The organism is Flavobacterium sp. (assembly GCF_044341185.1).
Taxonomy (GTDB): Bacteria; Bacteroidota; Bacteroidia; order Flavobacteriales; family Flavobacteriaceae; genus Flavobacterium.
The window spans coordinates 1-44,265 of record NZ_JBIISE010000017.1; the positions used below are offsets into that span (position 1 = coordinate 1).

Annotated in this window: 57 protein-coding genes; 3 read left to right on the top strand and 54 right to left on the bottom strand. The window is 31.8% G+C overall.

Annotation, left to right across the window (positions count from 1 at the left end; translation table 11 throughout):
• Nucleotides 1-242 precede the first annotated feature (242 nt).
• The 39 genes from ACIQZ1_RS05080 to rpsL all read right to left on the bottom strand — a co-directional run bounded on the left by ACIQZ1_RS05080 (nt 243) and on the right by rpsL (nt 26,926).
• Nucleotides 243-1,592: an FAD-dependent oxidoreductase gene (locus ACIQZ1_RS05080; protein ID WP_396159664.1), complete on the bottom strand. Its 1,350-nt coding sequence runs from the start codon at nt 1,590-1,592 to the stop codon at nt 243-245.
• Nucleotides 1,593-1,638: 46 nt separating this feature from the next.
• The gene (locus ACIQZ1_RS05085; protein ID WP_396159665.1) at nt 1,639-2,718 is read right to left on the bottom strand and encodes an agmatinase family protein; all 1,080 of its coding nucleotides are present in this window, start codon (nt 2,716-2,718) and stop codon (nt 1,639-1,641) included.
• Nucleotides 2,719-2,728: 10 nt separating this feature from the next.
• Nucleotides 2,729-4,006, bottom strand: a complete 1,278-nt coding sequence (gene kynU, locus ACIQZ1_RS05090) for a kynureninase (RefSeq protein ID WP_396159667.1) — start codon at nt 4,004-4,006, stop codon at nt 2,729-2,731.
• 119 nt (nt 4,007-4,125) lie between these two features.
• A complete protein-coding gene (gene queA, locus ACIQZ1_RS05095; protein WP_396159670.1) occupies nt 4,126-5,175 on the bottom strand; it encodes a tRNA preQ1(34) S-adenosylmethionine ribosyltransferase-isomerase QueA in 1,050 nt (349 codons plus the stop codon).
• 257 nt (nt 5,176-5,432) lie between these two features.
• Complete coding sequence (locus ACIQZ1_RS05100; RefSeq protein ID WP_396159672.1) at nt 5,433-6,719, bottom strand: citrate synthase; 1,287 nt, start codon at nt 6,717-6,719, stop codon at nt 5,433-5,435.
• A 298-nt stretch (nt 6,720-7,017) separates the two neighbouring features.
• On the bottom strand, nt 7,018-8,310 hold the full coding sequence (gene eno, locus ACIQZ1_RS05105) for a phosphopyruvate hydratase (RefSeq protein ID WP_396159674.1): 1,293 nt from the start codon (nt 8,308-8,310) through the stop codon (nt 7,018-7,020).
• 100 nt (nt 8,311-8,410) lie between these two features.
• Nucleotides 8,411-9,520, bottom strand: a complete 1,110-nt coding sequence (carA, locus tag ACIQZ1_RS05110; RefSeq protein WP_396159676.1) for a glutamine-hydrolyzing carbamoyl-phosphate synthase small subunit — start codon at nt 9,518-9,520, stop codon at nt 8,411-8,413.
• A 151-nt stretch (nt 9,521-9,671) separates the two neighbouring features.
• Nucleotides 9,672-10,160, bottom strand: coding sequence for a 50S ribosomal protein L17 (gene rplQ / locus ACIQZ1_RS05115; protein ID WP_396159678.1), 489 nt, complete (start codon nt 10,158-10,160; stop codon nt 9,672-9,674).
• Nucleotides 10,161-10,221: 61 nt separating this feature from the next.
• Nucleotides 10,222-11,214, bottom strand: coding sequence for a DNA-directed RNA polymerase subunit alpha (locus ACIQZ1_RS05120; RefSeq protein WP_291241516.1), 993 nt, complete (start codon nt 11,212-11,214; stop codon nt 10,222-10,224).
• Nucleotides 11,215-11,235: 21 nt separating this feature from the next.
• Nucleotides 11,236-11,841 (bottom strand): 30S ribosomal protein S4, encoded by a 606-nt coding sequence (rpsD, locus tag ACIQZ1_RS05125; protein ID WP_353079293.1) that lies wholly within the window; start codon nt 11,839-11,841, stop codon nt 11,236-11,238.
• Nucleotides 11,842-11,928: 87 nt separating this feature from the next.
• Complete coding sequence (gene rpsK, locus ACIQZ1_RS05130) at nt 11,929-12,312, bottom strand: 30S ribosomal protein S11 (RefSeq protein WP_091314282.1); 384 nt, start codon at nt 12,310-12,312, stop codon at nt 11,929-11,931.
• 8 nt (nt 12,313-12,320) lie between these two features.
• Nucleotides 12,321-12,695, bottom strand: coding sequence for a 30S ribosomal protein S13 (rpsM, locus tag ACIQZ1_RS05135; RefSeq protein ID WP_291241481.1), 375 nt, complete (start codon nt 12,693-12,695; stop codon nt 12,321-12,323).
• Nucleotides 12,696-12,697: 2 nt separating this feature from the next.
• Complete coding sequence (gene ykgO / locus ACIQZ1_RS05140) at nt 12,698-12,814, bottom strand: type B 50S ribosomal protein L36 (protein WP_002987490.1); 117 nt, start codon at nt 12,812-12,814, stop codon at nt 12,698-12,700.
• Between the two features lie 70 nt (nt 12,815-12,884).
• Complete coding sequence (gene infA / locus ACIQZ1_RS05145; RefSeq protein ID WP_091314296.1) at nt 12,885-13,100, bottom strand: translation initiation factor IF-1; 216 nt, start codon at nt 13,098-13,100, stop codon at nt 12,885-12,887.
• A 6-nt stretch (nt 13,101-13,106) separates the two neighbouring features.
• Complete coding sequence (gene secY / locus ACIQZ1_RS05150) at nt 13,107-14,450, bottom strand: preprotein translocase subunit SecY (RefSeq protein WP_396159681.1); 1,344 nt, start codon at nt 14,448-14,450, stop codon at nt 13,107-13,109.
• Between the two features lie 11 nt (nt 14,451-14,461).
• Nucleotides 14,462-14,914: a 50S ribosomal protein L15 gene (gene rplO / locus ACIQZ1_RS05155; protein WP_353170473.1), complete on the bottom strand. Its 453-nt coding sequence runs from the start codon at nt 14,912-14,914 to the stop codon at nt 14,462-14,464.
• Between the two features lie 11 nt (nt 14,915-14,925).
• Nucleotides 14,926-15,105 carry a 50S ribosomal protein L30 gene (gene rpmD, locus ACIQZ1_RS05160; RefSeq protein WP_353146821.1) on the bottom strand — a complete coding sequence of 60 codons (180 nt, stop codon included), beginning with the start codon at nt 15,103-15,105 and terminating at the stop codon, nt 14,926-14,928.
• Nucleotides 15,106-15,116: 11 nt separating this feature from the next.
• Nucleotides 15,117-15,641 (bottom strand): 30S ribosomal protein S5, encoded by a 525-nt coding sequence (gene rpsE / locus ACIQZ1_RS05165; RefSeq protein ID WP_396159684.1) that lies wholly within the window; start codon nt 15,639-15,641, stop codon nt 15,117-15,119.
• Nucleotides 15,642-15,647: 6 nt separating this feature from the next.
• The gene (rplR, locus tag ACIQZ1_RS05170; RefSeq protein ID WP_396159686.1) at nt 15,648-15,998 is read right to left on the bottom strand and encodes a 50S ribosomal protein L18; all 351 of its coding nucleotides are present in this window, start codon (nt 15,996-15,998) and stop codon (nt 15,648-15,650) included.
• A gap of 11 nt (nt 15,999-16,009) precedes the next feature.
• Complete coding sequence (rplF, locus tag ACIQZ1_RS05175; RefSeq protein WP_396159689.1) at nt 16,010-16,552, bottom strand: 50S ribosomal protein L6; 543 nt, start codon at nt 16,550-16,552, stop codon at nt 16,010-16,012.
• Nucleotides 16,553-16,570: 18 nt separating this feature from the next.
• On the bottom strand, nt 16,571-16,969 hold the full coding sequence (gene rpsH, locus ACIQZ1_RS05180) for a 30S ribosomal protein S8 (protein WP_166125942.1): 399 nt from the start codon (nt 16,967-16,969) through the stop codon (nt 16,571-16,573).
• 104 nt (nt 16,970-17,073) lie between these two features.
• Complete coding sequence (gene rpsN, locus ACIQZ1_RS05185; protein ID WP_396159691.1) at nt 17,074-17,343, bottom strand: 30S ribosomal protein S14; 270 nt, start codon at nt 17,341-17,343, stop codon at nt 17,074-17,076.
• Between the two features lie 3 nt (nt 17,344-17,346).
• Nucleotides 17,347-17,898: a 50S ribosomal protein L5 gene (rplE, locus tag ACIQZ1_RS05190; RefSeq protein WP_396159692.1), complete on the bottom strand. Its 552-nt coding sequence runs from the start codon at nt 17,896-17,898 to the stop codon at nt 17,347-17,349.
• Between the two features lie 2 nt (nt 17,899-17,900).
• A complete protein-coding gene (gene rplX, locus ACIQZ1_RS05195) occupies nt 17,901-18,215 on the bottom strand; it encodes a 50S ribosomal protein L24 (RefSeq protein ID WP_091314328.1) in 315 nt (104 codons plus the stop codon).
• Between the two features lie 11 nt (nt 18,216-18,226).
• On the bottom strand, nt 18,227-18,595 hold the full coding sequence (rplN, locus tag ACIQZ1_RS05200; protein WP_091314332.1) for a 50S ribosomal protein L14: 369 nt from the start codon (nt 18,593-18,595) through the stop codon (nt 18,227-18,229).
• A gap of 2 nt (nt 18,596-18,597) precedes the next feature.
• A complete protein-coding gene (gene rpsQ / locus ACIQZ1_RS05205; protein WP_291241488.1) occupies nt 18,598-18,855 on the bottom strand; it encodes a 30S ribosomal protein S17 in 258 nt (85 codons plus the stop codon).
• Between the two features lie 17 nt (nt 18,856-18,872).
• Nucleotides 18,873-19,064 (bottom strand): 50S ribosomal protein L29, encoded by a 192-nt coding sequence (rpmC, locus tag ACIQZ1_RS05210; protein ID WP_291241489.1) that lies wholly within the window; start codon nt 19,062-19,064, stop codon nt 18,873-18,875.
• 12 nt (nt 19,065-19,076) lie between these two features.
• Nucleotides 19,077-19,496 carry a 50S ribosomal protein L16 gene (rplP, locus tag ACIQZ1_RS05215; RefSeq protein ID WP_291241490.1) on the bottom strand — a complete coding sequence of 140 codons (420 nt, stop codon included), beginning with the start codon at nt 19,494-19,496 and terminating at the stop codon, nt 19,077-19,079.
• A 20-nt stretch (nt 19,497-19,516) separates the two neighbouring features.
• Entirely contained in the window at nt 19,517-20,257 is a 741-nt protein-coding gene (gene rpsC, locus ACIQZ1_RS05220) for a 30S ribosomal protein S3 (RefSeq protein ID WP_396159695.1), read from the bottom strand.
• Between the two features lie 8 nt (nt 20,258-20,265).
• Nucleotides 20,266-20,676 carry a 50S ribosomal protein L22 gene (gene rplV / locus ACIQZ1_RS05225; RefSeq protein WP_091314353.1) on the bottom strand — a complete coding sequence of 137 codons (411 nt, stop codon included), beginning with the start codon at nt 20,674-20,676 and terminating at the stop codon, nt 20,266-20,268.
• 6 nt (nt 20,677-20,682) lie between these two features.
• Nucleotides 20,683-20,961 (bottom strand): 30S ribosomal protein S19, encoded by a 279-nt coding sequence (gene rpsS / locus ACIQZ1_RS05230; RefSeq protein WP_091314356.1) that lies wholly within the window; start codon nt 20,959-20,961, stop codon nt 20,683-20,685.
• 6 nt (nt 20,962-20,967) lie between these two features.
• Nucleotides 20,968-21,792 (bottom strand): 50S ribosomal protein L2, encoded by an 825-nt coding sequence (gene rplB / locus ACIQZ1_RS05235; protein ID WP_396159697.1) that lies wholly within the window; start codon nt 21,790-21,792, stop codon nt 20,968-20,970.
• Nucleotides 21,793-21,801: 9 nt separating this feature from the next.
• Nucleotides 21,802-22,092 carry a 50S ribosomal protein L23 gene (rplW, locus tag ACIQZ1_RS05240; RefSeq protein WP_353146852.1) on the bottom strand — a complete coding sequence of 97 codons (291 nt, stop codon included), beginning with the start codon at nt 22,090-22,092 and terminating at the stop codon, nt 21,802-21,804.
• A gap of 8 nt (nt 22,093-22,100) precedes the next feature.
• Complete coding sequence (gene rplD, locus ACIQZ1_RS05245) at nt 22,101-22,730, bottom strand: 50S ribosomal protein L4 (protein ID WP_396159699.1); 630 nt, start codon at nt 22,728-22,730, stop codon at nt 22,101-22,103.
• Nucleotides 22,730-23,347: a 50S ribosomal protein L3 gene (rplC, locus tag ACIQZ1_RS05250; protein ID WP_396159701.1), complete on the bottom strand. Its 618-nt coding sequence runs from the start codon at nt 23,345-23,347 to the stop codon at nt 22,730-22,732. The genes rplD and rplC overlap by 1 nt, the downstream gene beginning before the upstream one ends.
• A gap of 204 nt (nt 23,348-23,551) precedes the next feature.
• Complete coding sequence (rpsJ, locus tag ACIQZ1_RS05255) at nt 23,552-23,857, bottom strand: 30S ribosomal protein S10 (RefSeq protein ID WP_091314374.1); 306 nt, start codon at nt 23,855-23,857, stop codon at nt 23,552-23,554.
• An 11-nt stretch (nt 23,858-23,868) separates the two neighbouring features.
• Entirely contained in the window at nt 23,869-26,025 is a 2,157-nt protein-coding gene (gene fusA, locus ACIQZ1_RS05260; RefSeq protein ID WP_396148656.1) for an elongation factor G, read from the bottom strand.
• A gap of 11 nt (nt 26,026-26,036) precedes the next feature.
• A complete protein-coding gene (gene rpsG / locus ACIQZ1_RS05265; RefSeq protein ID WP_091314380.1) occupies nt 26,037-26,513 on the bottom strand; it encodes a 30S ribosomal protein S7 in 477 nt (158 codons plus the stop codon).
• A 26-nt stretch (nt 26,514-26,539) separates the two neighbouring features.
• A complete protein-coding gene (rpsL, locus tag ACIQZ1_RS05270) occupies nt 26,540-26,926 on the bottom strand; it encodes a 30S ribosomal protein S12 (RefSeq protein ID WP_091314384.1) in 387 nt (128 codons plus the stop codon).
• A 232-nt stretch (nt 26,927-27,158) separates the two neighbouring features.
• Between rpsL and ACIQZ1_RS05275 the strand changes: the two genes are divergently transcribed.
• Nucleotides 27,159-28,814: a hypothetical protein gene (locus ACIQZ1_RS05275; protein WP_396159704.1), complete on the top strand. Its 1,656-nt coding sequence runs from the start codon at nt 27,159-27,161 to the stop codon at nt 28,812-28,814.
• A 35-nt stretch (nt 28,815-28,849) separates the two neighbouring features.
• Nucleotides 28,850-29,587, top strand: a complete 738-nt coding sequence (gene rlmB / locus ACIQZ1_RS05280) for a 23S rRNA (guanosine(2251)-2'-O)-methyltransferase RlmB (RefSeq protein WP_396159706.1) — start codon at nt 28,850-28,852, stop codon at nt 29,585-29,587.
• 16 nt (nt 29,588-29,603) lie between these two features.
• Here the strand turns inward: rlmB and ACIQZ1_RS05285 are convergent, their stop codons facing one another.
• Nucleotides 29,604-30,380: a rhomboid family intramembrane serine protease gene (locus tag ACIQZ1_RS05285; RefSeq protein ID WP_396159708.1), complete on the bottom strand. Its 777-nt coding sequence runs from the start codon at nt 30,378-30,380 to the stop codon at nt 29,604-29,606.
• A gap of 110 nt (nt 30,381-30,490) precedes the next feature.
• Here ACIQZ1_RS05285 and ACIQZ1_RS05290 point away from each other — a divergent pair, with 110 nt between their 5' ends.
• On the top strand, nt 30,491-31,780 hold the full coding sequence (locus tag ACIQZ1_RS05290) for a replication-associated recombination protein A (RefSeq protein WP_396159710.1): 1,290 nt from the start codon (nt 30,491-30,493) through the stop codon (nt 31,778-31,780).
• A gap of 47 nt (nt 31,781-31,827) precedes the next feature.
• Here ACIQZ1_RS05290 and ACIQZ1_RS05295 read toward each other — a convergent pair whose 3' ends face one another.
• The 14 genes from ACIQZ1_RS05295 to ACIQZ1_RS05360 form a co-directional block, all read right to left on the bottom strand.
• Nucleotides 31,828-32,556: a hypothetical protein gene (locus ACIQZ1_RS05295; protein ID WP_396159712.1), complete on the bottom strand. Its 729-nt coding sequence runs from the start codon at nt 32,554-32,556 to the stop codon at nt 31,828-31,830.
• Nucleotides 32,553-33,239, bottom strand: coding sequence for a YjjG family noncanonical pyrimidine nucleotidase (locus ACIQZ1_RS05300; RefSeq protein ID WP_396159714.1), 687 nt, complete (start codon nt 33,237-33,239; stop codon nt 32,553-32,555). The genes ACIQZ1_RS05295 and ACIQZ1_RS05300 overlap by 4 nt, the downstream gene beginning before the upstream one ends.
• A 2-nt stretch (nt 33,240-33,241) precedes the next feature.
• The gene (locus tag ACIQZ1_RS05305) at nt 33,242-33,730 is read right to left on the bottom strand and encodes a hypothetical protein (protein ID WP_396159716.1); all 489 of its coding nucleotides are present in this window, start codon (nt 33,728-33,730) and stop codon (nt 33,242-33,244) included.
• A complete protein-coding gene (locus ACIQZ1_RS05310; protein WP_396159718.1) occupies nt 33,723-35,015 on the bottom strand; it encodes an ABC transporter permease in 1,293 nt (430 codons plus the stop codon). Before ACIQZ1_RS05310 ends, ACIQZ1_RS05305 begins: the two co-directional genes overlap by 8 nt.
• A complete protein-coding gene (locus ACIQZ1_RS05315) occupies nt 35,012-35,641 on the bottom strand; it encodes an ABC transporter ATP-binding protein (RefSeq protein ID WP_396159719.1) in 630 nt (209 codons plus the stop codon). The genes ACIQZ1_RS05310 and ACIQZ1_RS05315 overlap by 4 nt, the downstream gene beginning before the upstream one ends.
• A gap of 88 nt (nt 35,642-35,729) precedes the next feature.
• Complete coding sequence (locus ACIQZ1_RS05320; RefSeq protein ID WP_396159722.1) at nt 35,730-36,200, bottom strand: hypothetical protein; 471 nt, start codon at nt 36,198-36,200, stop codon at nt 35,730-35,732.
• Nucleotides 36,201-36,302: 102 nt separating this feature from the next.
• Entirely contained in the window at nt 36,303-36,986 is a 684-nt protein-coding gene (radC, locus tag ACIQZ1_RS05325; protein WP_396159724.1) for a DNA repair protein RadC, read from the bottom strand.
• A 135-nt stretch (nt 36,987-37,121) separates the two neighbouring features.
• Nucleotides 37,122-38,477: a UDP-N-acetylmuramate--L-alanine ligase gene (murC, locus tag ACIQZ1_RS05330; RefSeq protein WP_396159726.1), complete on the bottom strand. Its 1,356-nt coding sequence runs from the start codon at nt 38,475-38,477 to the stop codon at nt 37,122-37,124.
• A gap of 72 nt (nt 38,478-38,549) precedes the next feature.
• On the bottom strand, nt 38,550-39,224 hold the full coding sequence (locus ACIQZ1_RS05335) for a tetratricopeptide repeat protein (protein WP_396159727.1): 675 nt from the start codon (nt 39,222-39,224) through the stop codon (nt 38,550-38,552).
• Between the two features lie 76 nt (nt 39,225-39,300).
• Entirely contained in the window at nt 39,301-40,446 is a 1,146-nt protein-coding gene (locus ACIQZ1_RS05340) for an 8-amino-7-oxononanoate synthase (protein ID WP_396159729.1), read from the bottom strand.
• Between the two features lie 53 nt (nt 40,447-40,499).
• Nucleotides 40,500-40,988, bottom strand: a complete 489-nt coding sequence (locus tag ACIQZ1_RS05345; RefSeq protein WP_396159731.1) for a DUF1761 domain-containing protein — start codon at nt 40,986-40,988, stop codon at nt 40,500-40,502.
• 55 nt (nt 40,989-41,043) lie between these two features.
• Nucleotides 41,044-41,394: a heavy-metal-associated domain-containing protein gene (locus ACIQZ1_RS05350; protein WP_396159733.1), complete on the bottom strand. Its 351-nt coding sequence runs from the start codon at nt 41,392-41,394 to the stop codon at nt 41,044-41,046.
• Nucleotides 41,395-41,398: 4 nt separating this feature from the next.
• Nucleotides 41,399-43,642, bottom strand: coding sequence for a TonB-dependent receptor domain-containing protein (locus tag ACIQZ1_RS05355; protein ID WP_396159735.1), 2,244 nt, complete (start codon nt 43,640-43,642; stop codon nt 41,399-41,401).
• Between the two features lie 73 nt (nt 43,643-43,715).
• Nucleotides 43,716-44,135, bottom strand: coding sequence for an HYC_CC_PP family protein (locus tag ACIQZ1_RS05360; RefSeq protein ID WP_396159737.1), 420 nt, complete (start codon nt 44,133-44,135; stop codon nt 43,716-43,718).
• Nucleotides 44,136-44,265: the final 130 nt, after the last annotated feature.

Below are 44,265 nucleotides of genomic sequence, written 5' to 3' on the forward strand. Positions count from 1 at the left end.
TTTACATTAACTTTTTGAAAATATGCAACAATCATACCAAAAAAGAGATTTAGTAAAATTATTTTCAATGTTTTTTGAGATTATTTAACAATTATTCAATAAAAATTAAATAATTAAAACACTTCTTATGTTAAGAGATTGTAAAGTTTTTCTGTTTTGGTTTTGTTTTAATAAAATCAGAACAATATTATGTTTCAAAAAAACTATCTGAAGCTAAATTTATTCATTTCACTATAAAAAAATTACTTTTTTAGAAGTTCAATAATTTTATTTTCAACAACTTGACTGTTCCAAATTTGGTCAATGTTTTCCATTTTCAATACTTCTTGCATGATTTCGTTTTGTCTATCTCCAATTGCTAACGCTTCTGAGTAGGGCTGGTGACTAAACGTAACACGAGAATATAACGGAACCCACAACTGAGGGTGTTTGTCTGAAAACCATTTTTCTATTTTCTTTTGTAATAAGAAATTGGCATCTGCTGTTTTTGAACTCATTTCCATAAAGTTTCTATATGAAAGTTCGGCAATTGCATCAGCATTTGGTTTTCGAGAATTTTCGTAATCGTTTAGTAAATTAGCCCAATCATCACCATATTTTTCAAACATTTCCTCTAAAACGGTAATATCTTCAAAGCCCGCATTCATACCATGCCCGTAAAAAGGAACAATCGCATGACAAGCATCACCAATGAGCGCCACTTTATCGCTAAATGTCCAAGGAAAACACTTCATGGTTACTAAATAACTTGTTGGATTTTTAAAGAAATCTTCTACTAAATTTGGAATAACTTCTTTTGTATCAGGAAAGTGATTCGCAAAGAAACCAACCAATTGTTCCTTGCTTTTAATGGATTCGAATGAATTTTCACCATCATGCGGCATAAAAAGTGTACAGGTAAAACTGCCATCTAAATTGGCTAATGCCATTAACATAAAATTCCCTCGAGGCCAAATATGCAATGATTTTTTATCTAATTTATGTGTGCCATCTGGGTTGGCAGGGATATTTAATTCTTTGTAGCCTATATTTAAAAATTCTTGCGAATAATTAAACATGCTTTGTCGTTGCATTTTATGTCTGATTCGAGAAAAAGCCCCATCGGCTCCAAAAGTAATATCATAATCATGTGTTGTCCACTCGCCTTTTTCAGAATCACCTATAGAAATCGTTGCAGTGGTCAAATCGACATCCCAAACTTTTTCTTCAAAGAAAAAAACGACTCCAGCTTTTTCAGCTAAATCGACCATTTTTTTATTCAGTAAACCTCTTGAAATCGAATAAATTACTTCGCCATCTTTTCCATAATATTGTTCATTAACAGTGTCTTTTTCTGTGTGAATGGCTCGTTTTTCAACAGGAATACCTATACTTAAAACTTCTTGATCCAAACCTACATCGCGTAACGCTTTCACACCTCTATTAGACAAAACAAGATTAATAGAACGCCCTGAAAAATTCATTTTTCGAATATCCGGACTTCTGTCGTAAATATGAACGGCATGACCTCGTTTTCTTAAATAAATTCCTAATAAAGTTCCCACTAATCCGGAACCTACTATTGCAATTTTTTTTGGTGTTTGATTTGACATATACATTGTACTACTTATGTAGTTAAAAATAAATATATTTTTATTATTAAAATTGAACTCGGTTACCGACGTTTAGTTTTTGTGATTTCGCAAGAATTCCACACATATGAAATAACATTCTTGCACCCACATTTCCATCCCAATCGTCATTTTCTCCAGGCGCTACTTCCACTAAGTCAAAACCAATTATTTCTTTATCTGACTGAGCTAATAAATTAAATAAATAAGTAGCTTGTTCAAATGAAAAACCTCCTGGAACAGGCGTTCCTGTATTTGGACAATACCATGAATACATTCCATCAATATCAAATGAAATAGTAACTTTTTGGGGTAACTGCGAAATGATTTCTTCACATTGTTGTTTCCAAGTTTGTCCTTCAAACGCTTTCGCTTTCATATCTGCATCTGTATGAACAATAACTCTACCTTTGGCTTCCCTTACTATATTTACTTCTTGGTCGCAAAAATCTCTAATTCCGACTTGTACAATTTTTGATACTTGAGGAATTTGTAAGGTATTATACATTATTGAAGCATGAGAATAGGTAAATCCTTCATAAGCTAAACGTAAATCCATATGAGCATCTAAATGCAGGATACCAAAACTGTCGTGTTTTGTAGCTAAAGCTTCATAATAACCAAGAGGCGTACTGTGATCTCCACCTAAAAGCGCTACTTTTTTTCCTTTATTTTGCCAAAATAATACTTTTTCTTTCACTTCAGAATGAAGCGTTCTACATGCTTTATTTATTTTATGTAAGTCTTCATGTAAAGCTGGAAACGTTTCTACATCTTCACCATTTTCGAGAGCTTCAATAATAGGTTGCGCTAAGTTTTTATATTTTTCAGAGTTTTTTGCCCAATCTTCAGGCGCATCGTCCATATAAATACCTAATTTCCATAATTCTGGAAAATCTTGATGCAATAAATCTACCTGAAAAGAAGCATCAAAAATAGCTGCAGGACCTTCAGAAGTACCCGCACCATAACTCACTGTAACTTCCCAAGGCACAGGAATAATAATAATTTCAGATTCTTGGGCTGTAAATGGTAATCCAAAAACGGTAGCATCTGCTAAACCAGGTTGAGACGGATCGAAATTTTCTATTTTTTGTTGTTTATTCATTTTGGATATTCTATTTTATTATTCCTTTTTTCAAAATTTGTCCAAAATTATAAATGTCTTCAAAAGATGTATAAAATGGAACAGGTGCTAAACGAATAACATTAGGCTCACGCCAATCTGTAATTACTCCATTTTGCATTAAATAAGTGAATAATTCTTTGCCTTGCCCGTGTAAATATACTGATAACTGACAACCCCTTTCGGATTGATTAGAAGGTGTTATAACTTCGAAATTTGCTTGTGGAATTTCCTTATCGATTTCATGCAGAATAAATTCTAAATAAGAAGTGATTTTATTTCTTTTCGCAATTAACTTTTCCATACCTACTTGGACAAACATTTCGACTGTTGCTAAATAGGGTGCTAAAGATAAAACAGGTAAATTACTAACTTGCCAGCCATTTGCACCTTCAACAGCATCAAAATTAGGTTCCATTAAAAATCGACGTGATTTATTATGCCCGTACCAACCTGCAAATCGATCTAAATCTTTGTTAGTATGATGTTTTTCGTGTACAAAATATCCAGAAGCATTTCCTGGTCCTGAATTCATATATTTATAACTACACCATGCGGCGAAATCTACATCCCAATCGTGTAAATTTAATTCAATATTTCCTGCAGCATGTGCTAAATCCCAACCTACAAGTGCTCCAGTTTTATGTCCAGCTGCTGTGATGGTTTTCATGTCGAAAACTTGACCTGTATAATAGTTAACTCCACCTATAAAAACAAGTGCTAACTCGTCTCCAAGTTCTTCAATTTTTGCTAAAATATCTTCAGGACGGGTTGTTAATTCACCTTCTCTTCTTTTGATTTCAACAATTGCATCCTCTGGATCAAAACCATGAAATTTCACTTGACTTTGCAACATATATTGATCGGAAGGAAATGCTTTTTCTTCGCATAAAATTTTAATTCTCTTGCCTTTTGGTTGATAAAAAGAAACAAAAAGCAAATGCAAATTCACAGTTAATGTATTCATTACACCAACTTCTGAAGGTTTAGCTCCAACAATTTTTGATAATGGTTCGCAAAATCTTTCATGATAATCCCACCATGGTTTTTCTGAATAAAAATGACCTTCTACAGCCATATTTGCCCAATCATCCATAATATCATCAACATATTTTTTGGTGATTTTTGGTTGTAAACCTAATGAGTTTCCTGTAAAATAAATTACATTTTTATTGTTATGTTGTGGAAAATAAAATTCGTTTTTATACGATTTTAATTCATCTTGAGCATCTAAGCTTATTGCGAATTCTTTAGTATTTTGAAAGTTCATTTTTAGTAGGTTTTAAAGCGTAAAAGTAACAAAAAAATAAGATATAAAAAACCCAACTAAATGTTGGGTTAATATTTTAAGAATCAAAATTGTTTCAGACAATCAATAATTTAATTTGATTATAAAATTAACATCGCATCACCATAAGAATAAAAATTATATTTTTCTTTTATGGCAATTTCGTATGCTTTTTTCATTAAATCATGTCCACAAAAGGCAGAAACCATCATTAATAAAGTTGATTTTGGTGTATGAAAATTGGAAACCATCGCATCAGCTAAACTAAAGTCATAGGGTGGATAAATAAATTTATTTGTCCATCCTGAATATGGATTTAACGTTCGCATTGAAGAAACTGTACTTTCCATAGCACGCATAGAAGTAGTTCCAATACAACAAACTTTATTTTTTTTTGCTCTTGCACCGTTGATAATATCACATGCTTCTTGTGTGACTACCATTTCTTCAGAATCCATTTTATGTTTAGATAAATCTTCTACTTCAACAGGATTAAAAGTACCTAAACCTACATGTAAAGTAACTTCAGCAAAATTAATTCCTTTGATTTCCAAACGTTTCATTAAATGTTTAGAAAAATGTAAACCGGCAGTTGGTGCTGCTACAGAACCTTCTTCTTTTGCATAAATAGTTTGGTAACGCTCCGCATCTTCTGGAGTAACTTCACGATTAATATATTTTGGAATTGGTGTTTCTCCTAATTCAATTAATTTTTCTCTAAACTCTTCATACGATCCATCGTATAAAAAACGTAATGTTCTTCCACGTGAAGTTGTATTATCAATAACTTCGGCAACTAACGAATCGTCATCACCAAAATATAATTTATTTCCAATTCTAATTTTACGAGCTGGATCTACTAATACATCCCATAAACGTTGTTCCGCATTTAATTCTCTTAATAAGAAAACTTCAATTCTTGCGCCTGTTTTTTCTTTGTTACCATACAAACGAGCTGGAAAAACCTTAGAATTATTTAACACCATTACATCACCGTCATCAAAATAGTCAATAATATCTTTAAACATCTTATGTTCAATTTCACCTGTTTTTCTGTGAATCACCATTAAACGAGATTCATCTCTGTTTTCTGAAGGAAATTCAGCTAATAATTCTTCTGGCAAATTAAACTGGAAGTGTGATAATTTCATATTTTGAGTTTAAAAGTTTAGGGTTTAAAAGTTAATGCATTTTAAACCGATTGCAAATATACGAATGTGAGATAGGCGATGTCAAGTAAAAACGTATATATTTTTGAATTCATCGCAAAGACGGCAATTCGCAATGTATTTTTAATGAATAAAGTAAGAGAAACTTTAAGAAACTCAAATTTTACTCGTAAACGACTTCTTAGAAATTATAAATAAGTTGAAAATAAAAAAGTCCCGAATAATCGGGACTTTTAATTTTATTTTCTGTCTTCAAACTTTACAAAGTCTCTCAAAGGATGACCTGTATATACTTGTCTTGGACGACCAATTGGTTCTTTATTAACACGCATTTCTTTCCATTGTGCAATCCATCCTGGTAAACGACCAATTGCGAATAAAACCGTAAACATATCTGTAGGAATTCCTAATGCACGGTAAATAATACCTGAATAGAAGTCAACATTTGGATATAATTTTCTTTCTACGAAATACGGATCTACTAAAGCAGATTCTTCTAATTTTTTAGCAATAGCTAATATTGGATCGTTTACTCCTAATTCTGCTAAGACTTCATCTGCCGCTTTTTTAATGATTTTTGCTCTCGGATCGAAATTTTTATATACTCTATGTCCAAATCCCATTAAACGGAATTCGTCATTTTTATCTTTTGCCTTTGCTAAATATTTATCTGCATCACCACCATCTTTTTGAATGGCTTCTAACATTTCCAATACTGCTTGATTTGCACCACCGTGTAATGGACCCCAAAGTGCTGAAACCCCAGCAGAAATTGAAGCAAATAATCCGGCATGTGAAGAACCTACCATACGAACTGTAGAAGTAGAACAGTTTTGCTCATGATCTGCATGTAAAATAAATAATTTATCTAAAGCAGCTACTACTGTTGGATTTACATTGTATGGCCCTGTAGGTAATTTAAACATTAATTGCATAAAATTATCTACATAACCAATAGTATTGTCGTAATAATTTAATGGGAATCCCATGCTTTTTCTGTATGTCCAAGTTGCTAAAACTAAGAATTTACCCATAGTTTTACAAATGGCTTCATACATTTCTTTTTCGTTTTCAACATTTACTACTTTTGGATTAAAAGCAGTAAGTGCACTTGTTAATGCAGATAAAACGCCCATAGGGTGAGCTGTTTTTGGAAAACCATCAATGATGTTTTTCATTTCTTCATTAACTAAAGTATATTTTCGGATGTTAGTTTCAAAATCTGACAATTGTTCTTTTGTTGGTAATTCACCGAAGATTACTAAGTATGAAACCTCTAAAAAATTTGCCTTATCCGCTAAGTCTTCAATTGAATACCCACGGTATCTTAAAATTCCTTCTTCACCATCAAGAAACGTGATATCACTTTTACAAACACCTGAATTTTTATATCCTGGATCGTAAGTTATAGCACCTGATAAATCTCTTAATTTACTAATATCAATTGCAGTTTCATTTTCGCTTCCGACCATAACAGGAAGTTCAAATTTGTTACCATTAATTTCTATAATTGCATTTTTCGACATGATAATATGTATATTTTGTAAGTATAATAATCTTAGTTGCGAATTTAATAATTATTTCTTGAATTTTAAAATTTATGCATAGATAAATTGCACAATAGGTATATATAAAATTTATAGTAAATAATGAAGCTGAGAAACTTTTCTAACTAATAATAAAATAGCTAAATATAGCTTTAATAATTCTGAGGAAAAAAGTTAAAAATTTTACAAAAAAAACACCTAATTGGTTTTTTAAGTCCAAATAGGTGTGATGATTAAGAAATTTGTGAGTTACTGAAGCGAATTCCGTATAAAAGTATTATTTTACTTTAAAAGCATTTGCGCCTGGAAAGTAAGCTACTTCGTTTAATTCTTCTTCAATACGTAATAACTGATTGTATTTTGCCATACGATCTGAACGAGAAGCCGAACCGGTTTTAATTTGTCCACAGTTTAATGCTACTGCCAAATCTGCAATGGTATTATCTTCTGTTTCTCCAGAACGGTGACTCATCACTGAAGTATATCCGGCATTATGCGCCATATTAACAGCCGCAATAGTTTCAGATAACGTACCAATTTGGTTTACTTTAATTAAAATTGAATTGGCAATTCCTTCTTTGATACCACGAGAAAGTCTTTCTACGTTTGTAACAAATAAATCGTCACCAACTAATTGTACTTTACTACCAATTTTATCGGTTAAATATTTCCAACCTTTCCAATCGTCTTCATACATTCCGTCTTCAATAGAAATAATTGGATATTTCGAAGCCAATTCAGCTAAATAATTTGCTTGTTCTTCAGACGTTCTAATTTTTCCACCAGCACCTTCAAACTTTGTATAATCATATTTTCCATCTACATAAAATTCAGAAGCTGCACAATCTAAAGCAATCATAACATCATCTCCAAAAGAATATCCCGCTTTCTCAACTGCTAATTTAATCGTATCTAATGCATCTTCTGTTCCGCCTGCTAAATTTGGTGCAAAACCTCCTTCATCACCTACAGCTGTTGATAAATTTCTATCGTGTAATACTTTTTTTAGATTATGAAAAATCTCAGTTCCCATTTGCATCGCATGAGTAAATGAAGAAGCTTTTACAGGTATAATCATGAATTCTTGGAATGCAATTGGAGCATCAGAGTGCGAACCACCATTGATAATATTCATCATTGGAACTGGCAACGTATTTCCTGAAACACCACCAACATATCTATATAAAGGCATTCCTAATTCGTTTGCAGCAGCTTTCGCTACAGCTAGAGAAACACCTAAAATAGCATTTGCTCCTAAATTAGATTTATTAGGCGTCCCGTCTAATTCAATCATCATTTTATCGATAGCGTTTTGTTCAAAAACTGACATTCCTACCAATTCTGAAGCTATAGTTGCATTTACATTTTCAACAGCTTTCAAAACACCTTTGCCCATATAAGCTTTTCCGCCGTCACGTAATTCAACAGCTTCATGTTCGCCAGTAGAAGCACCAGATGGAACTGCTGCTCTTCCTAAAATTCCATTTTCTGTAATTACATCCACTTCAACAGTAGGATTACCTCTTGAATCTAATATTTGTCTTGCGTGAACTTTAATTATTATGCTCATATTTAATTATTTTTTAAATTCTTTATTATTAACTTAACAAAGTTAAATATATTTTTTTTCGAATTTCGTAATTATAATAAAACTTATAAACGATAACGTTTTAGTTTTTAGAAGTTTTTATGTTTGCGATAAAATCATCAAATAAATAACTAGAATCATGAGGTCCAGGACTTGCTTCTGGATGATATTGTACTGAAAAACAGTTTTTTGATTTCATTTTCATACCTGCAACGGTTCCGTCATTTAGATGAACATGTGTTAATTCAAAATCAGGATGATTTTCTAATTCTTCTTTATTAACAGCAAAACCGTGATTTTGTGAAGTAATTTCGCCTTTTCCTGTTGTAAGATTTTTTACAGGATGATTTATTCCTCTATGCCCGTTAAACATTTTATACGTAGAAATACCATTTGCTAAAGCAATTACTTGATGACCTAAACAAATTCCAAATAATGGTTTATTTTCAGCTAAAATATTTCTTGCTACTTCTTGAGCAGATGCTAATGGATCTGGATCTCCAGGACCATTAGATAAGAAATATCCATCAGGATTAAATGCTTTCATTTCGTTAAAAGTAGCATTAAATGGATACACTTTAATATAACAATCACGTTTTGCTAAATTTCTTAAAATATTTGTTTTGATTCCTAAATCTAAAGCAGCAATTTTATAGGTAGCATTCTCATTTCCGAAAAAATAAGGTTCTTTAGTCGAAACCACAGAGGCTAAATCTAAACCTTCCATATTAGGCGCTTGTTCTAATTTTAATTTTAAATCCTCTATTGAAGTTCCATCAGAAGAAATAATAGCATTCATAGCGCCATTATCTCTAATATAACTAACTAAAGCACGAGTATCAACATCTGAAATCACAATTAGATTTTGCTTTTCAAGATAAGCATACAAACTTTCAGACGCATCTTCTCGAGAATAGTTCATACTAAAATTTTTACAAACTAAACCAGAAATTTTAACTGAATCTGATTCCACTTCTTTTGTATTTACACCATAATTTCCAATATGCGCATTGGTTGTAACCATAATTTGCCCATAATAGGAAGGATCTGTAAATATTTCTTGATAGCCAGTTGTTCCTGTATTAAATGCGATTTCACCAAAAGTTGTACCTGAAATTCCAATTGATTTTCCGTAAAAAATAGTTCCGTCTTTTAGTAAAAGAACTGCTTGTTGTTTGTTGTTGTATTTCATCAGTTGTTGTAGTTTTAAAAAAAGAGATAAGCATCAAATTTTGAGCTACCTTATTTATATTGCAAAATTACGTTATAGTATTTATAAAAAAAAAGGATAAACAAAAATTTGTTTATCCTTTTTTAATTATTTTAAATCAATCGTTTCATGATTATTCAGAAGCTTCTGTTGTATCAGTTGATTCAGCAGCAGGAGTTTCCACTACAGTATCATCTGCTTTTTTAGATTTACCTCTACGAGTAGATGCTTTTTTAACTTCTTTTTTAGCAGTTGAATAAATAGTGTTAAAATCTACTAGTTCAATCATAGCCATATCAGCGTTATCCCCTAAACGGTTTCCTAACTTAATAATACGAGTATAACCTCCTGGACGATCCGCTACTTTATCAGCCACTTCTCTGAACAATTCTGTTACAGCATATTTACTTCTTAAATAAGAAAAACAAATACGTCTGTTGTGCGTTGTATCTTCTTTTGATTTTGTTACAAGAGGCTCAATAAATTGTTTTAAAGCTTTTGCTTTAGCAACAGTAGTATTAATACGCTTGTGTTCAATTAGAGAACATGCCATGTTAGCAAGCATTGCTTTTCTATGACCTGTTTGTCTACTTAAATGATTGAATTTTTTTCCGTGTCTCATGACGTAATTATTTTATCTTCATCTTGCATCAATCCGCTTTGGAGAGCAAAATATGAATGAATTATTCTTTATCTAATTTGTATTTTGCTAAATCCATTCCGAAGGTAAGGTTTTTATTCGCCACTAACTCATCTAATTCAGTTAGAGATTTTTTACCGAAATTACGGAATTTCATTAAATCGTTTTTGTTGAAAGAAACTAAGTCTCCTAATGTATCAACTTCAGCGGCTTTTAAGCAGTTTAAAGCTCTTACTGATAAATCCATATCAACTAATTTAGTTTTCAATAGTTGTCTCATATGTAATGATTCTTCATCATACGATTCAGTTTGAGCAATTTCGTCAGCCTCAAGAGTGATTCTTTCGTCAGAAAACAACATAAAATGGTGAATCAACGTTTTAGCTGCTTCTGTTAATGCATCTTTAGGATTAATTGAACCATCAGTTTTGATTTCGAAAACTAATTTTTCATAATCTGTTTTTTGTTCAACACGGAAGTTTTCAATAGAATACTTCACATTTTTTACAGGCGTATAAATAGAGTCTGTAAAAATTGTTCCAATAGGAGCATTTGGTTTTTTATTTTCTTCAGCAGGAACATATCCTCTACCTTTTTCGATAGAAAGTTCCATGTTGATAGTTGTTTTGCTGTCTAAATTACAAATTACTAAATCTGGATTTAAAACTTGAAAACCAGAAATAAATTTTTGGAAGTCACCAGCTGTAATTTGATCTTTACCAGAAAGAGAGATAGAAACTGATTCGTTATCTACATCTTCAATTTGACGTTTAAAACGTACTTGTTTAAGATTTAAGATAATTTCAGTTACATCTTCTACTACACCAGAAATTGTTGAAAATTCATGTTCAACACCTTCTATTCTTACAGATGTAATAGCAAAACCTTCTAATGCAGAAAGTAAAACTCTTCTTAAAGCGTTACCAACTGTCAATCCGTAACCAGGTTCTAAAGGTCTAAATTCGAATTTACCTTCAAAATCGGTTGAATCGATCATGATAACTTTATCGGGCTTTTGAAAATTAAATATTGCCATATCTTCGACTAATGTCAATTATTATTTGTTATACAACTCAACGATTAGTTGCTCTTTAATATTTTCTGGAATTTGAAGTCTTTGAGGAACCGTTACAAACGTACCTTGTTTCGTATCATTATTCCAAGTAATCCACTCATATACAGCAGAATTGTTAGCTAAAGAGCTTTCAATTGCTTCAAGAGATTTAGATTTTTCACGAACTGCAACAACATCGCCAGGTTTTAAGTGGTAAGAAGGTACATTTACCAATTCACCATTTACTGTGATATGTCTGTGAGAAACGAATTGACGTGCAGATCTACGAGTAGGTGCAATACCCATTCTGTATACTACATTATCTAAACGAGCTTCACAAAGTTGTAACAAGATTTCACCTGTTACACCAGAAGCAGCAGCTGCTTTTTCAAATAAATTTCTGAACTGACGCTCTAAAATACCATAGGTATATTTTGCTTTTTGCTTTTCCATTAACTGGACAGCATATTCAGATTTTTTACCTCTTCTTTTTGCCAAACCATGTTGACCAGGAGGATAATTTCTTCTTTCGAAAGCTTTATCTTCTCCGAAAATTGCTTCACCAAACTTACGGGCGATTCTTGTTTTTGGACCAGTATATCTTGCCATTTTACAAATTTTAATTTAAGGTAGGGATTATGAATTAAGGTCTTTCCTTCGATAATCTAAATTCCTACCTTTGTTTTATACTAATTGTTATACTCTTCTTCTCTTTGGAGGACGACATCCATTGTGAGGCATTGGAGTAACATCAATAATTTCAGTTACTTCAATTCCACTGTTATGGATTGATCTAATAGCAGATTCTCTACCATTTCCTGGACCTTTAACGTAAACTTTTACTTTTTTAAGTCCAGCTTCAAGAGCTACTTTTCCACAATCTTCAGCGGCCATTTGGGCAGCGTAAGGAGTGTTCTTTTTAGAACCTCTGAAACCCATTTTACCAGCTGACGACCAAGAAATAACTTCACCTTTTTTGTTTGTTAACGAAATGATGATGTTGTTAAAAGTAGCACTAATATGTGCTTCTCCAGAAGACTCAACGATAACTTTACGTTTTTTTGCAGTTGCCTTAGCCATATTATTTACTATTTAGTTGCTTTTTTCTTGTTCGCAACAGTTTTTCTTTTACCTTTTCTTGTTCTCGAGTTGTTTTTCGTTCTTTGACCTCTTAAAGGTAATCCCGCTCTGTGGCGTATACCTCTTTGACATCCGATATCCATTAAACGTTTGATGTTTAATGTAATTTCTGAACGTAATTCACCTTCGATTTTAAATGATGAAACCGCTTCACGGATTGCTCCGATTTCGTCATCATTCCAATCAGATACTTTTTTATCTTGGCTTACTTTGGCTTTTTCTAAAACCTCAATAGCTCTACTTTTACCCATACCAAAAATGTATGTTAAAGCGATAACTCCTCTTTTGTTTTTTGGGATATCAACCCCTGCTATTCTTGCCATAATTATCCTTGTCTTTGTTTAAATCTAGGATTCTTTTTGTTAATAACGTATAATCTTCCTTTTCTACGCACGATAATACATTCTGCGCTTCTTTTTTTAACTGATGCTCTTACTTTCATCTTAATTTGCTTTATGCTATATGCTTTATGCTTTAAGCTTATTGCTCACTGCGTATCGCCTATTGCTTATTTAATATCTATAAGTAATTCTAGCTTTAGACAAATCATAAGGGCTCATTTCAAGTTTAACCTTGTCTCCTGGTAACAACTTAATGTAATGCATACGCATTTTACCTGAGATGTGAGCAATTACAACATGTCCGTTTTCTAATTCCACTCGAAACATTGCATTAGATAATGCTTCTACAATGCTTCCGTCTTGTTCTATTGCTGATTGTTTTGCCATAATTAATTAAGCGACAGCTTTTCTATTTTTACCACTTTTCATTAAACCATCATAATGTTTGTTTAACAAATATGAATTGATTTGTTGAATCGTATCGATTGCAACTCCGACCATAATAATTAACGAAGTACCGCCATAAAAGTAAGCCCATGCACCTTGAACATCTAACAATCCATGGATAATAGCAGGGAACACTGCAATTAAAGCCAAGAATAATGAACCTGGAAATGTGATTAGCGACATTAACTTATCTAAGAAATCTCCTGTTTCAGCACCTGGTTTAATACCTGGAATGAAACCTCCACTTCTCTTTAAATCATCTGCCATTTTATTTGTTGGTACCGTAATAGCGGTGTAAAAATACGTAAAAATAACAATTAATAAAGCAAAAACTACATTATAAACTAAACCAAATGGGTCTTTAAACATATTTGAAATGCTTAGAGCCGTGTCCGACTTAGATAATCCGGCTAATGCAGCAGGTATGAACATAATTGCTTGCGCAAAAATAATTGGCATAACACCTGCGGAATTCAATTTTAATGGGATAAATTGTCTGTTATCGTCCATTGAATCCGATTCGAAATCACCAGAAACTGATCTTCTTGCGTATTGAACCTGAACTTTTCTTAAAGCCATTACTAATAATATTGTAGCTATAATAACTAATAACCAAATAATTACTTCAATAATGATTTTCATTGGTCCACCATTGTTAATTGCAGTTGCAAATTCTTGCATAAATGCTTCAGGCATTCTAGCTAAAATTCCTACCATAATTAATAACGATATCCCGTTACCAATTCCTTTTTCTGTAATTCTTTCTCCTAACCACATTGCGAAAATAGTTCCCGAAACGATGATTAATACGGACCCAAATAAAGGGAAGAAAGTAAAGAAATCAGGATTTACAAATGCTTCAGCAGGTAAGGTTTGTTTTAAATTAAAAATATAACCTGGCCCTTGAACCAATGTAATTGCAATTGTTAACCAACGTGTAATTTGGTTAAGTGTTTTTCTACCACTTTCACCATCTTTTTGAAGTTTTTGTAAATAAGGAATAGCAATTCCCATTAATTGAACTACAATCGATGCAGAGATGTATGGCATAATACCCAATGCAAAGATAGAAGCTTCCGAGAAAGCACCACCAGTAAACACATTGATTAACCAACCAATTCCACCTTCTGTTTGATTAGAAAGACTTTGCAATTTTGTTGAATCAATACCTGGCAATGTTACTTGTGATCCAAAACGGTACACAAGTAATATTCCAAGAGTAACTAAAATTTTGTTTTTTAGTTCTTCTATTTTCCAAACATTGATAAATGATTCTATAAATTTCTTCATAGTGATGATAATTAAAGAATTACTACTTCTCCTCCAGCAGCTTCGATAGCCGCTTTTGCAGTTGCAGTAAATTTGTGAGCACTAACTTTTAATTTTGTTTTTAGCTCACCTCTTCCTAAAATCTTTACTAAGCTATTTTTAGTAGCCAAACGTGTGTCTACAAATACTGTAAAATCTACAGTTTCTGAGATAACACCATTTTCTACTAAACCTTGTAAAGTATCAAGATTAATACCTTGATATTCTACTCTATTGATGTTTTTGAAACCAAATTTTGGTACTCTTCGTTGAAGAGGCATTTGACCTCCTTCAAAACCAATTTTCTTTGAATAACCAGAACGAGATTTGGCTCCTTTGTGTCCTCTTGTTGAGGTACCACCTTTACCAGATCCTTCACCTCTACCTACTCTTTTGTTTTGGTTGTGAACAGAACCTTCTGCTGGTTGTAAATTACTTAAATTCATAACATGTATTGTTATTTAGTTTCTTCTACAGAAACTAAGTGTTTAACTTTATTTACCATTCCAAGGACAGCAGGACTTGCATCGTGCTCAACAACTTGACCCATTTTTTTTATACCAAGAGCGATTAATGTTCTCTTTTGGTCTAATGGACAGTTGATTTTACTTCTAACTTGTTTTACTAAAATTTTCATATCTCCTTGATTTATCCTTTAAATACTTTATCTAAAGATACTCCTCTTTGTTTTGCAACTGTAAGAGCACTTCTCATTTGTAACAAAGCATCAAAAGTTGCTTTTACTACGTTGTGAGGATTCGATGAACCTTGAGATTTAGATAATACATCGTGTACACCAACTGATTCTAATACCGCACGTACAGCACCACCAGCGATAACTCCTGTACCGTGTGAAGCTGGCATTAAGAATACTCTTGCACCACCAAATTTACCTTTTTGCTCATGAGGAACAGATTGTCCACTTAAAGGAATTTTTACTAAATTTTTCTTAGCATCTTCCACTGCTTTCGCAATTGCTTCAGAAACATCTTTAGATTTTCCTAAACCGTGACCTACTACTCCGTTTTCATCTCCAACTACAACAATAGCTGAAAAACCAAAAGCTCTACCACCTTTAGTTACTTTAGTAACACGATTAACACTAACCAAACGATCTTTTAATTCAAGACCTGCTGGTTTCACTAATTCTACGTTTTTATAATTGTGATACATACCTTATTAGAATTTAAGTCCCGCTTCTCTAGCTCCTTCAGCTAACGATTTTACACGTCCATGGTATAAGTTTCCTCCTCTATCAAAAGCGATAGTAGAAACACCAGCTTTAAGCGCTTTTTCAGCGATCAATTTACCAACTGCATTTGCAGTTTCGATTTTAGTACCTTTAGATACTCCTTTATCTCTCGATGAAGCAGCAACTAAAGTAACACCGTTTACATCATCTATGATTTGCGCATAGATTTCCTTATTACTTCTAAAAACAGAAAGTCTAGGTTGAGCAGCAGTTCCGCTTACAGTCTTTCTGATTCTGAACTGTATTCTTTGTCTTCTTTCAGATTTTGTTAATGACATAACTTTATATTTTAAGCTGATTTACCTGCTTTTCTTCTTACTTCCTCACCAACAAACTTAACCCCTTTACCTTTGTAAGGTTCTGGTTTACGGAAAGCTCTGATTTTAGCAGCAACCTGTCCTAATAATTGTTTGTCAAATGAAGTTAATTTCACTATCGGATTTTTACCTTTTTCTGAGATTGTTTCAACACTTACTTCAGAAACTACTTCAAGTACTATATTGTGAGAAAAACCTAAAGCTAGATCTAATTTTTGCCCTTGGTTTGATGCTCTATATCCTACTCCAACTAATTCTAATTGTTTTGTGAAACCTTCTGCTACTCCAATAATCATGTTATTGATTAATGAACGATAAAGTCCGTGTTTCGCTCTCTCATTCTTATGATCTGTTTCACGTTCAACGATAACATTGTTATCTTCAATTTTGATCGTTACATCAGAATATTCCTGAGTAAGCTCGCCTAATTTTCCTTTTACTGTAACTACAGCATCTTTCACTTCTACAGTTACTCCTGCTGGAATTGCAATTGGATTTTTACCTATTCTTGACATCTTATATAGTCTTTAAAATTAGTATACGTAACAAATTACTTCACCACCTACATTTAACTGCTTAGCCATTTTACCAGTCATAACTCCTTTAGAAGTTGACACGATAGCAATACCTAAACCATTTAAAATTCTTGGGATGTTAGTAGAACTTGCGTACTTACGTAAACCTGGTTTACTAATTCTTTGGATATCTTTAATTACTGACTCTTTAGTATCTTTATCATACTTTAAAGCAATTTTGATAGTACCTTGTACGGTAGAATCTTCAAACTTGTAACTTAAGATATATCCTTGATCGAATAAAATCTTTGTGATTTCTTTTTTCAAGTTCGAAGCAGGAATTTCAACCACTTTGTGATTTACTCTAGCTGCATTTCTTACTCTAGTAAGATAATCTGCAATTGGATCTGTATACATATGTATAGATTTGCGATTATGGTTTTCAGGAAGCACTCGCTTCCTGAACCTTTAATCAATTAAAATTATTTTTTGGTTTGCAAAAGTAATAACTTTTTGCGAGATTACCAAGAAGCTTTTTTAACTCCAGGTATTAAACCTTGATTTGCCATTTCACGGAATGTTACACGTGAAAGACCAAATTGACGCATATACCCTCTTGGTCTACCAGTTAATTTACAACGATTGTGTAAACGAATTGGCGAAGCGTTTTTAGGTAATTTTTGTAATGCATCATAATCTCCAGCTTTTTTCAAAGCTTTTCTTTTTTCAGCATATTTATCTACAACAGCTTGTCTTTTAACCTCACGGGCTTTCATTGATTCTTTAGCCATAACTTAGTTCTTTTTGAAAGGTAAACCTAATTCAGTTAATAATGATTTTGCTTCTTTATCTGTTTGAGCAGAAGTAACAAAAGTAATATCCATTCCAGAAATTTTGTTTACTTTATCAATATCAATTTCAGGAAAAATGATTTGTTCTAAAACTCCTAGGTTGTAATTACCTCTTCCATCAAATCCTGTAGATTTAATTCCACTAAAATCTCTAACACGAGGTAAAGATGATGTAATAAGTCTATCTAAAAACTCATACATTCTTTCTCCACGTAAAGTTACTTTAGCACCAATTGGCATACCTTTTCTCAGTTTAAATGATGCAACGTCTTTCTTAGAAATAGTAGCAACTGCTTTTTGACCAGTAATTTTAGTTAACTCATCAACAGCGTAATCTACTAATTTTTTGTCAGACACAGCAGCACCAACACCACGGCTAATAACAATTTTTTCCAATTTTGGAACTTGCATTACATTTTTGTAACCAAATTCTTCTTTCAAAGCAGCAACTATTCTGCTTTTATATTCTTCCTTTAGTCTTGGTAAGTATCCCATAACTATATAACTTGATTAGATTTTTTTGAAAATCTTACTTTTGTTTCTCCATCCATTCTAAATCCTACTTTAGAAGTCTCCTTTGTTTTAGAGTCTACTAATGCTAAATTAGAAATATGAATAGGAGCTTCTTTTTTCACGATTCCACCTTGTGGGCTTTTTGCACTTGGCTTCGTATGTTTTGAAACCATGTTTAATCCTTCCACAACGGCTTTGTTTTTATCGCGAATTACACGTAAAACTTTACCTTCTTGTCCTTTATGATCACCAGCATTAACTCTTACTAGGTCACCTGATTTTATTTTAATTTTCATCATTTCTTTGAGAATTAAAGCACCTCAGGTGCTAATGATACAATTTTCATGAATTGTTTTTCACGAAGTTCTCTAGCTACTGGACCAAAAACACGAGTACCTCTCATTTCACCACCAGCATTTAATAACACACAAGCGTTATCATCAAATCTAATGTATGAACCATCGGCTCTTCTCACTTCTTTTTTGGTACGTATTACAACTGCAGTTGAAACAGATCCTTTTTTAACATTACTGTTAGGAGCGGCATCTTTTATTGAAACTACAATTTTATCACCTACAGATGCGTAACGACGTTTCGTTCCACCTAGAACACGGATAGTTAAAACTTCTTTTGCTCCCGTGTTATCTGCTACTTTTAATCTTGATTCTTGTTGTACCATAATTACTTAGCTCTTTCAATGATTTCAACTAATCTCCAACATTTCGTTTTACTTAAAGGACGCGTTTCGCTAATTCTTACAGTATCACCAATATTACAGTCGTTTGTTTCGTCGTGTGCAACATATTTCTTAGTTTTTAACACGAACTTACCATACATAGGGTGTTTTACTCTTTTTGTTTCTGAAATAACAATAGATTTATCCATTTTATTACTAGTAACAACACCAACTCTTTCTTTTCTTAAATTTCTTTTTTCCATCTTTCAGCAGAATACAATTATTGTAACTCTCTTTTAGTAATTTCAGTTGCAATTCTTGCCACTGATCTTCTTAATGTTCTCATTTGAAGCGGATTCTCGATTGGAGAAATAGCATGAGCCATTTTAAGGTCGTTATACGTTTTCTTTACCTGAACAAGCTTTGCTTGTAAGTCAGCTACAGATAGATTTTTTATTTCAGATTGTTTCATAATTAATTTTTATTATGCTTCGAAATCTCTAGCAACGATAAACTTAGTTTTTACAGGAAGTTTTTGTGCTGCAAGACGTAAAGCCTCTTTAGCTACAGAGATAGGCACTCCACCTACTTCAAACATAATTTTTCCTGGTTTTACAACAGCAGCCCAATATTCGACTGCTCCTTTTCCTTTACCCATACGTACCTCAAGTGGTTTCTTTGTAATAGGTTTGTCTGGAAATATTTTAATCCATAATTGACCCTCTCTTTTCATGTAACGAGTTGCAGCAATACGAGATGCTTCAATTTGACGAGACGTGATAAAAGAAGAATCCATAGATTTAATACCAAACATTCCATTTGAAAGGATGTGCCCTCTTTGAGAGTTCCCTTTCATTCTTCCCTTTTGTACCTTACGATATTTTGTTCTTTTAGGTTGTAACATTTTGTCTTTAATTTAAAAAATTACTTTCTTTTGCGTGGAGCTGGTTTACCGCCTTTTCCTTTTAAATCAAAACCACCTCTTTCAGAAGATTTTGGACCTTTTTTGTCCATACCTACTAATGGAGATAAATCTCTTTTACCATAAACTTCGCCCTTCATTATCCATACTTTGATACCCATTCTACCATAAGTAGTATGTGCTTCAGATAATGCATAATCAATGTCTGCTCTGAAAGTTGATAATGGAATTCTTCCTTCTTTGAAACCTTCAGAACGCGCCATCTCTGCACCATTTAAACGACCAGAAATAAGAACCTTAATTCCTTCTGCGTTCATTCTCATTGCTGCTGCTATAGCCATTTTGATAGCTCTTCTGTAAGAAATACGACTTTCGATTTGACGAGCAATAGAGTTACCGACTAAGTAAGCATCTAATTCAGGTCTTTTGATTTCGAAAATGTTGATTTGAATTTCCTTATCTGTAATTTTCTTAAGTTCTTCTTTTAACTTGTCTACCTCTTGTCCGCCTTTTCCGATAATAATACCAGGTCTAGCAGTAGTGATAGTAACGGTTACAAGTTTTAAAGTTCTCTCGATAATTATTTTTGATACACTAGCTTTCGTTAAACGTGCATGGATATACTTTCTGATTTTATAATCTTCGGCGATTTTATCACCGTAATCATTTCCACCATACCAGTTTGAGTCCCATCCTCTGATGATACCAAGTCTGTTTCCAATTGGATTTGTCTTTTGTCCCATACTGTTAATTAATTACTTTGTGTGTTATTGATAGCTCCTAAAACCACGGTTACGTGATTAGAACGTTTTCTAATTCTGTGTGCTCTACCTTGAGGTGCAGGACGTAATCTTTTTAACATCATACCACCATCAACTCTAATCTCTTTAATAAATAAGCCAGCGTCTTCCATACTAGATCCTTCGTTTTTAGCTGACCAATTGGCGATAGCTGATAAAACTAATTTCTCTAATTTTTTTGAAGCTTCTTTTGGACTGAATCTTAATATATTAAGAGCATTTTCTACCTTCTGACCTCTTACTTGATCCGCAACTAAGCGCATTTTTCTTGGTGAAGAAGGGCAGTTATTTAACTTTGCAAACGCAATTTGCTTATTAGCTTCTTTTCTTGCGTCAGCTGCTTCTCTTTTACGAACTCCCATGACTTCTTATTTTTTACCTTTATTTTTCGCACCCGCGTGACCTCTAAAAGATCTTGTTGGTGAGAATTCTCCTAATTTATGACCAACCATATTCTCAGTTACATAAACTGGAACAAATTGACGGCCATTGTGAACAGCGATAGTTTGTCCTACAAAATCTGGAATAATCATAGATGCTCTAGACCAAGTCTTCACAACATTTTTATTACCACCTTCTATATTCTCTTGTACTTTTTTCTCTAATTTAAAGTGTACAAATGGTCCTTTTTTTAATGAACGTGCCATATCTTATTATTTCTTTCTACGTTCTACAATATACTTGTTACTCGGGTTAACCTTAGAACGAGTTCTATAACCTTTAGCTGGTAAACCTTTTCTTGAACGTGGGTGACCTCCTGAAGAGCGTCCTTCTCCACCTCCCATAGGGTGATCAACTGGGTTCATAGCCACTGGTCTTGTTCTAGGTCTTCTTCCTAACCATCTAGTTCTACCTGCTTTACCAGATACAACTAATTGGTGGTCAGAGTTAGATACTGCTCCAATTGTAGCCGAGCAAGTTAACAAGATTAATCTTGTTTCTCCTGATGGCATTTTAATTGTTGCATATTTTCCATCTCTAGCCATTAACTGAGCAAATGTACCTGCCGAACGCGCAATAACTGCACCTTGACCAGGTCTTAATTCGATACAAGAAATAACTGTTCCTAATGGAATTTTACTTAAAGGTAACGCATTTCCAATTTCTGGTGAAGCATCTTCTCCTGAAACTATAGTTTGCCCAACTTGTAAACCATTCTGCGCAATAACGTAAGTTTTTGCTCCATCTGCATAATATAATAATGAAATGAATGCTGAACGGTTTGGATCATATTCGATTGTTTTCACATTAGCAGGTACTCCAGCTTTTGCTCTTTTAAAATCAATAATACGATACTTTTGTTTATGACCACCACCTGTATAACGCATGGTCATTTTTCCTTGACTATTTCTACCTCCAGAGTTTTTTTTCGGTGCGATCAATGAACGCTCCGGCTTATCAGTTGTAATAGTGTCAAAGCTATTTACAACTCTAAAACGCTGACCTGGGGTAATAGGTTTTAATTTTCTAACTGACATTGTTGTATATTAGATATTAGTATAAAAATCTATCGATTCTCCTTCTTTAACTTGAACAACTGCTTTTTTGTAAGCATTTGTTTTTCCACTGATTAATCCGCTTTTAGTGTATTTTACACTTCTATCAGCTCTATAGTTCATTGTTCTAACAGCAACTACAGTAATACCAAATGCTGTTTCAACAGCCTTTTTGATTTGTACTTTGTTAGCTGTTTTCTCAACTATAAAACCAAAACGGTTAAAAACTTCACCATCTTTAGTTAACTTTTCAGTTACAATTGGCTTGATAATAACACTCATGATCTGAATTATTTACTTAAATTAGCTTCTATTGCTTCAATTGAACCTTCTAAAAGAACTAAACTTTTTGCATTTAAAATTGCATAAGTACTTAATTCTGAACTAGTTACAACAGAAGTTGTTTTTAAATTACGCGACGACAAATATACATTTTTATTTGTATCACCTAATATAAATAGAGATTTTTTGTTTTCTAACCCTAAAGAACTCAATACATTAATGAATTTTTTAGTGTTTGGCGTGTCGAAAGTAAAATCTTCAACAACAAGAATATTTGATTCAAAAGCCTTTAAAGAAAATGCTGATTTACGAGCTAATCTTTTTAAGTTTTTATTCAATTTGAATGAATAACTTCTTGGTCTTGGTCCAAAAACAGTACCCCCACCTTTGAATAAAGGAGATTTTTTTGATCCTGCACGAGCAGTACCTGTACCTTTTTGTTTTTTAATTTTACGTGTACTACCTGTAACTTCAGCTCTTTCTTTAGCTTTATGCGTTCCTTGTCTTTGGTTAGCCAAGTATTGCTTAACATCTAAATATACAGCATGTTTATTAGGTTCTATAGCGAAAACGGTATCGTCAAGATTTACTTTACGACCTGTTTCTTTTCCGTTGATATCTAAAACTTTTACTTCCATTACTTCTGAATGATTACATAAGAGTTTTTGCACCCTGGTACACACCCTTTAATTACTAAAAGATTTTTATCAGCAACAACTTTCAAAACTTTTAAGTTTTGAACTGTTACATTATCTCCACCCATTCTTCCGGCCATTCTCATTCCTTTGAATACTCTAGAAGGATAAGATGATGCTCCTACAGATCCTGGTGCACGTAAACGGTTATGTTGACCGTGAGTGGCTTGACCTACCCCACCGAAACCATGACGTTTTACAACACCTTGAAATCCTTTACCTTTTGAAGTTCCAACAACATCCACAAATTCACCTTCAGTGAATAAGTTTACATCAATTGTATCTCCTAACTTAAACTCCTCCTCAAAACCGTGGAATTCAACAACTTTCTTCTTAGCAGCAGTTCCCGCTTTCTTGAAGTGACCTTCTTCAGCTTTTACTGTATGCTTTTCAGTTTTGTCATCGAAACCTAATTGAAGGGCTTCATACCCATCAACTGCATTGGTTCTGACTTGGGTCACAACGCATGGTCCAGCTTCAATAACGGTACATGGAATGTTCTTTCCATTCTCGTCAAAGATGCTAGTCATACCGATTTTTCTTCCGATTAACCCAGACATAAATACATATTATTTAATTAAACATTGATTTTCAGCACGATTGCTGAATTTTTTCAAGGGTGCAAATATATAAATATTTTATTATTCTCAAAAATAAATATTAACTTATTTTTAAAAACAACAAAAATCTAATATTTTTCCCTTTGAAATATAAAAAAACCGAGTAGTATTTAAACTCGGTTTTTTAAATATATTGAAATAAAGTTATACTTTAATTTCTACTTCAACACCACTTGGTAATTCCAATTTCATTAACGCATCAATCGTTTTTGAAGAAGAACTATAAATATCTAGAAGTCTTTTGTATGACATCAATTCAAACTGCTCTCTAGATTTTTTGTTTACGTGTGGAGAACGTAATACTGTAAAAATTCTTTTGTGTGTTGGTAATGGAATTGGACCCGTTACTACAGCACCTGTGCTTTTTACAGTTTTTACAATCTTTTCAGCAGACTTGTCTACCAACATGTGATCGTAAGATTTCAATTTTATTCTGATTTTTTGACTCATTTTCTTAAGAATTAAGCGTTACCTTTTGCTTTTTTAATTACCGCTTCTGATATATTAGCAGGTGTTTCAGCGTAGTGTGAGAACTCCATAGTTGAAGTTGCTCTACCTGAAGACAATGTTCTTAATGTAGTTACATAACCGAACATTTCTGATAATGGTACATCTGCTTTGATAGTTTTAGCACCGTTTCTGTCACCCATGTCATTCACCTGACCTCTACGACGGTTAATATCTCCTACGATATCTCCCATGTTTTCTTCTGGTGTAATAACTTCCATTTTCATGATAGGTTCTAATACGATAGCTCCTGCAGCTTTTGCTACTTCTCTATAACCCATTCTAGCTGCTAATTCGAAAGAAAGAGCATCTGAATCGACTGGGTGAAAAGATCCGTCTAACAAAGTTACTTTTAAACTATCTACTTGATATCCTGCTAAAGGACCAGTTTTCATAGCTTCACGGAAACCTTTTTCAACAGAAGGGATATATTCTTTAGGAACGTTTCCTCCTTTTACCTCATTCACAAATTGTAATCCTACAGGAATTTTACCGTCCACTTCATCAGCAGGCTCTAATCTAAATACGATATCACCGAATTTACCACGACCTCCAGATTGTTTTTTGTATGTTTCTCTATGAGTAGCTGATTTTGTAAATGCTTCTTTGTATTCAACTTGAGGCTCACCTTGGTTTACTTCAACTTTGAATTCACGTTTCATTCTATCTACAAGGATATCTAAGTGTAACTCACCCATCCCTGAAATAATAGTTTGTCCTGAAGCTTCATCAGTTCTAACTGTAAATGTTGGATCTTCTTCAGCTAATTTAGCTAAAGCCATACCCATTTTATCCACGTCTGCTTTTGTTTTTGGTTCAATAGCGATACCAATTACTGGTGCAGGGAATTTCATAGACTCAAGAATGATTGGGTGTTTTTCATCACACAATGTATCTCCAGTTTTGATATCTTTAAAACCAACTGCCGCTCCAATATCTCCAGCCTCAATATATTCGATTGGATTTTGTTTGTTTGCGTGCATTTGATAGATACGAGAAATTCTTTCTTTACTTCCAGAACGTGTATTTAACACATAAGAACCAGCATCTAAACGACCTGAGTAAGCACGGAAGAAAGCCAAACGACCTACGAATGGGTCAGTAGCAATTTTAAATGCTAAAGCTGCGAATGGCTCTTTAACATCAGGCTTACGTAATATTTTAGTTTGATCTTCTTCTAATAGTTCAGCATCATCTGGATGAATTCCTGTAATACCTTCTTTATCCATTGGAGATGGTAAGTATTTACATACCGCATCTAACATGAATTGAACCCCTTTGTTTTTGAATGATGAACCTGCAATCATAGGAATAATTGCCATATCCATAGTAGCAGCTCTCAACGCAGAGTTGATTTCTTCTTCTGTAATTGAATCTGGATCTTCCATGTATTTATCAAGCAAGTTTTCATCGTAATCAGCAACTGCTTCAATAAGAATATCTCTATATTGTTTTACTTCATCAACCATATCAGCAGGAATTTCGATGATATCGAAAGTAGCTCCTTGCGTTTCATCATGCCATACAATAGCTTGATTCTTAACTAAGTCTACTACCCCTTTAAAATCTAATTCTTCACCAATAGGTAAAGTAATTGCAACTGCATTAGACTTTAACATGTCTCTAACTTGCTGACAAACAGCTAAAAAGTTAGAACCTTGTCTGTCCATTTTGTTTACGAATCCCATACGAGGCACTCTATATTGATCTGCTAATCTCCAGTTAGTTTCAGATTGTGGTTCTACACCATCAACTGCACTAAATAAGAAAACTAAACCATCCAATACACGTAAAGATCTATTTACTTCAACAGTAAAATCAACGTGTCCTGGAGTATCAATAATATTAAAGTGATATGGCAAACTTTCTGGCAACAACTTTCCTTGTTCAGTTGGAAAATTCCATGTACAAGTAGTTGCAGCAGAAGTAATTGTAATACCTCTTTCTTGTTCCTGAGCCATCCAGTCCATTGTTGCAGCACCATCATGTACTTCACCAATTTTGTGTGATTTTCCAGTATAGAACAAAATACGTTCTGTAGTTGTAGTTTTACCCGCATCAATGTGCGCAGCAATACCTATATTTCTCGTGAATTTTAAATCTCTAGCCATTTCTGTACGAATTAAAATCTAAAGTGAGAGAATGCTTTATTAGCATCTGCCATTTTGTGAGTATCCATTCTTTTCTTAACTGCCGCACCTTCTTCTTTGGCCGCTGCTAATATTTCTGCAGCTAATTTACCAGCCATAGATTTTTCATTTCTTCTTCTAGTGTAAAGAATTAACCATTTAATTGCCATAGATACTTTTCTATCTGGGCGAATTTGCATAGGAATTTGAAATGTAGCTCCACCCACTCTACGTGAACGTACTTCTACGTGAGGCATAACGTTTGTTAATGCATCTTTCCAAATTTCTAATGCTGATTTCTCTGCATCTTGTTTTTTTGTCTCAACTATATCTAAAGCATCATAAAATACTTTAAAAGCAACTGATTTTTTACCATCCCACATTAAGTTGTTTACGAAACGTGTTACCAACTGATCGTTGAATTTTGGATCTGGCAAAAGAGGTCTTTTTTTGGCCTGTCTTTTTCTCATGTCTTTTCTTTAAAAGTGTTAAATAATTACTTTTTAGCTGCTTCTTTAGGGCGTTTTGTACCGTATTTAGATCTACGTTGTGTTCTGTCTTTAACACCTGCTGTGTCTAAAGCACCACGCACAATGTGGTATCTAACTCCTGGTAAATCTTTTACCCTTCCACCTCTAACTAATACTATCGAGTGCTCTTGTAAATTATGTCCCTCTCCAGGAATGTATGCATTTACTTCGTTTCCGTTTGTTAAACGAACCCTAGCTACCTTTCTCATTGCTGAGTTTGGTTTTTTTGGAGTCGTTGTGTAAACACGAGTACATACACCTCTTCTTTGAGGACATGAATCTAAAGCCGCCGATTTACTCTTCTTAGTTATTTTGGTTCTTCCTGTTCTAACTAACTGCTGAATTGTTGGCATAATTAAATTTTAATTAAACTTTGTTTATTGTTACCTTATTTTAAGGGACGCAAAGGTAGAAATTATTTTTAATTATCCAAACTCTATATTATTTATTTTTAATTTTCTAACTTTTTGATAACCAGAAGATGCCATAAACAACCTTTTTGTGCATAGCATACAATATAAAATGACTTTTATTAAAATAAATTTCAGAAAATAAATATTATAAAAATTACGTTATATTTGGACTATGAAATATTTGTTTTTTCTATTTTTATTTTCACCTTATATATATAGTCAGCAATTTTATTTAAAAATTGAAGGAAGCTCTTCCTTTGAAAATAAAATAATTGATAGTATTGGCTACGCTAAAAAACATATCGAAATAAAGAATATTCTAGAAACTCAAAAAAAATTCAATGAAAATTTATTAAAAATTGGCTATTTAGAAAACGAATTACTTCAAACCAAAAAAAATAATGACAGTAGTTTTACCTTTACATATAGATTAGGAAATTTAACTCGAAATATTGAAATTAAAATCGATAGTCTATCAAACGAAGTAAAAGATATTTTAAACTTAACCACTTCTGAAATCATTTTACTTTCGAATACAGAAAATTTTATTAATGAAAAATTAAATATTTTAGAAAAGAAAGGTTTTGCCCAATCGAAAATACAATTAAGAAATTTTACCAAAACCAATAACCAATTACAAGCTAATTTAATAATTGAATTAAACAAAATTAGAAAGATCAATCAATTGGTTTTTCAAGGTTACAGCCAATTTCCAGAAGGCATTAAAAAGGTTTTTTTAAGAAAATACAATGCGAAACCTTTTAACAAAGACGTGATTAAAAAAATTCATTCTGATTTTAATGCTTTGCCTTTTGTATCTCAGATAAAATATCCAGAAGTTTTACTCACCACAGATTCTACAAAAGTATATTTGTATTTAGAAAAAAGAAAAAACAATACTTTTGATGGTTTTTTAGGATTTGGAAATAAAGAAGATACACAAAAATTACAATTTAATGGTTATGTAGATTTGAACTTGTACAATAACTTAAATTCTGGTGAACGCTTTAATTTGTATTGGAAAAATGACGGAAACAAACAAAGTACGTTTAATGTCAATTTAGATTTAGCTTATATTTTTAAAAGTCCAATGGCTTTAAAATCGAATTTAAAAATCTTTAAGCAAGATACTATTTTTCAAAATAGTAGTTTTGATTTTGATTTGGGTTATATGATTCATTACAACACAAAAGTTTTTATTGGCTATAAAGATAATGTTTCGGAAGCCATTCAAAAAATATCCTCTTCAACTATTAAAGATTTAAAATCCACATTTATTACTTCTGTTTTTGAACACAAAAAAGTCAGCTTTGATGATTCATTATTTCCTGATAAGTTTACCTTTTTTACAAAATTCGGAATGGGTAACCGAACAACAAGCGCTGTAAAAACGAATCAGTTTTTTGCTCAAATTCAACTACAAAAACTGCTCGAACTTAACAGAAAAAACGTTATTCATATTAAAACAGACACCTATTTTCTTAAAAGTAATGATTATTTTACTAATGAATTGTATCGATTTGGAGGCATTCAATCCATAAGAGGTTTTAACGAAAACAGCTTACAAGGAAATGTATTTACTGGTCTTTTTGCTGAGTACCGATATGTTGCTTCTCCAAATCTGTATTTTTATAGCATTACTGACTTCGGATATTATCAAGATAAAGCCAACAACACAAAAGACCAACTTTACGGATTGGGTTTTGGCTTTGGATTACTAAGCAATGGCGGCTTGTTTAATTTAGTGTATGCCAATGGAAACACAGGAAACCAAACCATAAAACTATCTAATTCTATCGTGCAAATTAGTTTTAAAACGTATTTTTAAAATAAATTTGAATAAACTTACCTATATTTGCACCTATGAAAAACGACAATCAGATTTTTGGAATTAGAGCCATTATTGAAGCCATACATTCCGGCGCAGTTATAGACAAAGTATTTATTCAGAAAGAAGCTCAGGGCGACTTAATGAAAGATTTAATGAAAGCTATAAAGGCGAATAATGTAAACTTTAGTTATGTACCTGTAGAAAAACTGAATCGTTTTACTTCATTAAATCACCAAGGGGCTGTGGCGACTATTTCGCCAATTGCTTTTCACGATTTAGATACATTAATTGAGCAAACTTTAGAAAGTGGTAAAACGCCTTTGTTTTTAATTTTAGACCAATTATCTGATGCGAGAAATTTTGGTGCGATTATTAGAACGGCTGAATGTGTTGGCGTTAATGGAATTATTGTTCAAAAACAAGGTTCCGCACCAGTAAACGGTGATACGGTAAAAACAAGTGCAGGTGCTGTTTTTAATATTCCGATTTGTAAAGTAGATCATATTAAGGATGCCGTTTTTCATTTACAAAGTTGCGACATCAAAACCGTAGCAGCAACTGAAAAAACAGAAAACACCATTTATGACATCGATTTTAAAGTTCCTGTAGCGATTATTATGGGTAACGAAGAACGCGGTGTAAATCCTTCTGTTTTAAAAGTGGTTGATGAAAAAGCAAAATTACCGATGTACGGAACTATTGAATCTTTAAATGTTTCGGTAGCTTGTGGTGCTTTTTTATATGAAGTAGTGAGACAGCGTCTTTTATAATTAGAGAATCATCTAATTATTTTTCATTTTTCAAAAAATCATAAATCACTTTTACTGAAGATTTAAAGTACGAATCTACTTCTGTTTCTTCCATAATTTCAGGTTTTGGAGGATTGATAAAATTCCCGTTTTCGTCAAATTGTTTGAAAAAAGGTTTGTCCGTTGGATCAAAATCAGGATGTTCCCAATCGTAAAAAATAGGTGTTGAAAATTGAGCTGTTTTCATAAAAATCGCCATCACCATTCCAGTTACAAAACCAGCGAAATGGCCTTCCCAAGACACGCCACCGTTTAACGTTTCTGCATTGGGAAACATATACCAAATAATTCCACCATACAACAAAACAATAGTTAAAGACAAAGCAACTAATCGGTAATATTTGGTTAAAATTCCTTTGAAAAAGATAAAACTCACCAAACAATACACCAATCCACTTGCACCAATGTGATACGAGTTTCTACCCAAAAGCCAGGTTCCTAATCCTGTAAATAAAACACCTAAAAACAACACTTTAAAAAACTGTTGACGGTAAAAATACTTCAAAGCCATCACCAAAAAGAAAATCGGAATAGAATTATTAAGTACATGTTTAAAATTTCCGTGAATAAAAATATGCAACGGAATGCCTCGTAAACCTTTAACTGTTTTAGGTAAAATTCCGTATTGATACATTTCAGGAAAATAATGCAAATTCAAATAATACGTCATCCATAATAACATTACAAAGAGTAACGGAAATAGTAACACGGAAAGTGAAAAATAAAAATTCTTATCTATGGACGATTTTATCATAACAAATCAAAATCAAAAATGAAGCCAAAGTACAAGGTATGAAAATTTGGCATATCATATTAAAATTAAAAAAAATTGGTTGAGAAGATTGCATTGATTAAATTTGCTTTATGACAATACCTTTAGCAGAACGAATTCGTCCGAAAACTTTATCGGAATACATTAGCCAATCACATTTAGTTGGTAAAAGTGGCTCGTTAACCCAACATATTGAGAAAGGAATTATTCCGAGTTTAATTTTATGGGGACCTCCAGGAACGGGAAAAACAACCTTGGCACAAATTATGGCACAGGAAAGTAAACGTCCGTTTTACGAGTTGAGCGCAATTAATTCAGGTGTAAAAGACATTAGAGACGTAATTGAAAAAGCCAAACAAAGCGGTGGTTTATTCACTGCTAAAAATCCTATTTTATTTATTGACGAAATTCATCGTTTTAGTAAATCGCAACAAGATTCGCTTTTAGCAGCAGTAGAAAAAGGCTGGATAACTTTAATTGGCGCCACTACAGAAAATCCAAGTTTTGAAGTCATACCTGCACTTTTGTCACGATGTCAGGTATATATTTTAAATGCTTTTACAAAAGAAGATTTAGAAAACATCTTACACCGAGCTATTTCTTCTGACGAATACTTACAAAAGAAAAAAATAAATTTAGTAGAAACAGAAGCATTATTTAGATTATCAGGTGGAGATGCTAGAAAGTTATTGAATATTTTTGAATTGGTAATTAATGCAACCGATACTTCGACAAGCTCAGCAATCATTGAAATTACAAATGAAAAAGTAATGCAATTGGTTCAAAAAAACACAGTATTGTACGACAAAACTGGTGAACAACATTACGATATTGTTTCAGCATTTATCAAGTCAATTCGTGGAAGTGACCCGAACGGTGCAGTATATTGGTTAGCTCGAATGATTGAAGGTGGCGAAGATGTAAAATTTATTGCCCGAAGAATGTTGATTTTATCAAGTGAAGATATTGGAAACGCCAATCCAACAGCATTTATTATGGCAAATAATGCCTTTCAGGCTGTGAGTACAATTGGCTATCCAGAAAGCAGAATTATTTTAAGTCAATGTGCTATTTATTTAGCCACTTCTGCAAAAAGTAATGCCAGTTATATGGCCATTGGAAAAGCCCAACAAGTTGTAAAACAAACTGGAGATTTACCCGTTCCTATTCATTTACGAAATGCGCCAACAAAATTAATGAAGGAATTAGGTTATGGCGAAGAATACAAATATTCGCACGATTTTGCTAATAATTTTGCTGAACAAGAATTTTTACCAACCGAATTATCTGAAACTACTTTTTTTGAACCAGGTGAAAACGCTAGAGAAAAAGAAATTCGTCAGTTTTTAAAAAACAGATGGAAGAATAAATATGGGTATTAGTTGGGTTTTAGGTTAAAGGTGTTGGGTGTAAGGAAAAATAATTTTTATTAAAACTGATACTCTTCAACAATATATTTACCATCAAAATAATATTCAAAAATACCTTTTTTATCAGTTTTAGTAAAAATACCATATGCACCTTCTTTATATGCAATAAAAAGATTAGGAGTTTTGGTAATTTGCAAAAACAATAAAACATTTTGCTCAGTTCCACCAATTTCAAAATCATGTGAATCATCTAGACTTTTTTCAAAACTACAATTCAAAAATGTTTTAAACTCAGTTACTAAAGGCTTTTCCGTATACACAATACTTTCAACTTCAGCTAATTTTGTTTCAACAACAACTTCTTTTAAATTAGTTACAACTGGTTTATATTTTTTTAATTCTGAACTTAACAAACCAACGGTTTCAATATAAGCGTTTTGAATATCTTTTTCTCTTGTTTTCACTTCTGCCGTTTCAAATAACAACTTATTTTGACAATCTCTAATTTGAAATTTCAATTTCGTTAAAAACATATTACTGTTATCTATTAAAACACCTGTTAAGGCATTACATTTATTTTGTGCAATCTCTTTAGGTAATTCTTCATCATCAAAAAACACTTGATAGCTATTAGAAACTAAAATTGCTTTTAACATGTTGTTTATATTATAAGTATTTTTAACCTTCTGAAATTCGTATTTGTTAGAAATAATAATCACTTTATTTTGTTGAGCAAAAGAAGTGAATGATAAGAAAACGAGTACTAAAATTGAAAAAAATTTCATCATAATATATTTTTTAATTGAATTAAACTTTGAATTTGAATAATTTCTTCATTTGAAACCATTTCATTTGCCGGATTGAAAAACACAGCTTTTATTCCGAAATTCAAAGCACCTAAAACATCTGCTTCAATACTATCTCCAATCATAATACTTTCAGTTTTAGAAGCATTTGCATTAGTTAGCGCGTGATTGAAAATATTTTCGTGTGGTTTTTTATGCCCCGCAGCTTCCGAATCGGTAATGGTAACGAAATATTTATCCAAATTACTTTTTTGTAATTTCACATCTTGTACAAATGAAAATCCGTTAGTAATAATATGTAATATATATTTATCTTTTAAATAGTCTAGCGTTTCGATTGTACCTTCAATTAAATGATTATTTGAAGTTAAATACTCAATAAACAAATGTGAAATGGTATTTATTTGATCTAATGAAATATAATAATTCAAAGCTTCAAAAGCGTCTTTAACTCTATTCACACGAAGTGTTTCTTGATCGATTTCGTTTTTCTCATACAATTTCCAATACGCAACATTAATAGGATTATAAATATCCATAAATTGTTGAGAATTGATATCGAAATTTAGTTCTTGAAATATTTTTTCAAAAGCTAAAGCCGAATTTTTTTCAAAATCCCAAAGCGTGTGATCTAAATCGAAAAAAATATGTTTTATAGCTTCCAAATTTATTTTCCTTTTACGATTTCGGCATTATCACAATTATAAATCCAGTCTTCTACATCGTCTTCATTTGGACGGAAAGTACCTTTTATTGTTAAATACGTATCGGTTTTTAATTTTGGCGTAGCACCTTTAAATTTAATTCCCATAATGGTTTCTGGACCTGATTTTCCACAAAAAAAACAAGAGGCAAAAACATTCTTACTCAAGGCGTAATTTTTGTTATCAATAGGCACAATAAATCCACTCATTACAATGGTTTTCTTAGCTAATTTTTTCAATTTTGTGTTAATAACTGGGAAATCAACTTCGCCATACGAAGCGTGTTTTTTCTTTAAATATTTAATTTCCCCTAGCAATTTCCAGGTTAGTGTATCTGCTGCTAAAAATACCTTTTTTGTAGATGTATAAGTGCTTACTTCACTTTGATTTTGAAAACTGAATAAAAAAACGCCTAGTATTAAGGCTAATATTATTTTTAATGAATTACGCATTTGCTAAAGTTTTTGATATATTAATAGTGTATGCTTTTATGGCTGGAATAACAGCTGCTATTAATCCAACTAACAAAGTTAAACCAAATAAAAGCCCTTCTTTTTCCCAAATAATTTCCATAGGATCAAATCCTAATTTAAAATCAGATTCTGATGCTTTTGATAACAAGATAATTCCAACTCTACCTAAAATAGTTCCGAAAAGATACCCCACAATACAAAGCAAAATACTTTCAAGCAAAACTACTAAAAGTAGTTGATGTTTTTTAGCACCGTTTACGCGCATTAAGGCAAATTCTGCTTTTCTTTCTTTTAGGGTGTTGAATAAAGCAATGAAAATAGAAATTCCAGAAATCAGCATAATTCCGAATGCTAAATATTTCAACGCATTTAATCCCACTCCAAACATATCGAATAATCTATTCATTTGAAACGTAGGCAAAGCGGCTTGCATTTTAGTGTTTTGTGCGATAATATTTGGCCACATAAAAACACCCATTTTGTTTTTAAACTCAATTAAAACAGACGTAATTTCCATATTTGGCTCATCAATGGTCATATCCGATTCGTGAGCATCATGATTACATTCTGCTGTATGAACATGCTCTTCTTCATCATGAACATGTCCGGGTTCTCTGTGAGCAGGATTTTCGGCAACTTCTTCGTGACCTTCTTCGTGGTGCATTTGCCAAACCGTTGGAATATTTGACAGAATTAAATTATCAATAACTTTTCCTGTTTTAGATGCGATTCCTACTACAATATATTCTCCATGGTCGTGAACTTCGCCTTCTGCAGCACTTCCGTGTGTTCCTTTAAAAGTATCTCCTAATTTTAAATTTAATTTTTCGGCAACATCAGCGCCAACAACTACTTCAAAATTGTGTTCGAATACTTTACCTTCCGCCATTTTAGCTTGATATTTTTCTATATAATCTGGGTTAGTTCCTACAATTTTAAATCCTACATAATTATCACCATAGGCTAACGGAATTGCTTTTTTTACATACGGATGTTGCATCCAAACTTTTACCGAATCGTAACTAATATTTCCTGTTGGATCATCAACTTGATATACTGATGAAAGCACAAGTTGTAGTGGACTTCCTTGAGCTCCAAGTACCAAATCGACACCATCTAAATTGCTTTGGTATTTTTCCTCGAATTGTTTTTCGACTAATATCAAAACTGTAATAATAGCTACCGAAGCCGTTAATAACAAAATGCTCAAAATAGTATTTAATGGTTTAAACCAAATATTTTTCCATGCTAATTTTCCGATCATAACATTGTAATTTGATTGGTGAATTTGGCTTTAATACGACTATCGTGTGTAACAATAATTAAAGCGGCTTTATATTCTTTAGATAATGATTCCAATAACTCAATTACGTTGTCCGCATTTTTATCATCTAAACTTGATGTGGGTTCATCGGCTAACAACACTTTAGGTTCATTCATTAATGCACGAGCTATAGAAACACGCTGTTGTTGTCCTACACTCAATTGGCTTGGTTGCTTGTGCGCTTGTTCTAAAATATCTAATTTATTTAATAATTCTTTAGCGCGTTTGGTGTGCTTTTTACCTGTGGCTAACCAACTTGCCATTTCTAAATTTTCTAAAACAGAAAGTGATGCAATAAAATGCGATTTTTGAAAAACCACACCAATATTTTTACCTCTAAATTTATCTGCTTTACTTCCTTTAAGATTTGTAAAATCTATATTATCAATTAAAATTTCTCCAGAATTGGGTTGCAACATACCTGCCAAAATATGCAAATAGGTAGTTTTTCCTTTTCCAGAATTTCCTGTAACTAAAATAGTACTCCCAGCCTGGCAAAACAAATCAGGCATAATGAAATTTTGATCTTTATTATAAGAAAATGTAATATTTTTGGTGCTAATCATTTTGTTTTATATTATGTGGCAAGATAAGAATATTGAAATAAGATTAAAAACGTTTAACAAAAATTTATCTCAATAGAATAAAAACGTGTTACGCTTCGTAATCTTCCACTAATAATCCTTTTTCTTCATTGTAATAAATTGCTAATGAGCCATCAATAAAATCAAAATGAATGAAATTCTCGTTTCTGTTTTCGTAATCATTTACGGTGTTTACAGATAGAAGTGGCGTTTTAATTTTATCTTTCCAAAGAGTAGCTGCGCTCACATCTACTCTTTTTAACGAAAGCACTTCTTGAAATTTTTCGGCTAACATTTTTTGTTCTTCCTCAAAATTGTAGTTTGAAGAAATTGTATAACCATTATCTTCTTCATTAATTTTAAAAAAATAAGTAGTCGTTTTATCAAAAACAATTTCAATAGTGTCAACAAAAACAAATTTTTCATTAGGGTTGACTAAATTAATCCAAAAATGATAAAAAATTGCCGAAATATTTTGATGCTGTTTTATTTGTGAAACTAATCTTAAATCTTGTTTGGAAAATTGATATAATTCGTTCATTGTTATTAATTGTAAATTTATTTTGCAAAAGTACATTAACTATTTTAAAGACATAGACTCATAGTTTTTTATTTGTATGGTAAATAAATCTGCGTACCCATATTAAAAAATACCCGAATCTTTAAAACTTAAATAACCAAATTCAGTAATAATTATGTGATCTAATACAAAAACGTCTAAAGTTTGACCTGCAACTTTTAACTTTTTAGTCAATTGTAAATCGGGTTCACTGGCTTGTAATTTGCCAGATGGATGATTGTGACATAAAATTATTGAGGTGGCATGATATTCAAAAGCCGTTTTGAAAACCATTCTATTATCAACAACAGTTCCTGTTATGCCGCCTTTACTAATTTGCGATTTATGAATTACTTTATTTGAATTATTTAAATATAATACCCAAAATTCTTCGTGAGGTATTTCTCCAATTATGGGTTGCATAATTTCAAATATATTTTTACTTGATGTGATTTTTGGTAACTCTGTAGCTTCTTCTAACCTTCTTCTTCTACCTAATTCTAAAGCGGCTACAATACTTATAGCTTTTGCTTCGCCGATACCTTTATATTGAATTAATTGATGAACTGAAAGTTTGCTAAGTTGATTGAGATTGTTGTTTGATGCTGCTAAAATTCGTTGACACAATTGCACTGCACTTTCATTTCTAGAGCCTGAACCTATTAAAATGGCTAATAATTCCGAATCGGATAAAGTAGATTTACCTTTAAATTGTAGTTTTTCTCGTGGACGATCGTCTTCAGCCCACTGATGAATTGGCGTGTACATAAAAAATATTTTGGCGTTTAAAAAAACCAAATTTAACTAAAAAAATGAAACCAAAAAAATATTTTTAATACAAAAACTATCAAAGAGTTTATAAATTCTTAGATGGTTTAAATCATTGTCACATTGACTAATTGACTAATTGATTAATTGACTGACCTCATCAAAATTCAATCCACCATAATTTCCTGAACTCATTAATAATAAAGCGGAATTATTAAAATCTTGTGCAAATAAATAGTTTTTAAATTCTGCTGGATTGGTATAAATAATTAGATCTTTCCTATTAAATGATTGTGCGATTTGTTCATAAGAAACTTCATCTAATTGTTTAATTTTTACCGCATCTGGCGAATAAAAAACTACGGCAACATCTGCTGCGTCTAAGGCACTTTCGTACTCTTTTAAAAATTCGGCATTTAAACTGCTATAAGTGTGTAATTCTAAACAGGCAATTAATTTTCTGTCAGGATATTGATCTTTTACTGCTTTTGTAGTGGCTGAAACTTTACTTGGCGAATGGGCAAAATCTTTATAAGCTACTTTATTACTAATCTCTGCAATTTTCTCTAATCGTTTACTTGCGCCTTTGAAGGTGGCAATTGCTTCGTAAAAATCAACCTCATCTACACCCATACATTGACAAATCCATTTGGCTCCCGCTAAATTATTTAAATTATGTGCACCAAAAACTTCAATTGGCATGGGACCTTCTGGAGTATCTAATAAAGTCGTTCCGTTTTCAACAGCATAACTTGGTGTTTGATAGGCAATTTTACGAATTGGATTTGTAGTTTCTTCGGCAACTTGTTTAACGGTTGCATCTTCTTCATTATATACTAAAATACCACCATTTGTAATTTGCGATGTGAAAATACTAAATTGTTCTACATAATTTTCAAACGTGGGAAACACATTAATATGATCCCAAGCAATACCTGAAAGCAAGGCAATATTTGGTTGATATAAATGAAATTTCGGTCGTCTATCCATAGGAGAAGATAAATATTCATCGCCTTCTAAAACTATAAAATCGTTAGTTTCTGTAAGATGCACCATCGTATCAAAACCTTCTAATTGTGCACCAACCATGTAATCTACTTCAATATTATGATAATGCATTACGTGTAAAATCATAGACGTAATAGTAGTTTTTCCGTGAGAACCACCAATTACAACTCTTGTTTTGTTTTTAGATTGTTCATACAAAAATTCTGGATACGAATAAATTTTCAATCCTAATTCTTGTGCTCTTAACAATTCAGGATTATCTTCCTTAGCGTGCATTCCTAAGATAACAGCTTCAATATCGGAAGTAATTTTTTCTGGAAACCAACCCATTTCCAAAGGCAATAATCCTTTTTTCTCTAAACGAGATTTAGAAGGTTCGAAAATAGCATCATCGCTACCTGTTATTTGATATCCTTTATTATGTAACGCTAATGCTAAATTGTGCATGGCAGCTCCGCCAATAGCTATGAAATGTGTTCGCATTTTGTATGGTTAATGGTGAAAGGAATTGGTTTAAAGGTAACGTTTACCATTTACCCAAAACCCTATAACTAATTACTTTTTAATGTTTTGTGCTTTGTCTTTGTCTTTTAACTTATACATGTATAAATCGTATAATTTGGCATATGTTATGGCTGATTTACCTAATTGATGTGCTTTTATCAAATTTACTTCTGCAGATTTATATCTTTTGTAATACACATCTATATAACCTTTAGCTAAATAACCATCAACTTTTGATATAGCCATAAGTTCATCGGCGTATTTCGCTGCTTTAGTTTCACTACCACCAATAATTCCTGGCAATTCAATATATAAAACCACTAACGCCCAACGCGATTCAAGGTGTTTTTTATCTAAATTTGCAGCGGTTAAAAAAGCGGTTTCTATATCGCTAATCATGCCAACCGCCTTAAATTTATTTACTGATTTAGCTTTCATTCCTAATGCACCACCATATTTAAACCAATAAATAGCACTATTTGGATTTTGAAGTTTTAATTTTTTATAATAAGCAATTGCAACATCCCATTTTTTTGAATTTCCAGCAATATCTCCTAAATATTCTATAGTTTTTAAATGATTTGGAACGGATTTCAAATAACTTTCAAATAAACCTTTAGCTTCTTCAAACTTCTTTTCTTTATATAACTTCTCTGCTTTCTCAAATAAAGTCTGAGAAAACATGCATTGAGAAAAAAACAATAAAAAGAAAATATATTTTTTCATGGTTAAAATTATTTTCAAAAATAAGAAAACAATTCGTTTTTTTCAATAAAAAAGAACTACTAAATGTTTGTTATATTTATTTAAAGGGATGACGTTGTTGCCAAAGGGTTTCGGGTTCTAAATTTTTAAATATTTTACCTAAAAATAAATTCACTAATTTGTTACTATGATAAATAAAACCAGACATCATAACCGGTGTCGCTCCAATTGAACTTTTAATTTCTAAAGCTGTTCTTCCAAAAATAATTTTTTTAAAATTATTAATAATTCCAAATTCAGTCATGTTGTACAACATATTTAAATACAACATTTTATCTTTTTGAACTTGGTCATCATATCCTAAAAAATAAGTTTCTAAAACATCGTCATTTAATAAAACAGAATGAAAACCAATAAGTTTTTCTTCCAAAAAATAACCAAAAATTTTAAAGCCATCTCCACATTGTTTTTTAAATGTTGAAAAATGATTTTTTGCTAAGAAAAAAGTATTAAAAGGTGCATTTTTAGCTACATGATGATATAATTCATTAATTTTATTTTCATGAAAAAGAACTGCTTCTATATCTAATTCTTTCACTAAAATTCCTTCAAACTTTTTATGGGCTCTTTTATATTGATCTCGATATTTTTTTGAAAAAGCATTATAATAGTCTTCATTTGATTTCCAATTGATTGGTATTTCGAAAATCATATTTGGTTGCGTTTTGAATTCATACACTTTTTCGAAAGCATACTTTTTAAATTCGACAGCACAATTTTGATAAAAATCCTTAAAAGAAACCAGATGAATTTTAGTGCCTTTTTGTTTGAAATAAGCCTCTAATTCTTTTGAACTTTGTCTCAAAATAAAACTAATTTCTTTAAAACTAATTTCATTATTAAAAGCAAAAGCATTTTGACCGGTAATCATATTATTGCCAATAAAGAGTGTATGTGAAGCAAAATTTCGAAAAATAAAATTTCGAATAAATTTTTTAAAAAAGTTATCTCTTTCACCAAACGATTCTAATTTATTTAAATCTAAATATTGGGCTAAAGAAACACCTATTAGTTCTGAATCTTCATAAAATCCAATATAAAAACATTGCATATTTGTTGGCGCCGAACGTTCTAAAACTTGTAAATATGGAATTTGTAGAAAATGATTTGCAGCAGCAACTGCATTCCAATTTTCTGGAAGGTCTTTTATAGAATCGAATATTTTTAATGTAATTTTTTTCAAGGCATAAAAAAGTCCCACAAATGTAGGACTTCTATTTTATAAATAAATGTTAATTATTTCCAACCGCAAATAATTGCGCCCATAATAGTTAATGAAACCATCCAATAACCTGAAGTTACTAGTATATATTTCCATGATTTTTGTTCAAACAAACTATTTATTGCTGTAATTGGTAAAACAAAAAATAATCCTGTAAAAAAACCATGTAGTGCTCCGTGTTGAAAACTTCTAAAAGCATTTCCATAGTCTCCTATAAACGCAGCGTATGATGGTAAGGCTTTAGCTACATTATCAGGACCACCAATCATTCCTAAAGCTCCAATTTGATGAATTACTATTGTAGATAATATCAGGGAAATTAAAAATGAATAAAAAATAGTTAGCGAAAAGACTTTAAGCATATTGCTTTGTCTGGCTTTTTCATGGGTCATCCCTGTTTCATTCATCCAAATTGTTCCAAAAACTTTCGGATTGTACCAAACAAAACCCACTATTAATGAAACAAAAGTGGCTGCTAAAATTGAGTAAAAATTTAAAGGCATAATTAAAATATTTAATTGGTTAACGAATCAAATATAAAAAAAAAAATTAAAAAAATCAATGCTTTTCTTCTGTACGATACAAACAACAACCGTGAATTTTCGCATACTGTTCGTCAGTAGCTTTAATATCTTTTGTGTCATGACCTACTTTTGCGATAGCTTTCTCTACATCTAAAACAGTACATTTTGTTTCATCAATAATTAAATGTAAATCTTGATGATCAACATTCCAAGTTGCACTTTTTACTCCTTTTACAGAATAGGCTGCTTTTTCGATGCGTTTTTTACACATATCGCAATTTCCATTTACTTCAATTTCTACTTTTTTATTTTTGTTAAGTTGTTCTTGTGCGTTTGCATTCATTCCTAACAAAGCAAACACTACTACTAAAACTATTTTTTTCATGATTTTATTTTTTAATGATTTGTTCTTTTTTATCTTTTATTTTAAATCGTATTCCTGCATAATACATCGTACCAAAAACGGGTCCATAAATCATGGTACTATCAAAATAAGGACTATTAGGATTATCTGATGCAATTATGGCATTATTCTGTTTAAAGTTTCCTAAATTTTCTGTTCCAAAATACATTTCAAATGTACTAGAAAATGTTCTTGTTATTTGTGCATTTATAAGCTGATAACTTGGCGTATGTTCCGATAATTGATATTGAACTGGGTTTGCTTGTGTATTTGGTAATCTTTGTTGACCAATCCAATTAAAAGTGGCATCAAATTTCCATTGCTGTCCTTTTTCTAAAATATGCGTTTCGTAAGCTATATTAGCAAAGAAACGATTTTTAGCCTGTAATGGTTTATCCAATAATCCAGTTGCATAATCGGTTTTAACATGTAAATATTTATATGCCGTTCTTAGATTTAAATGCGTCATTAAATTAATATTCCATTCAATTTGAAAGGATTCAGCAAAACTTTTTCCATTTAAGTTAGAGAAAGTTACTTGCCTTGCATTTTCTAAATCAACCACAATTTGATTACTAAAATCTGTTTTATAATAATCCACAACAAGTTCATTTTCTTTTCCAAAAATATAGAATTTCTGAATAAAACTTGTTCCGTAATTCCATGCAATTTCTGGATTTAAACCATATAATTTACCGTTTTCATTTTTAATAATAATATCTCTAGAACTGGCCAAAACATTTATATTTTCAGCGAAAATATTTGAGGCTCTTTTTCCTCTACCTGCAGAAAAACGAAACGTTGTTTTTTCAAACGGGTTATATTTAACATGCGCTCTAGGTGTAAAAAACAAGCCCAATCTGTTATGATTGTCCGCTCTAGCACCTAAAACAAAACTGAAATTATTTAAATTATCGAAAGAATATTCAAAAAACGAACCAATTGAAGTATCAATTCTATCATATTCAGCCACAAAATTGACCTCTATATGTTCTTGAAATATATCATAATTAAAATTCAAACCCGTAATGAATTTATGCTTTGTATTATTAATAATCGAATTAAAAATAAGGTTTGAAAAATAATTTTTATGATGAATATGGTGTGTTTTATCTCCAAATTCAGAATGCATTTTATTGTACTGAAAGGCTTGTTGAAAACCAATACTTTGAAATGGCATATTTGGATAAACATATCCTATTTTGTTGGAAATTTCTATTTTATCTGTATTCACATGGCTCGTCCATAAATTTGGGTTCATCACCATTTCATGCGAATTATCATTTATAGTTCCACCTGTTTTTTCATCTTTAAAATATTTTATATTCAAAAATGAAACAATTCCTTTTTCTGCATTATTGTATTGCCAACGATTTAAAATATTAACTTGATTTCCTAATGGATTGTCTAAAAATCCATCATGATTCATGTCGTTTTTACTATTTCTGGTGTTACCGTGTAATAAAACTAAAGAACTTAATTTATCTGAATATTTAGTAGCAAAATGAGTGTTTAATTCATATCTGCCATCGTTTGAGGCATACACGTTAGCAAAAAACGGGGCTTCTTTTTGAGGTTTAATTAACTCATAATTTATTTGACCTGAAATACTTTCATATCCATTCACTACACTCCCCGCCCCTTTAGTAATTTGAATACTTTCTGCCCAAGTTCCTGGAATAAAATTTAATCCTGTTGCTTGTAAAGCGCCCCGAATGGCAGGAATATTCTCTTCACTCATTAAAATATACGGACTAGTTAATCCTAACATTTTAATTTGCTTATTACCTGTAACAGCATCTGAAAAATTTACATCAATAGACGGATTTGTTTCAAAACTTTCCGATAAATTACAACAAGCCGCTTTTTGTAATTCGCCTTGCGATAAATGTTGCGTATTGGTAACTGCTTTTTGCTTTCTATCCAAAGTATTTTGCTTCTTTACAATAGTTACAGTTGCAATATTGTTATCAGAAGCTGTTTTTTCTAATTTAATAGTAAAATCAGATTTGACACTTTGTTGTATTTCAAGTGTCTGAAAACCTTCTTTTTCTATAATTAATAAAAGATTTCGGTTTCCTTGAATTAAAGTAAACGAGCCATTTTTATCTGAATAAATAATGGTTTTTAATTCTGGAATGGTAATTTTTACATTAGTGATAGGATTGTTTTCCTTATCAGTGATTTTACCTTGTACACTGCTTTGTGCAAATGAAAATATTGGCATCATTACCAATAATAAAAGTTTATACATAATTAATTTATAAAGTTTATAATTTAAAAAAAAATAAAAACGAAATAAATTATGCGTAAAAAATAAGTTGTGAATAGAGTTTATAAAAAGGTGGTGCGTTAGAATTACAATAGTAATCAACATTTTTTTTATTTGAATAAAAGCAAGCTGCTTTACCAAAAAATTCTGGCGCTTCATTAATAAAATTTAGAGCTAAAAATTCAAATTGAAAATCTTTTAAAATTGAATAATCAATTTTGTTTTCGGTACTGATTTCCTCATTGGAACAACAACCCTCTTCCTCCCCTTTAATAGAATCTGAAGTACAGCAAGAATCTTCAGATGCAGTATCTACCAATTTATTTTCTTGATAAACTAAAGACACGTAAGCAATTTGGTCGTGACAATAATGCAAAACCAAACTTGCACTACTATTTACTAATAAAATAAATAATGCTAAGTATATACTAATATGTTTTTTTAAATTCATCGAAACAAAATTACATAATTTTTTGGTAATCTGTTTTTTAAAATACATTTTTTTATAAAATTAACTTGATTAATTGATAAAATTTTAAAAATGAAATAAGTACTATTGGTTAATAAAAAAATTAAATTTT

Coding starts and splice junctions, on each gene's coding strand:
- ACIQZ1_RS05080 (WP_396159664.1), bottom strand. CDS start 1,592: ATGTCAAATCAAACACCAAAAAAAATTGCAATAGTAGGTTCCGGATTA.
- ACIQZ1_RS05085 (WP_396159665.1), bottom strand. CDS start 2,718: ATGAATAAACAACAAAAAATAGAAAATTTCGATCCGTCTCAACCTGGT.
- kynU (WP_396159667.1), bottom strand. CDS start 4,006: ATGAACTTTCAAAATACTAAAGAATTCGCAATAAGCTTAGATGCTCAA.
- queA (WP_396159670.1), bottom strand. CDS start 5,175: ATGAAATTATCACACTTCCAGTTTAATTTGCCAGAAGAATTATTAGCT.
- ACIQZ1_RS05100 (WP_396159672.1), bottom strand. CDS start 6,719: ATGTCGAAAAATGCAATTATAGAAATTAATGGTAACAAATTTGAACTT.
- eno (WP_396159674.1), bottom strand. CDS start 8,310: ATGAGCATAATAATTAAAGTTCACGCAAGACAAATATTAGATTCAAGA.
- carA (WP_396159676.1), bottom strand. CDS start 9,520: ATGAAATACAACAACAAACAACAAGCAGTTCTTTTACTAAAAGACGGA.
- rplQ (WP_396159678.1), bottom strand. CDS start 10,160: ATGAGACACGGAAAAAAATTCAATCATTTAAGTAGACAAACAGGTCAT.
- ACIQZ1_RS05120 (WP_291241516.1), bottom strand. CDS start 11,214: ATGGCAATATTTAATTTTCAAAAGCCCGATAAAGTTATCATGATCGAT.
- rpsD (WP_353079293.1), bottom strand. CDS start 11,841: ATGGCAAGATATACTGGTCCAAAAACAAGAATCGCCCGTAAGTTTGGT.
- rpsK (WP_091314282.1), bottom strand. CDS start 12,312: ATGGCTAAGGCAACTGCAAAAAAACGTAAAGTTATCGTTGAGTCTTCT.
- rpsM (WP_291241481.1), bottom strand. CDS start 12,695: ATGGCAAGAATAGCAGGGGTTGATATCCCAAAAAACAAAAGAGGAGTT.
- ykgO (WP_002987490.1), bottom strand. CDS start 12,814: ATGAAAGTAAGAGCATCAGTTAAAAAAAGAAGCGCAGAATGTATTATC.
- infA (WP_091314296.1), bottom strand. CDS start 13,100: ATGGCAAAACAATCAGCAATAGAACAAGACGGAAGCATTGTAGAAGCA.
- secY (WP_396159681.1), bottom strand. CDS start 14,450: ATGAAGAAATTTATAGAATCATTTATCAATGTTTGGAAAATAGAAGAA.
- rplO (WP_353170473.1), bottom strand. CDS start 14,914: ATGAATTTAAGTAATTTACAACCAGCAGAAGGTTCTGTTCACAACCAA.
- rpmD (WP_353146821.1), bottom strand. CDS start 15,105: ATGAAAATTTTAGTAAAACAAGTTAGAAGTAAAATCAACTGTCCATTA.
- rpsE (WP_396159684.1), bottom strand. CDS start 15,641: ATGTATCACAATTATAAAAACGTAGAATTAGTGAAACCAGCAGGTCTT.
- rplR (WP_396159686.1), bottom strand. CDS start 15,998: ATGTCATTAACAAAATCTGAAAGAAGACAAAGAATACAGTTCAGAATC.
- rplF (WP_396159689.1), bottom strand. CDS start 16,552: ATGTCAAGAATAGGTAAAAATCCAATTGCAATTCCAGCAGGAGTAACT.
- rpsH (WP_166125942.1), bottom strand. CDS start 16,969: ATGTATACAGATCCAATTGCAGATTATCTTACTAGAGTAAGAAATGCA.
- rpsN (WP_396159691.1), bottom strand. CDS start 17,343: ATGGCTAAAGAATCAATGAAAGCCCGTGAGGTTAAAAGACAAGCTGTT.
- rplE (WP_396159692.1), bottom strand. CDS start 17,898: ATGGGATACTTACCAAGACTAAAGGAAGAATATAAAAGCAGAATAGTT.
- rplX (WP_091314328.1), bottom strand. CDS start 18,215: ATGATGAAAATTAAAATAAAATCAGGTGACCTAGTAAGAGTTAATGCT.
- rplN (WP_091314332.1), bottom strand. CDS start 18,595: ATGGTACAACAAGAATCAAGATTAAAAGTAGCAGATAACACGGGAGCA.
- rpsQ (WP_291241488.1), bottom strand. CDS start 18,855: ATGGAAAAAAGAAATTTAAGAAAAGAAAGAGTTGGTGTTGTTACTAGT.
- rpmC (WP_291241489.1), bottom strand. CDS start 19,064: ATGAAACAATCTGAAATAAAAAATCTATCTGTAGCTGACTTACAAGCA.
- rplP (WP_291241490.1), bottom strand. CDS start 19,496: ATGTTACAACCTAAAAGAACAAAATATCGTAAGGTACAAAAGGGAAGA.
- rpsC (WP_396159695.1), bottom strand. CDS start 20,257: ATGGGACAAAAGACAAATCCAATTGGAAACAGACTTGGTATCATCAGA.
- rplV (WP_091314353.1), bottom strand. CDS start 20,676: ATGGGAGTTCGTAAAAGAGAAGCAGCTGACGCAAGAAAAGAAGCTAAT.
- rpsS (WP_091314356.1), bottom strand. CDS start 20,961: ATGGCACGTTCATTAAAAAAAGGACCATTTGTACACTTTAAATTAGAG.
- rplB (WP_396159697.1), bottom strand. CDS start 21,792: ATGTCAGTTAGAAAATTAAAACCTATTACCCCAGGTCAGCGTTTTAGA.
- rplW (WP_353146852.1), bottom strand. CDS start 22,092: ATGAGTGTTATTATCAAGCCAATTGTAACTGAAAAGTTAACTAAAGAT.
- rplD (WP_396159699.1), bottom strand. CDS start 22,730: ATGGAAGTAAAAGTTTTAGATATCAACGGAAAAGAAACAGGTCGTAAA.
- rplC (WP_396159701.1), bottom strand. CDS start 23,347: ATGTCTGGGTTAATCGGAAGAAAAATCGGTATGACTAGCATCTTTGAC.
- rpsJ (WP_091314374.1), bottom strand. CDS start 23,857: ATGAGTCAAAAAATCAGAATAAAATTGAAATCTTACGATCACATGTTG.
- fusA (WP_396148656.1), bottom strand. CDS start 26,025: ATGGCTAGAGATTTAAAATTCACGAGAAATATAGGTATTGCTGCGCAC.
- rpsG (WP_091314380.1), bottom strand. CDS start 26,513: ATGAGAAAAAGACAGGCCAAAAAAAGACCTCTTTTGCCAGATCCAAAA.
- rpsL (WP_091314384.1), bottom strand. CDS start 26,926: ATGCCAACAATTCAGCAGTTAGTTAGAACAGGAAGAACCAAAATAACT.
- ACIQZ1_RS05275 (WP_396159704.1), top strand. CDS start 27,159: ATGAAATATTTGTTTTTTCTATTTTTATTTTCACCTTATATATATAGT.
- rlmB (WP_396159706.1), top strand. CDS start 28,850: ATGAAAAACGACAATCAGATTTTTGGAATTAGAGCCATTATTGAAGCC.
- ACIQZ1_RS05285 (WP_396159708.1), bottom strand. CDS start 30,380: ATGATAAAATCGTCCATAGATAAGAATTTTTATTTTTCACTTTCCGTG.
- ACIQZ1_RS05290 (WP_396159710.1), top strand. CDS start 30,491: ATGACAATACCTTTAGCAGAACGAATTCGTCCGAAAACTTTATCGGAA.
- ACIQZ1_RS05295 (WP_396159712.1), bottom strand. CDS start 32,556: ATGATGAAATTTTTTTCAATTTTAGTACTCGTTTTCTTATCATTCACT.
- ACIQZ1_RS05305 (WP_396159716.1), bottom strand. CDS start 33,730: ATGCGTAATTCATTAAAAATAATATTAGCCTTAATACTAGGCGTTTTT.
- ACIQZ1_RS05310 (WP_396159718.1), bottom strand. CDS start 35,015: ATGATCGGAAAATTAGCATGGAAAAATATTTGGTTTAAACCATTAAAT.
- ACIQZ1_RS05315 (WP_396159719.1), bottom strand. CDS start 35,641: ATGATTAGCACCAAAAATATTACATTTTCTTATAATAAAGATCAAAAT.
- ACIQZ1_RS05320 (WP_396159722.1), bottom strand. CDS start 36,200: ATGAACGAATTATATCAATTTTCCAAACAAGATTTAAGATTAGTTTCA.
- radC (WP_396159724.1), bottom strand. CDS start 36,986: ATGTACACGCCAATTCATCAGTGGGCTGAAGACGATCGTCCACGAGAA.
- murC (WP_396159726.1), bottom strand. CDS start 38,477: ATGCGAACACATTTCATAGCTATTGGCGGAGCTGCCATGCACAATTTA.
- ACIQZ1_RS05335 (WP_396159727.1), bottom strand. CDS start 39,224: ATGAAAAAATATATTTTCTTTTTATTGTTTTTTTCTCAATGCATGTTT.
- ACIQZ1_RS05345 (WP_396159731.1), bottom strand. CDS start 40,988: ATGCCTTTAAATTTTTACTCAATTTTAGCAGCCACTTTTGTTTCATTA.
- ACIQZ1_RS05350 (WP_396159733.1), bottom strand. CDS start 41,394: ATGAAAAAAATAGTTTTAGTAGTAGTGTTTGCTTTGTTAGGAATGAAT.
- ACIQZ1_RS05355 (WP_396159735.1), bottom strand. CDS start 43,642: ATGATGCCAATATTTTCATTTGCACAAAGCAGTGTACAAGGTAAAATC.
- ACIQZ1_RS05360 (WP_396159737.1), bottom strand. CDS start 44,135: ATGAATTTAAAAAAACATATTAGTATATACTTAGCATTATTTATTTTA.